The organism is Ferranicluibacter rubi (assembly GCF_011603255.1).
GTDB lineage: Bacteria > Pseudomonadota > Alphaproteobacteria > Rhizobiales > Rhizobiaceae > Ferranicluibacter > Ferranicluibacter rubi.
On sequence record NZ_JAANCM010000004.1, the window covers coordinates 221,688 to 277,758 of the forward strand.

Below are 56,071 nucleotides of genomic sequence, written 5' to 3' on the forward strand. Positions count from 1 at the left end.
GCCGACAGCCTTTTCGCGCACGCGGTCGGTGAAGGACCGCACGACTTCGAGCGCCACGTCGGCTTCCAGCAGCGCACGGCGAACCTCGCGCAGGGCAGCCGCGACATCGGCTTCCGACAGCGCACCGCGTCCTGTCAATCCGTTGAGGATCGAACCAAGGCGGTCCTGGAGGCTTTCAAACATCGGCTCTTCCTTTTCGTTTGCAAGCATGTGCCGCAAACGTGGGTTCCGGGTCGTTTTCAAACAAGACGCAAAGCCGAACGGCACCCGAGGGCGCATCGCGCTGTCGGGTGTTGACCTCCGGGAACGTTTATACCTTGAAAGGGTCCCGGTCGGCGGCTCGGAGTCGTGTCTCGTCGCAGATGGAGCGCGGTAAACAGCAAACAGCCCGGAAAGTCAAGGCTTGCCGCCATCGCGCCGCTTTGGGCCAGCCGATCCGCACAGGCACGGTGCTGCTTTCCGATGGCGCCGGAACGAAAAAGCCGCCATCATCACCTATCACGTCGGGCACCGACGGCTGCCAAAGACGACCGCTCGTTCATGCGGATAGGGCACGAGGATATGGAATGAAACGCCGCACGTTCTTCAAATGGTCGCTGGCCGGCGCTGTCGCCGTCTTGTCCGGCGGCTTCACCGCAAGGAGCAGCATGGCCGCGAACCGCTACTATAGAGGCCCCGTCAGCGATCATTTCGACGGCACCCGCTTCTTCAATCCCGGCGGCGTCGAGCCCAACGGCTTTGGCGACCTCCTGCGCTGGCGGTTCAACGGCCAGCAGGCGACCTGGCCCAAGACGCCCGATCCCCGCGCGACCGTGATAAAGCCGGAAGCGTCGGTCACCGGGCAGAACCTGCGCGTCACCATGGTCGGCCACGCCTCCATGCTGATCCAGGTGGCCGGCCTCAACATCCTCACTGATCCCGTCTGGTCGGAACGCGCAAGCCCCGTCTCCTTTGCCGGTCCGCGCCGCGTCTCGCCGCCCGGTATCCGCCTCGAGGATCTTCCCCGCATCGATGTCGTGCTGATCAGCCACAATCATTACGACCATCTCGACCAGCCGACGATCGCGCGCCTCGAGGCGGGCCACAAGCCCACCTTCGTCACGCCGCTCGGCAACGACGTTGCCATCCGCAAGGTGGCGCCGGAGGCGAAGATCGCGCTCATGGACTGGGGCGACGCCCTCGATATCAAGGACGGCATCTCGATCCACTGCGAGCCGGCGCATCACTGGTCGGCGCGCGGGCTCGGCGACCGGCGAAAGGCGCTCTGGGCTGCCTTCGTCATCTCGACGCCGGCCGGCCGGATCTACCATATCGGCGACACCGGCTTTCACGACGGCATCAACTATCGTGCGGCGGGCAAAACCTATGGCAGCTTCCGCCTCGCCATCCTGCCGATCGGCGCCTATGAGCCGCGCTGGTTCATGAAGGGCCAGCACCAGAACCCGGACGAGGCGATCGAAGGCATGCGTCTTGCGAACGCCGCCTACGCCGTCGGTCATCACTTCGCGACCATCCAGCTGACCGACGAGGCGATGGATGCGCCGGAAAAGGCGCTGACTGCCGCCCTTGCAAAACACGATGTCGATCCCGCCCGCGTTCGCCCGCTCCATGCCGGCGAAGTCTTCGACGTGCCCCCGGAAAGGAACCCCGCATGACCAACAGCACCTTCCACCAGCCGGTAGATGCCGTCGAAGTCCCGCGCTTTGCCGGTCACTCCACGTTCATGCGGCTGCCCGCCGTTCAGGACGCAACCGGCCTCGATATCGCGCTTGTCGGCATCCCCTGGGATGGTGGCACCACCAATCGCGCCGGCGCCCGACACGGGCCGCGCGAGGTCCGCAACCAGTCGAGCATGATGCGGCGCGTCCATCATGTCACGCTCACCGAGCCGTTCAGCATCGCGAATATCGCCGATGTCGGCGACATCAGCGTCAATCCGATCGATCTTCTCGACGGGCTGAAGCGGATCGAGGCCGGCATGCGCGCCATCGTGGAAGCCGGCGCGATCCCACTATCCGTCGGCGGCGATCACCTCACGACGCTGCCAGTCATGCGCGCGGTGGCCGCAGGCGGCCCGGTCGGCATGATCCATTTCGACGCCCATTCCGACACAAACGACACCTATTTCGGCGGCAACCCCTATACCCACGGCACGCCGTTCCGCCGCGCCATCGAGGAAGGGCTGCTCGATCCGAAACGCACGGTGCAGATCGGCATTCGCGGCTCGATCTACGCGACCGACGAGCACGACTGGGCGCGCGCGCAAGGCATCCGCGTCATCTACATGGAGGAATGCACCCGCCGCGGCATCGCCGATGTGATGGCGGAAGCCCGCGCGATTGCCGGTGATGGGCCGACCTATGTCAGCTTCGACATCGACTGCATCGACCCCTCCATGGCGCCGGGCACGGGAACGCCCGAGATCGGCGGCTTCACCACCCGCGAGGCACAGGCGCTGGTGCGGGAACTCTCCGGCGTGCGGATCGTCGCAGCCGATGTCGTGGAGGTCGCTCCGCCCTTCGACGTCGCGGGCATGACGGCGCTGGCCGGCGCAACCATCCTGTTCGAGCTGCTCTGCGTGATCGCGGAGGGTGTCGCCGCGCGCCGGTGACGGCAACCCTCCATTGATCCCGGCCTCTGGTAATCCCGCGTATTTTCCGCCATATACGCCCTTTCGCAGGACCTTTGCGCAAGGGTATGGGCAGGCATGGACAGGACGGTCGAATTCGCAAGGATGAACGGGCTCGGCAACGCCATTCTGGTCGTGGACATGCGCGGCCGGAGCGATGCTGTCACCCCTGCGGCGGCCATCGCGCTCAATGCCGATCCGCAGACCCGCTTCGACCAGATCATGGCGATCCATGATCCGAAGGCCTCGGGAACCGATGCCTGGATCGACATCCTGAATTCCGACGGCACCAAGGCGCAGGCCTGCGGCAATGGCACGCGCTGCGTGGTGCAGGCGCTGGCGGCGGAAACCGGCCGCAAGACCTTTACATTCCAAACGGTCGCGGGCGTCCTCAATGCCGAGGAACATGCCGACGGCACGATCTCGGTCGACATGGGCAAGCCGGTGTTCGACTGGAACCGCATTCCTCTGGCCGAAGACTTCCACGACACGAGCCGCATAGAGCTGCAGATCGGCCCGATCGACGATCCTGTGCTGCATTCGCCCTCCGCCATGTCGATGGGCAATCCGCATGCGATCTTCTGGGTGGATCGTGATGTCATGTCCTACGATCTCGCGCGCTTCGGCCCGCTGCTCGAAAATCACCCGATGTTTCCCGAGCGCGCCAATATCACGCTTGCTCAAGTGACATCGCAGAGTGGCATGACCACCCGCACCTGGGAACGCGGCGCCGGGCTGACGCTCGCCTGCGGCTCGGCGGCTTGCGCTGCCGCCGTCAGCGGCGCCCGCACGGGACGCACGGGCCGCAAGGTGGCGGTGACCGTTGCAAGTGCTGTGCCTTCCGGCGTGCTCACCATCGACTGGCGCGAGAGCGACGATCACGTCGTCATGACCGGCCCAGCCGCGTGGGAATGGTCCGGCCGCGTCGATCCGGAGACCGGCGCTTTCACGCGCGAACCTGACACAGGGGCGCAAGCGACAGGGGCACAGGCATAGTGAGCGGCGTCGAGATCATCACCTTCGGCTGCCGCCTGAACACCTACGAGTCCGAAGTGATGCGCGGGGCGGCCGAAAAGGCGGGCCTGAACAATGCCGTGCTGGTGAATACCTGCGCGGTGACCGGCGAGGCCGTGCGACAGGCCCGCAAGGCGATCCGCCGCGCCCGGCGCGAGCACCCGGATGCCCGCATCATCGTCACTGGCTGCGCCGCCCAGACCGAGGCCGGCACCTTTGCCGCGATGCCGGAAGTGGACGCCGTCCTCGGCAATGCGGAGAAGCTGGAAAGCAGCGCCTATCGCGCTCTGCCCGACTTCGGCGTTGCCGGCGAGGAAAAGCTGCGCGTCAACGACATCATGAGCGTGCGGGAAACCGCGCCGCAGATGGTGCGGATGATCGAGGGTCATGTGCGCGCCTTCGTGCAGGTGCAGAACGGCTGCGACCATCGCTGCACCTTCTGCATCATTCCGTACGGTCGCGGCAATTCCCGCTCGGTGCCGATGGGCGCCGTGGTCGATCAGGCCCGCATGCTGGTGGAGAACGGCTACCGCGAGATCGTGCTGACGGGCGTGGACGCCACCAGCTATGGCGGCGACTTGACCGGCACGCCGACGCTCGGACTGCTGGCCAAGACCCTCCTGAAGCAGGTGCCGGAGCTTGCCCGCCTGCGCCTCTCGTCCATCGACAGCATCGAGGCCGACCGGCACCTGATCGACCTGATCGCCGACGAGCCGCGCTTTATGCCGCACCTGCATCTCTCGCTCCAGCATGGCGACGACATGATCCTCAAGCGAATGAAGCGACGGCATTCGCGCGCCGATGCGCTCGCCTTCATGAACGAGGCCCGTCGCCTGCGTCCCGGCATCGCCTTCGGCGCCGACATGATCGCCGGCTTCCCGACCGAGACGGAAGAGATGTTCGCAGCGGCGGGAACGCTGGCGCAGGAAGCAGGGATCGCAAGCCTGCACGTGTTCCCCTACAGTCCACGCGAAGGCACGCCCGCCGCCCGCATGCCGCAGCACGATCCCCTGCTGATCCGGGAGCGCGCCGCACGCCTGCGGGCCATCGGAGAGGATTTGGCACGCGACCACCTGACCTCCATGGTCGGCACCACGCAGACCGTGCTGGTCGAAAGCAACAGCACCGGCCACACGGAAAATTTCACCCGCGTCGCGACACCGGGGCTTGAACCCCGCTCGCTGGTCGCGACGACGATCACGGGCCACGATGGCAAGAACCTCTCCATCGACACCGCCGAAAGACAGGCCGCGTGACATGAGCGGCCCCGCAGGTTTCAGGATATAAGATGGCGTTCGACTTCCTCAAAAGGGTCTTCACATTCGATCAGGTGCCGCCGGAAGCGCCCGTGGCGGACGAGCGCGCGCCGGATGCGGCAAAGCCTGCGGAGACCGCAGCCCCGGTCGCCGAAGACGTCAGCACTTTCGAACCGTCTCTTCTTTCCGATACCGCGCCGGAAGACTCCCTGCCCATTGCCGAGGATCCGGTTTTGGCCGAAGAGATCGCCACGGCCGGCGGCCCGGCGGCCGATGACGACACTGACGGGCAAGACACCGAGGAGCCGCTTCTGCCGCTCCCAGCAGTCGAGGATATCGGCGATCTCGGCGTAGTGCCGCTGTCGCTGCTCGAAGCGGAGGCGGAGCTTGCACCCGGCGAGAGCCCGACCGCAGATCTCGACCGTCCGCGCGACATTTCCGCCCTGCCCGCAGGCTTTGCCACGGGGCCGGCGCCCGAGCCGGAGGCCGCCCCAGAAGGCGAACGCCTGACCTGGTTCCAGCGCCTGCGCGCCGGCCTGTCGCGCACCTCCTCGCAGCTGACCGGCCAGATCACGGCGCTCTTCACCAAGCGCAAGCTGGACGACGCCACGCTCGAAGAACTGGAGGACCTGCTAATCCAGGCCGACCTCGGCGTCGAGACCGCGTTGCGCATCACCGATACGCTCGCCTCCGAGCGCTACGGCCGCGACGTCTCGGGTGCGGATGTCTCGCGCATCATGGCAGCCGAGATCACCAAGGTTCTCACGCCCGTCGCCAAGCCGCTGCAGCTCGACCTCAACCATCGCCCGCACGTCATCCTCGTCGTCGGCGTCAACGGCACCGGCAAGACGACGACCATCGGCAAGCTCGCCGCCAAGCTCTCGGGCGCGGGCCTGAAGGTCATGCTGGCCGCCGGCGACACCTTCCGCGCCGCCGCCATCGAGCAGCTGAAGATCTGGGCAGACCGGACGAACAGCCATATCGTCTCTTCGAAGCTCGGCGCCGACGCCGCGGGCCTGGCCTACGAGGCCTTCGAGGAAGCCCGCCGGCAGAAGAGCGATGTGCTGATCATCGACACCGCCGGCCGCCTGCAGAACCGCACGGAGCTGATGGCCGAGCTCGAAAAGATCGTCCGTGTGCTCGGCAAGCTCGATCCGGATGCGCCGCACACGGTGCTGCAGACGCTGGACGCGACCACCGGGCAGAATGCGCTCAATCAGGTCGAGATCTTCCGCAACGTCGCCGGCGTCAACGGGTTGATCATGACCAAGCTCGACGGCACGGCACGCGGCGGCATCCTCGTCGCCATCTCCGCCAAGCACAAGCTGCCGGTCTACTTCATCGGCGTCGGCGAGGGAATCGACGATCTCGAACCCTTCGAGGCCCAGGATTTTGCCGAGGCGATCGCCGGGATTGCGGACTAATGGAGATGACTAGGGTTGCGCGAGAGCTTGCCTGTCATTGCGGTGAAATTCGCCTGAGTTGCGATGCGCCGCTGACGAGCGTTGTCGAATGCAATTGCTCGACCTGCGGGCGGACCGGCTTCCTGCATTGGAAAGTACCTGCGGCCTCATTGAGTTTGACGAGCCAAAGGATCGGACTGTCAACCTATGCCTGGCGCGGCTTGCACGAAGGACAGCATTTCTGCCGCATTTGCGGAACAGCGATGATGCGGACCGGCTATCCGGGAGATCGCGTTTCACTGAACGCGCGATGCATAGTCGGCATTGATGTCTTCGATCTGGAGACCGTTCGCTACGATGGCCGCAATGAGATGCCGCCAGGACCGACGCTTTAACGAAAGAATGGATGCCATGTCCTCGACTACGCCGACCCCCGCCGAGCGTCACCATCCGGGCCTCAAGCTCGCGCTGGAACTCGGGCCTCTGCTCATCTTCTTCTTCGCCAATCTGCGCGGACCGTGGCTCGCCGAGACCTTCCCGGTGCTGACCGAACTCGGCGGCCCGCTGTTCATCGCCACCGGCCTCTTCATGGCGGCGACGGTGATCTCGCTGCTCGTGTCGAAGATCGTGCTTGGCCACCTCCCCGTCATGCCCTTCGTGTCGGGCATCGTCGTCCTGGTGTTCGGCTCGCTGTCGATCTGGCTGCAGAACGACACCTTCATCAAGATGAAGCCGACCATCGTCAACACGCTGTTCGGTGCGGTGCTTCTCGGCGGGCTGTTCTTCGGCAAGTCGCTGCTCGGCCACGTCTTCAACGCCGCCTTCCAGCTGGATGCGGCCGGCTGGCGCAAGCTGACGCTGCGCTGGGGCATCTTCTTCCTGTTTTTGGCATTCCTCAACGAAGCCGTCTGGCGCGGCGCCGCCATCTGGTATGCGCCCGACGCTCAGGCGGCCGACGATTTCTGGGTGGCGTTCAAGGTCTGGGGCACCATGCCGATCACCATCCTCTTCACCATGGCACAGATGCCGCTCATCCTGCGGCACTCCGTCGAAACCGCATCCGATAAGACATGACGGCCGTTCCCCCACCTGTAGAAGCCCTACCCCGCAGCCGCACGCTCCTGTGGATCGGCGCCTGCATCGCCGTCCTCGCGTTCCAGGTGGCCGTAGAGCTCTTCATGGGCCGCACGCCGATCTGCACCTGCGGCGTCGTCAAGCTGTTCGAGCCCGTGGTCAACAGCCCCGGCAATTCCCAGCACCTCGCCGACTGGTACACGCCGTCCCACATCATCCACGGCTTCCTGTTCTACGCGCTGACCACCTGGCTCTTCCCGAGAAAGCCGCTCGCCGCCCGGCTGTTCGTCGCAACCCTCATCGAGGCCGGCTGGGAACTGCTCGAGAACTCGCCGATCATCATCGAACGCTATCGCTCCGCGACCGCGTCGCTGAACTATGTCGGCGACAGCGTGCTGAACTCGGCCATGGACACCGTCTTCATGGCGCTGGGCTTCCTGCTCGCCGCCCGCCTGCCTGTCGCCGTGACGATCGTCATCGCCATCGTCTTCGAACTCTTCACCGGCTGGCTGATCCGCGACAACCTGACCCTCAACGTGCTGATGCTCGTCTGGCCGCTGGACGCGGTGAAGGCGTGGCAGGGCGCGCTTTAGGAGCCGGCCGAGGCCTTCTCGATCGCCGGCATGAGGCCTTCCCGCAGGCTGCGGTCGTCGAAGGGGCCGACGCGCTTGTAGAGGATCGTGCCGTCGGGTGCGACCAGGTAGGATTCCGGGATGCCGTAGACGCCCCAGTCGATCGCGGCGCGGCCACGGGGATCGACGCCGATGGCGGAGAAGGGATTGCCGAGTTCGCCGAGGAAGCGTAGCGCGTTGTCCGTCTGGTCCTTGTAGTTGATGCCGACGACCTGCAAGCGAGGGTCTTTCGCCAAGGCAAGAATGACGGGGTTCTCCGCGCGGCAGGGCACGCACCAGGACGCCCAGACATTGACGAGCGTCAGCTTGCGCTTCACCGCGGCATCCGTCAGCGCGGGCATGGGCGCATCCTTGAGCGTCGCGCCTTCGAGCGCCGGCAGAGCGAGAGAGGGCGCCTTCGTGCCGATCAGCGCGGACGGGATTTCGCTGATATCGCGACCGGAATCGAGCTGGCTCCAGAACACGGCGGCAAGGCAGGCAAAGACGGTCAGCGGCAGCAGCGCGAGCGCGAGGCGGCCCTTCGTCGTCGCGCGGTTTTCCGGCAGGTCGCTCACTGAGCACCTCCGCCGGCCGAGCGGCGGCGAATGCCGGCTTCCTCCAGCGCTTGCAATTCGCGGCGCCGGGCGCGTGCGTCGAGAACCACCCAGCAAATAAGGCTCGCAACCACGACGAGGGCTGCACCATAGCTGGCGGCGACATAAGCCAGATGCGCGCTCATGCCGACGCCGCTCCGCGCGCGGCCTGCCGACGCATGGCCGCAATGCGCCGCCGCCAGATTTCCGTGCGCATCGCGGCTAGATGCAGCGTGAAGAACAGGCAGGTGAAGGCGAGCGCCATCACCAGCAGCGGGCGCAAGAACTCCGGATCGATCGCCGAGCCACCAAGGCGCAGCACGCTTGCCGGCTGGTGCAGCGTGTTCCACCAGTCGACGGAGAACTTGATGATCGGGATGTTGACGAAACCGACCAGGATCAGCACCGCCGAGACCTTCGCCGCCCGGCCGGCATCGTCCATGGCGCGGTTGAGCGCGATCAGGCCGAGATACATCAGGAACAGGATGAAGACGGAGGTGAGCCGCGCATCCCACACCCACCATGTTCCCCACATCGGCTTGCCCCAGAGCGAGCCGGTAACGAGCGCCAGCGCCGTGAAACCGGCGCCAATAGGCGCCGCACATTTCGCCGCGACGTCGGCCAGCGGATGCCGCCAGACGAGCGTGCCGAGCGCAGACGCCGCCATGACCGTATAGCCCATCATCGACAGCCAGGCGGCGGGCACGTGGATATACATGATCCGCACCGTCTCGCCCTGCTGGTAGTCGGCCGCGGTGGTAAAACAGAGCGTCAGGCCGACCGCAAAAAGCAGCGCCGTCAGACTGGCCAGCCATGGCAGCAGGCGCCCGGCCAGCGCGACGAAGCGCGTCGGATTGGCAAGGTCGGTAAAGCTGCGAATGGCAAGGCTTCTCTCACGCATACGACCTCTCTACCAAGTTCGCGAGACCTCTTCAATGAACGTCGCGGCCACCGGCATGGTCACCTTTGCGTCATTCCGAGGAGGCCCTGAGCGCCACCGCGGCCGCCGCCGGGCCGATGACGGCGAAGAACAGGGTGATCGCCGTGAGGATCATGAACGGCGGCAGGAAAGGCGCGGGATCCTCAACAGCGGCATAAGCAGCGCTGACACCGAAGATGAGCACGGGAATGACCAGCGGCAGCACGAGGATAGACACCAGAAGCCCCCCGCGCGGCAAGGCCACGGCGACCGCCGCCCCCATTGCGCCGATCAGCGTGATCGCCGGCGTTCCCGCCAGAAGCGTCAACATGGTGGCAAAGATCGCGGTCGGCTCCATGTTCAGGAAGAGGCCGAGCAGGGGGGACACGAGCACAAGCGGCAGACCGGAAGCGGTCCAGTGGGCAAGGCACTTGACGAAGACGGTGAGCACCAGCGGCGTCTCCTGCATCAGCATCACATCCAGAGCGCCGTCCTCGCGCTCAGCTTGGAACAGGCGGTCGAGCCCCAGCAGCGAGGCGAGCAGCGCGCCGATCCACAGCATCGCCGGCCCCACCTGCGCCAGAAGCTTCAGGTCCGGCCCGAGCCCGAAGGGCACGACTGCGACGACGGCCATGAAGAACAGGATGCCCGTCAGCGCACCGCCGCCCGCACGCGTCGCAAGCTTCAGGTCGCGCAGGTAGAGCGCCATCATGGCCCGCACCTGGGAACGGATATGGGAGAGAAAAAGCTGCGACCGAGCCTCATGTCGGCACCGCGAAGCCGGACATGGTCAGCGTCTGCGCACCGGGCACGTCGAGAGCCTGGTGCGTGGCGGCGATGACGATGCCGCCGGTGGCGCGATGTCTGGCGATCAGCGCCTCGACCATCCGCTCGCTCGCCGTATCGAGCGCTGCCGTCGGCTCGTCCATGAGCCAGACGGGACGGTGCGCGACCAGAAGCCGGGCGAGCGCCGCACGGCGCTGCTGCCCGGCGGAGAGATAGCCGAACGGAAGATGACCGAGACCGCCGAGACCGACCGCCTCCAGCGCGGCATCCCCATCTTTTGCCGGATCGCCCGCCTGCCCGCTAAACCGCGCCCAGAACACGAGATTTTCCGCAACCGTCAGGTCACGCTTCATCGCATTGCGATGTCCGAGATACTGAAGTGATTCGCGCACCGGCGCCGTGGGGTCGGTGACCCCTTCCAGCAGGATCGTACCGCTGTCGGCCGGATGGAGACCGGCGAGCGTTCGCAGAAAAGTAGACTTTCCGGTGCCGTTTCGACCGGTCACGAGCAAGGCGCCGCCAGCATCGAGAACGAGGCAAACCTCCCGGAAGATCGGGTCTTCGCCGCGGCTGGCGGCCAGCCCGTCCACGCGCAGGCGAATTGGCATTCATCGTCCTTTTACGACGTTGGTCGCATTGAAAAAAATTGTCTCGAATTGACGGCGTTCGATCTGGCACGTTTTGGCGAAATTATCTATAACGCGCCCAACACGCCAGCGGTCGGCGTGAATTTCATCCTAGCGCCGAACATGGAAGATTTTCCACGTGCGGACAGCGGAAATGACCGTACCCGCATCCCAATCTGCGCCTTCAGGCGCTCGGGCGTTCGCACGTCAGTTTATGGCGATCAGACGGAACGGGGTATCTCAGTGTCCAAGTCCCTAGACAGTTTCAATTGTCGTTCGACCCTCACGGTCAACGGCGCCGACTATGTCTACTTCAGCCTGCCCACGGCCGAAGAGAACGGTCTCGCCGGCATCTCGCGGCTGCCTTACTCGATGAAGGTCCTGCTGGAAAACCTGCTGCGCAACGAAGACGGCCGGTCCGTCACCAAGCAGGACATCCTCAACATCGCCGCCTGGCTGAACGACAAGGGCACGGCTGAAAACGAAATCGCCTACCGTCCGGCCCGCGTGCTCATGCAGGACTTCACCGGCGTTCCCGCCGTGGTCGATCTCGCGGCCATGCGCGACGCCATGGTGGCGCTCGGTGGCGATCCGGAAAAGATCAACCCGCTGGTGCCCGTCGATCTCGTCATCGACCACTCCGTCATCGTCGACGAATTCGGCACGCCGAACGCATTTGCCCGCAACGTCGAGCTCGAATACGAGCGCAACGGCGAGCGCTACCGCTTCCTGAAGTGGGGCCAGCAGGCATTCAAGAATTTTCGCGTCGTTCCCCCGGGAACTGGCATCTGTCACCAGGTCAACCTTGAGTATCTCGGCCAGACGGTCTGGACCAAGGAAGAAGACGGCGAAACGATCGCCTATCCCGACACCTGCGTCGGCACCGACAGCCACACCACGATGATCAACGGCCTTGGCGTGCTCGGCTGGGGCGTCGGCGGCATCGAAGCGGAAGCGGCCATGCTTGGCCAGCCCGTCTCCATGCTCCTGCCGGAAGTCATCGGCTTCCGCCTGACCGGCAAGGTCAAGGAAGGCGTCACCGCGACCGACCTCGTGCTCACCGTCGTGCAGATGCTGCGCAAGAAGGGCGTCGTCTCCAAGTTCGTCGAATTCTTCGGCCCCGGCCTCGATTCGATGACGCTGGCCGACCGCGCCACCATCGGCAACATGGGCCCGGAATACGGCGCGACCTGCGGCTTCTTCCCGGTCGACGGCGAAACCATCAACTACCTCACCATGTCCGGCCGCAAGACGGACCGGATCGCGCTGGTCGAAGCCTATTCCAAGGCGCAGGGCATGTGGCGCAATGGCGATGGCGCCGAGCTGGTCTTCACCGACACGCTGGAACTCGACCTCGGCGACGTCGTACCGTCCATGGCCGGCCCGAAGCGTCCCGAGGGCCGCATCGCCCTCGAAGGTATCGCGCCCGGCTTCGCCAAGTCGCTGGAAGCCGACTACAAGAAGCCCGGCCAGCTGGAAAACCGCTACCCGGTCGAAGGCACGGACTATGATCTCGGCCATGGTGACGTGGCGATCGCCGCCATCACCTCCTGCACCAACACCTCGAACCCCTCGGTGCTCATCGCTGCCGGCCTTCTCGCCCGCAACGCCGTCACCAAGGGCCTGAAGAGCGCGCCGTGGGTGAAGACCTCGCTCGCTCCGGGATCACAGGTCGTCGGCGAATATCTCGAGAAGTCGGGCCTGCAGAAAGACCTCGACGCGCTCGGCTTCAACCTCGTCGGCTTCGGCTGCACGACCTGCATCGGCAACTCCGGCCCGCTGCCGGCGCCGATCTCCAAGACCATCAACGACAAGGGCCTGATCACGGCCGGCGTTCTTTCTGGTAACCGCAACTTCGAAGGCCGCATCTCGCCGGACGTCCAGGCGAACTACCTCGCCTCGCCGCCGCTGGTCGTGGCCTATGCACTCGCCGGCACGGTCCAGAAGGACCTGACGACCGAGCCGCTCGGCATCGGTTCGGACGGGCAGCCGGTGTTCCTCAAGGACATCTGGCCGACCTCGCACGAGATCCAGGAATTCATCCTGAAATACGTCACGCGCGAGCTGTACGAGAGCAAGTATGCCGACGTGTTCAAGGGCGACGTCAACTGGCAGGCCGTTCAGATTCCTGCGGGCCAGACCTATGCCTGGGACGACGATTCGACCTACGTGCAGAACCCGCCCTACTTCGTCGGCATGGGCAAGACGGGCTCCGGCATCTCCGACATCAAGGGCGCCCGCGTCCTCGGCCTCTTCGGCGACAAGATCACGACCGACCACATCTCGCCGGCCGGTTCGATCAAGGCGGCATCGCCGGCCGGTGCCTACCTCACGGGCCATGGCGTCGGCGTTGCCGACTTCAACCAGTACGGCACGCGTCGCGGTAACCATGAAGTGATGATGCGCGGCACCTTCGCCAACATCCGCATCCGCAACCACATGCTCGGCCCGAACGGCAAGGAAGGCGGCTACACCTTCCACTATCCGTCGAAGGAAGAGATGTCGATCTACGACGCGGCCATGCAGTACAAGGAAGAGGGCGTTCCGCTCGTCATCTTCGCCGGTGGCGAATACGGCAACGGCTCCTCGCGCGACTGGGCGGCCAAGGGCACCAACCTGCTCGGCGTCAAGGCCGTGGTCGCGGAAAGCTTCGAGCGTATCCACCGCTCCAACCTCGTCGGCATGGGCGTCGTGCCCTTCGTCTTCGAGGCCGGCACGACCTGGGCTTCGCTGAACCTCAAGGGCGACGAGATCGTCACCATCGAGGGCCTGACGAACGTCCAGCCGCGCGAAAAGCGCACGGCCGTCATCACCTATGCCGACGGCACGGTGAAGGAGGTCCCGCTGATCTGCCGCATCGATACGCTGGATGAGGTCACCTACATGAACAATGGCGGCATTCTGCAGACGGTTCTGCGCGACCTCGCAGCCTAAGGCGCCACGACATGAGAAAACGCGAAGGCCGGAACCCCGTTCCGGCCTTCTGCATGTCCGACGGTACCTCTGCCGCCTTCGCCGAAATTTCACTCCAACGTGACTTTGTGTTGAGGACGCTGCGGCGTATGAAAGAGCGGTTTCCGGCTGCCGCAATCCTGCCCGAATTGGAATCTGCCCGAAGTGGACCCTGCATGCCCGCCTCCAAGACCTCTCGCCTGAGCCTGATCGGCAGTCTCTTCCTGCTGGCAGCCCTTCCGGCCGCAGCTGAGGAAGCGAAACGGGAAGCAGTGCCGCAGACGACGCAGGTGAAGACAGCGGATAGCGGGCTGGAAGTGACGCAGCCGAAGGGCGTCGTGGAACTGTTCACGAGCCAGGGCTGCGCCTCCTGCCCTCCCGCCGACGCTGCGCTGAAGCACCTGATCGACGACGGCTCCATCGTCGCCCTTTCCTATCACGTGGATTACTGGAATTACCTCGGCTGGGCAGACACGCTCGCCTCGAAGGAGAACACCGCACGCCAGTATGCCTATGCCAAGATGTTCGGCCGCAACGGCGTTTATACGCCTCAGGCCGTGCTGAACGGCCGCGATCAGGTCAACGGTGCCAATCTCTCAGGCATCAAGGGACGTCTGATCGCGCTCAGCGGTGCCGACGCGGGCATGAAGGTGCCGATTTCGGCGGAGCGCAAGGACGACGAAATCGACATCACGATCGGGGAAGGCAACGGCAAGGCCAATGTCGTCATCGTCTACTTCAACCGTCAGAAGGTGGTGGACGTGGAAAAGGGCGAAAACAGCGGCAAGAAGATGTCCTACTGGCACGCCGTGCGCGACATTCAGACAATCGGCATGTGGGACGGGAAGTCCGCACGCTTCGTGCTGCCCGCCTCCGTGCTCGACCAGGAAAAGGACAGCGGCTGCGCGATCCTGCTGCAGCAGATGAAGGACGCGGAGACCCCCGGCGCCATCGTCGGCGCGGCAACGCTGATGGCAGCGCAGTAGATGTGCCGCGAGACGCCAGAGAATTGCCCGGTCCGGCATATCGAGGGCTGGGGGCTGAGGGTTTCGATATCACCGGACCGGGCGGTCAGGTGGCACCGGCCTGAGGCCGATCCCGGTATGACCATCCATGCTCTCGCATGACCGGAGGTCGGACAGCACGAGAGGCACGGAGATCCCAAGCCGGCGACACAAGAGACGCTGATCGACCGGCCGGGCGGCGCGCGGCACTCCGGAAAACCGAAGCAGCGGCGACGGGGCGGAGTTAACCGTTGAAATCGGGCACCGGTTTGACCACAATGCGGCGGTGCAAAAAAAGCCGTCGCTACAGCAATACCCATCCGCCCTTGCGCGCATGCCATTCAAGCTTGATTTTCAGCCGCACTCAGGCACACTGTTACCGTCCTGTCATAACAAAAGGCCGGAATGTGCATGACCGATCAGACGGATTTGCAAGGTCGCCAAACCCTCAAGGCATCTGAAAGCGTGGTCGTCGATCTCAGCGACTATCGACATGCCAAAGATCCTCTTCCCGTGACGTTCCATCGCCGAGAACTCGACCAGATCCTGTGGGTCTATGGCCGTATGGTGGGAGAAGGCGAGTGGCGCGACTATGCGCTCGACCATATGCGCGACAAGGCGGTCTTCTCCGTCTTCAAGCGCTCGGGCGAACAGCCGCTTTATCGTGTAGAAAAGGTGCCGAAGCTTGCCGCCAAGCAGGGCGCCTATGCCGTGGTCAACACCCACGGCATGATCCTGAAGCGCGGGCACGAGCTGCCGCAGGTGCTCAAGGTGTTCGACAAGCTGCTGAAGGTCGTGAAGAGCTGAGCTTACGGACGGCGGCCTTGGAGGGCTCTGCGGAGAGCTGGATCAGGCCCCGTAGAGCGTATCCGGATAGACGCCATCGGCCGGCACCGAGTCGAGGCCTTCGCCGAGCGCCAACTGCATGAACGTGGTATCGAGCCAGCGGCCGAACTTCAGCCCACTCCCCTTCACCGTGCCGCAATCGACAAACCCGGTGGACCGGTGGACGGCGATCGACGCGGGATGCGCACCGCCGATGACGGCCACCATCTGGCGGAAGCCGAGATCCGTGCAGCGCGCGATCAGTTCCGTCAGAAGCGCCTTGCCGACACCGCGTCCCCGGGCCTCCGGCGCGAGATAGATCGAATCCTCGACGAGAAACCGATAGGCGCTGCGCGTGCGGAAAGCCGAGGCATAGGCATAACCGATCACGACCCCGTCCGCGTCTTCTGCGACGATATAGGGATAGCTGTTGCCGGTGATCGTGGAGAAGCGCGTCGTCATTTCCGCCTGGTCGGGTACGGCGATCTCGTAGGTCGCGACGCCGTTGCGGACGGACTCGCTATAGATGTCCGTAATGGCGGGAATATCGGCAAGGGAGGCATCGCGCAAAGTGAAGGACATGGCAGAATCTCAAAAGACATCGGTGTCCCCAAGTTCCTTCCACATTCCCCCAGCCCGATCAAGACGGTAGCGCCCGCGCACGAAAAAAGGCGGCCGAAGCCGCCTTCCCCAATGATCAGGTGGAGACCTGTCCTGTGCTTAGTTGCGGTTTCCGAGGAAGCGCAGCATGAAGAGGAACAGGTTGACGAAGTCGAGATAGAGCGTCAGTGCGCCCATGATCGCCTTGCGACCGGCAGCCTCGAAGCCATCGCCTTCGAAATACATCTCCTTGATGCGCTGCGTATCGTAGGCGGTGAGGCCTGCGAAGATCAGCACGCCGATGACCGAGATCGCGAACTGCAGAGCTGACGACGCAAAGAAGATGTTGACGATCGAGGCGATGATCAGGCCGAAGAGGCCCATGACCAGGAACGAGCCCATGGCCGACAGGCTGCGCTTCGTCGTGTAGCCGTAGAGCGACAGTGCACCAAAGGAGGCCGCGGTCACGAAGAACGTGCGCACGATGCTCTGCCCCGTGTAGATCAGCATGATCGACGAGAGCGACAGGCCCATCAGCGCGGCATAGACCCAGAACGTGGTCTGGGCGGCCGAAACGCTCATGGAATTGATTCGGAAGCTCAGGAACAGCACCATGCCGAATGGCGCGAGCATGATTAGGTACTTCAGCGGGCTGACATAGATCGCCTGGCCGAACGCGGTCAACTGACCGTCGGCAAAGGCGAACTGGAAGGCGAGAAACGCGGCGACGCCGGTGATGGCGACGCCGAGCGCCATGAGATTGTAGACCCGCAGCATGTAAGCGCGCAGGCCCTGGTCGACAGCAGCGTCAGCGCGCGCGCCGGCGGTCTGCATGCGAAAGTTTCTGGGATCGGACATTCTTATCCTCTTATCAGCTCGAAGTGACGGACAGGTCGCGACGAAAATCGGACCGGGCACCGCTGCGGAGCTTCAGCAAGCCTGAGGACAATATGATGCGGAACCGCCCCATTCTCAAGGGCGGTGCTGACGCATGACGCAATTGTAATGCGCGGAGGCCCCGAGGGGCCGTCCGCTGCCTGTCAGAGATCGCGCAGAACGGGCGCTGCCTTCTGCCCGAGCACGCGCCATGTCCCCGCAAGCCCGATGCCGACCGTCATGACCAGAGCGACAACGATCGTCAGCACAGCCACATCCGGCAGGAAGGACGACGGCAGCGTCATGATGCGGGCCACCACGAACCACGCCGCCACACCGCCTGCCAGAAGCGCAAAGATCGCGGTGGAAAGGCCGAGGATTGCATATTCGTAGCAAAAGGCCCGGATCAGCGTCGCGCGGGTCGCACCCAGCGTCTTCAGCACCACCGCATCATGGATGCGCGCGCGGTTGCCGGCGGCCAGCGCGCCGGAGAGCACGAGAACCGAGGCAACGAGCGCGACGCCGGCCGCAGCACGGATCGCGGTGGCCAACTGCCCCAGCAGGCCGTTGACGATGTCGAGCGCATCCTTCACCCGCACGCTCGTGATGGTCGGATAGGTGTTGGTGATCTGACGCAGTGCCGCTGCCTCCTGCTCAGCCGTGGCCGATGGGTCGATGACGGTCGCGAGCCAAGCATGCGGCGCTCCGGCGAATGTGTTGGGCGAAAACACCATGACGAAATTGATCGACAGCGATTCCCATTCGACCGTGCGGAAGTTGGAGATGCGGGCCGTGATGTTGCGGCCGAGCACGTTGACGGTGACGGTGTCGCCCACCTTCAGGTTCAATTCGCGCGCCTCCTGCTCGGAGAAGGACACCAGCGGCTCGCCGCTATAGCCGTCCGGCCACCATGTACCCTCGACGAGACGCGAATTCTCCGGCAGGTTCTTCGCATAGGTAATGCCGCGGTCGCCCCGGAGCACCCAGCGCCCGGCCGGCGCAACCTCGCGCTTGGCGACGTCCTCGCCGTTGAAGGCAAGGATGCGGCCGCGCAGCATCGGCACCTCGATGACCTTGCCGGCCGGGAGGGCCCTGTTCAACAGCGAGCGAAACCCTTCGATCTCGCTGCCCTGGATGTCGACGAAGAAGAAATTGGGCGCCCGCTCCGGCAGGTTTCCCGTCAGCTCCCGCCGCAGGTTTCCATCGATCAGCGCCAGCGTCACGAGAAGCGCAAGCCCGAGGCCGAGCGAGAGAACGACGGAAGGCGTCAGCGCACCCGGCCGATGGATATTGCCGATCGCTAGCCGTAGGGCCGGTGAGGAAACCCGCGGGCTCCGCCGCGCAAGGGCCGCGACCAGCACCGAAACGCCGCGCAGCACGACGAACGAAAAGGCGATGGCGCCGAGAAAGACGAGCGAGATCATCCGGTCGTAGGCCGTGAAGATGGCGAGACCGCCAAGTGCCGCAAGGCTCAAGGCCGCGGCCGCCAGATAGGGCCAGGTCGGCCAGCGATTTCGGTCGAAGTCCTGATTGCGGAAGAGCGCGGTTGCCGGCACGCTGCGCGCGCGGCCGAGCGGCAGGCAGGCAAAGGCGAGCGCCGTGAGCAGGCCGAACAGAGCAGCGAGCCCGAGCGCCGAGGGATAGAGCTGGAGATCCGTTGATATCGGCAGGATATCGGCGAGAAACCGGGCGGCAACCAGCGGAATAATCGCGCCGATGACGAGGCCGATAAAGATGCCGATCATCGCGATCAGCAGGATCTGGATGAGATAGATGGTGGAAACGAGAGCGCCGGGCGCGCCCAGGCACTTGAACGCTGCGATGACGCCGCGCTTGGCATCGAGATAGGCCCGAACCGCATTGGCGACCCCGACCCCGCCGACGATCAGCGCCGTCAGCCCGACGAGTGTCAGGAACTGCGAAAAGCGCGTGATGTTCGCCGTCAGCGACGGCGCGGCATTCTGGCTGGAGCGGATGGACCATCCCGCCTGCGGAAACTGCTGCTCCGCTTGTGCGCGAACCGCCGGCACCCCTGTAGGGTCGGCAAGGCGCAGCTTATAGGCATGCTCGACCAGGCTTCCGGTCTGCACGAGACCGCTGGCCGCAAGCACCTCCTGCGACACCAACAGCCGCGGCGCGAAACCGAACCCGTCCGACAGCGCATCCGGCTCGCGCACCAGCGTGCCGGAAATCTTCACCCGCGCATTGCCGATGAGCAGGGTATCGCCCGCCTTTACACCGAGACGATCGAGAAGCAGAGGGGCCGCGAGCGCGCCATAGGTGCCGTTCTCGACGGAGAGAAGCGAGGCGAGCGGCGCCTGCGGTGCGCTTTCCAGCGTGCCATAGAGCGGATAGGCGGCATCCACCGCCTTCAGCTCCACCAGTGCCTGGTTCGAGCCATCGGGAAGCCGCGCCATGGAGCGCAATCCCGATGTAAGGGACACATCGCCGGCACCGTCGAGAAAGCTTTTCTCCTCGGTATTGGCCAGACGGTTGTTCAGCTCGAACCGGATATCGCCCGCCAGCAGCGCCTGCCCCTGGGAGGCGATGGAGCCGGTGATGGCCTGCGACAGCGAGTTGACGCCGGCAATCGCCGCCGTTCCCAGCGCGATGCAGGCAAGGAAGATGTAGAAGCCCGACAACCCACCGCGCATTTCGCGCAGGGCAAGCCGCAAAGCGAGCGAAAGATCCGGCAGGCGCAAGGACGCCATCATGCCGAAACCGCTGACGGTGCGAGACCCGCTGTCGTGCGCCCATCATCCACGATGATGCCGGAACGCACTTTGATCTGACGCGAGCAGCGCGCAGCCAGGCTGTTGTCGTGTGTGACGAGGATCAGCGTCATGTTGCGCTCGGCCTGCTTGGAAAAGATCAGGTCCGCAATCTGCCGCCCGGTTTCGGTATCGAGATTGCCGGTCGGCTCGTCGGCAATCAGAAGCTTCGGCGAGGGCGCGAGCGCCCGAGCGATGGCCACGCGCTGCTGCTCGCCGCCCGAGAGCTGTCCCGGATAATGCGACAGCCGCTCGCCGAGCCCGACCGACGTCAACTCGCGACGGCCGATGTCGAAGGCATCGCGCGCATTGGCAAGCTCGAGCGGCACGGCGACGTTCTCGAGCGCCGTCATATTGGGAATGAGGTGGAACGACTGGAAGACGATGCCGATGTTGCGGCCGCGGAAATCGGCCACGCGATCCTCGCTCAGCCCTTGCAGCGGCGTCCCGTCGATGACGATTTCGCCCTTGTCCAGACGCTCCAATCCGGCAAGCACCATCAGCAGGGTCGATTTGCCCGAGCCGGAGGGGCCGACGATGCCGACCGATTGTCCGGCATCGATTTCCAGACTCATGCCCTTCAGCACATGGACGGACGCTGCGGCCTGCCCGAGGGTCAGATCCGCATTTTTCAGTTCGATCATGGTTTTTGCCACGGGGTCCGCCCTATATAAGGATTATGCTGCAATTGCTCACATCCGGATTTAGGAGCGGCTTGATGCGAATGAAAGGTTTCGGGGCGCTTTTCCTGGCTGCTCTCGCAGGTTTGATCGCGGCAGGCCCGCTTCATGCTGCCCCCATCGAACTCGTCGGCTTCGGAGACAGCCTGATGGCAGGCTATCAATTACCGCCCGACGACGCTTTTCCCGCACGGCTGGAGAAGGCTTTGCGCGACAAGGGCCATGACGTGTCGATCTCCAATGCCGGCGTTTCCGGCGATACGACGTCCGGCGGCCTTGCCCGCATCGACTGGTCGGTCCCGGACGGCACCAAGGGCGTCATCCTCGAACTCGGCGCCAATGATGCGCTACGTGGCATTCCGCCGGAGGAGAGCCGCAAGAACCTTGTCGCGATGATCGAAAAGCTGAAGGCGCGCGGCATCGGCGTTCTTTTGGTTGGCATGCTCGCACCGCCGAACATGGGCGGCGACTATGCCGATCGCTTCAACCCGATCTATCCTGAGCTCGCCAAGACCTATGGCGTCCCGCTCTACCCCTTCTTCCTCGATGGCGTCGTAGAGGATGCGGGCCTGAAGATCGAAGATGGCATGCACCCCAACCCCAAGGGCGTCGGCGTCATGGTGGAACGAATGCTGCCCGTGGTCGAGACCTTCGTTCAGGGATTGCCGAAATGAACAGAGACACCGAGCCGGCAAGACTGTTGCACGCAGTTTGGCCGTCATCTGGAGCGCGTAGTCGACCATTGGCCGTCAATCACCGTTGGACAAATATTGCAGGTGCGAATTTGTAGTTGCCTGCCGCGGCGCGTCGTGGTCGGCTGGGATGTCTGCAAGAGGTTTTTGCAAGATTCGGGGAGCTCGTCATGCCGAGACTGTTTACCGCCCTCGAAATCCCGCGAAATGCGGCGATGAGCCTGTCCCTTCTGCGCGGGGGCCTTCCCGGCGCGCGCTGGATCGATGTCGAGAACTACCACATCACCCTCCGCTTCATCGGCGACGTCGATAACCGCACGGCCGACGAGATCGTCGATCGCCTCGACCGGATCGAGCGACCGGAATTCGAACTTCAACTGACGGGAACCGGCGCCTTCGGCTCCAAGAAGCCGCATTCGGTCTGGGCCGGCGTCACCAACCCGCCGGAACTGATAGCCCTGCAGGCCGAGATCGAGCGCATCTGCCAGCGGCTGGGCCTTCCCGCCGATCCGCGCAAATTCACGCCCCATGTCACGCTGGCGCGCCTCCGTTCCTCGCGGGTGGACGATGTCGTCCACTATCTTTCGGGTCGCGGCGGTTTCTACACCAACCCATTCACCGTTTCGCGCTTCGTGCTCCTGTCCTCGCGCGACTCCGTCGGAGGCGGCCCCTACCTCACGGAAGACGTGTTCCAGCTCCACGAGCCGCGCTCGTCCGGCTTCGCACGCGTTGAGGAACAGTCGGCCAAGGGCATGCTATGACCGCACGGCACCTGTTGGTGCCGAAGCAAGACATAAGGTGACTGGCATGACCAAGCGCGACAGACTGAACGCCGACGATATCGCCGCAGGTCTTGCGGATCTTCCCGGCTGGTCGCTGGCCGAAGACGGGCTGTCCATCGAAAAGACCTACCGCTTCAAATCCTTCGTCGAGGCTTTCGGCTTCATGAGCCAGAGCGCGCTGGCCGCAGAGAAGCTCGATCATCACCCCGAATGGTTCAACGTCTACAACCGCGTCGATGTGAAACTGACGACGCATACGGCGAAGGGCGTGACGGCGCTCGACCTTGCGCTCGCCGCGCGCATGGAGGCGGCGGCATCTCCCGCATGTCCGTGACTGTCGTTTGAATTGCTCGAATGTTTTCCCATATCAGGGATCAGGAAACAGGCGAGGTCAGGCGCATGAAAGCGGAAACGACGATGAACGAGGTCAAGATCGGCGAAATCCTCCTGCCGGGCGACCGCAGCGAGCAGGAGTCCAAGGCGCAGAAGGTTCGCCGCCGCTTCTGGCCGACGCTGAAGCGGGCCGTGCGCCAGGTTCCCTTCAGCCGCGATCTCGTCGCCGCCTATTATTGTGCGATGGACCCCGCGACGCCATTGCGCACCCGCGGTATCCTGCTGGGCGCGCTCGCCTATTTCGTCATGCCGTTCGATGTCCTGCCCGACGTCCTCGCCATGGTCGGCTTTTCCGACGACATCGCGGTCCTCACGGCTGCCTTCGCGGCCATCAGCGGACAGATCAAGGAAAACCATTACGACAAGGCGGACACGGCGCTGGGCGAGGAAGGCCTCGCCGCGTGACGCAATGAGGCTGGAAACAGCTATTCCGTCCCGTCGATGCCGTCATCGTGAAGAAGTGTGCGCAGCTTCCCGAAGGCGAGCCTGATCCGCGACTTCACCGTGCCGAGCGGCAAACCGGTCGATGCGGCGATTTCCGAATGCGACTGCCCGAAGAAGAAGGCGAGCTGGATAAGTTTGACCTGTTCGCTCGGAAGCTTGGCGAGTGCTGCGCGCACCACATCCTCGCGATCGCCGCTTTGAACCAGCTCATCCGGCGCAGGCGGTGCGGCCGGCAAAAGAAGCGGATCCTTCTCATCCAGCTTGCGCGTCAACTGCCGCCGCGCGGCGTCGATACGCCGGTTTCGCGCGATTCTAAAGAGCCAAGTGGACAGCGAGGACTTCTCGGCATCGTAGAGAGCGGCCTTGTGCCATAGGACGATCATCACCTCCTGCACGATCTCCTCCGCCTCGTTGGACGGCGTGTTCTGTCGCAACAGGAACGATTTCAGCCGGGGGGCAAAAAAATGAAACAGTTCGGCGAAGGCGGCTTGGTCCCGCTTTTTCGCGACGGCATCCGCCAGCCCTGCGAAATGCTGTCTCGCGTCCCCTGTCATGCCTGCCTTCAGGGCCTCCGTGCCCAAGATTTGGTGTATGTGAAACAACAGGTAAAGCTCATTCGAGAAACGTCAAACTGTTGCCCGATTCTTTGTGACATTAGCGGCTCATCGGGGTGACATTATCGCGAAATCGGACCGTTTCCGATCCGACCTGACCCAATCGAAACGCACGAACAGCCGTAAACTGCGGATGCCGACGGTGCTTCGAACGCTTAGAGCCCCGATAGGACGAACAGGCTGTCTGAGAGCGACATCCAGAACGAGGGCGACGGAGATCCGGCAGCGACGCCGGTCGTCGTGAACGATGCACGGCACGTCCAGAGCGTATCGTTTCCGCACGTTCCCGCCTTATTCTTGTGGTGTTGACGGTTTGGTAACCTGAATGAAGTCACAATAATCGTAATCGCGACCATGCATCGCCCGGCATCGGACGGGCGCTGGCAGCAAGACAACCGGCAGGACAAGATGTTTGTAAGACAGCTCTCAACCGCACTCGCACTCCTTCTCGCTGGCGCAGGCATCGCTTCGGCACAGTCTCCGACGCGCATCCAGCAGTTCAATGCCTGGGGGGCCTATTCCTACCAGTCGGGCAAGTCGAAGGTCTGCTACGTCCTGTCGGTGCCGAAGGAAAAGAGCCCTGCCAATGTCGATCACGGCGATATCTTCTTCCTGGTCTCGCAGCGACCGGGACAGAACATCTCCTACGAGCCGCAGGCCATGATGGGCTACGCCCTTCAGGAAAACTCCAAGGTCACCGTGACCATCGACGCCAAGAACTTCACACTGTTTACCAAGGGCAACTCCGCCTGGGTCGAGAATGCTGCCGAAGAGCCGGCTCTGGTGGCAGCCATGAAGGTCGGCAAGGCCATGTCCGTCGTCGCAAAGTCGCGCAAGGGCACGCAGACCAACTATTCCTACTCGCTGTCCGGCATCTCGGCCGCGCTGAAGCAGATCGAAAGCTGCAAGTAAGCACCTCTGCAGAGAATGGATCGAAGGCCGGCCTCGCCGGCCTTCGTCGTTTCGGCCGTACGGCATCACCCTGCAGGAGGTGACGCCCGGCCAATTTCGTGCTAGACGCCGCATCAACGACATGCCGAACGGGTGAGACGCTCCCCGTGCGCCTTATAGTGCCTGCTCCCGTTTCGCCCTTCCGTCCCTTTCGTCCAACCGACCGGGAACCGTTCGGCGTTGCGGGCAAAGCTGCGACAGGAACATTGTGTGATGACCGATATCCTTTCCCTCGACCGCCCCGCACGCCCGACCGCCCGGCCGGCAGCGCTGCAGGAAATGCCCTCCCTCATCGGCCTCACGCGTGAGGAGATGGGCAGGGCGCTGGCCGACGTCGGCGTGGCCGAACGGCAGGTGAAGATGCGCGTCAGCCAGCTCTGGAACTGGCTCTACGTTCGCGGCGTGTCGGATTTCGACCATATGACGAACGTCTCCAAGGATATGCGGGAGATACTGAAGCGGCATTTCACCATTGCCCGGCCGGAAATCGTTGAGGAGCAGATCTCAACCGACGGGACGCGGAAGTGGCTGCTGCGCTTTCCGGCGCGCGGTGCTGGTCGCCCGGTCGAGATCGAGACGGTCTATATTCCCGAGGAAGGCCGGGGAACGCTCTGCATCTCCAGCCAGGTCGGCTGCACGCTGACCTGTTCCTTCTGCCACACGGGCACGCAGAAGCTCGTGCGCAACCTGACGGCGGAGGAGATCCTAGCCCAGCTGCTGCTCGCCCGCGACCGCCTCGGCGACTTCCCGGATCGCGACACGCCCCCCGGCACGATCGCCCCGGCCGAAGGCCGCAAGGTCTCCAACGTCGTGATGATGGGCATGGGCGAACCGCTCTACAATTTTGAAAGCGTCAAGACCGCGCTGCTGATCGCGACCGATGGCGATGGCCTGTCCTTGTCGAAGCGACGCGTGACGCTATCCACTTCGGGCATCGTTCCGGAAATCTATCGCACCGGCGAGGAAATCGGCGTGATGCTGGCGATCTCGCTCCATGCCGTGCGGGACGACCTGCGCGACATGCTGGTGCCGATCAACAAGAAATATCCGCTAAAGGACCTGATGGACGCCTGCCGCGCCTATCCCGGCGTCTCCAACGCCCGCCGCATCACCTTCGAATATGTGATGCTGGAAGGGGTCAACGACAGCCTCGAGGATGCCAAGGAGCTGGTGAAGCTCCTGAAGGGCGTTCCCGCCAAGATCAACCTCATCCCGTTCAACCCCTGGCCGGGCACGAACTACCAGTGTTCCCAATGGGAGCAGATCGAGAAGTTCGCCGACTTCATCAACGCCGCCGGCTATGCCTCGCCCATCCGTACCCCGCGCGGCCGTGACATCCTTGCCGCCTGTGGCCAGCTCAAGTCGGAATCCGAGCGCATGCGCAAGGTCGACCGCATGGCCTTCGAAGCGATGATGATCGCCAATCACGGCGCCGACGATTGAGATGAGCCTGATCCACAACGAGCGAACGAAGCTGACGGCGACCTATTTCAATGGCGCCGCGATCTCCATTTTCGCCATCGGTGGATTTGCTCCCGTCGCTGCCGGCTTCGGCAGCGGCCTTCAAACCGTCACGATCTCGTCAAGCCTGACGAGCGTCGTTTGTATTTCCACGTCGATCATACTACATTTACTGGCAAGACGTGTCCTGAAGGGATTGATCGCATGACCATCGCACAGTTCATGACCTTTCTGATCACCCCGGCGGCCGCAATCGGCTTCGGGCTCGTCATGCTCCGCATTACGCGCCGCGACCAGAAGCGAGAGCTTGCGAAGAAGCACGCGCACTGACCTTCGATTACCGCGCCTGCGTGAGCACGATCTTCACCGCAAACAGCGAAAATACGCCCGCAAAAACGTAGTCTATGGTGCGCATGACGCCCGGCCGTGCCTGAAGCCATCCCGAAAGCCGGTCCGCCGTCAGCACGACCGCGATGTTGATCGGCAGGGACACGGCAATCAGGGTCAATCCGAGCACGATCAGCTTCGCTCGAAGATTCGGATCACCGGCCGTGACGAATTGCGGCAGGAAGGTCATGAAGAAGATGATGACCTTGGGATTGAGCAGATTGACAGACAGTCCGGACAGGATGTTCGCCACTGGCGAAGCCTTCGGAGCCGCCATGCGCTTGACCGAAAGGCTCGATCCGTAGCGGATCGCCTGAATGGCGATGTATAGCAGATAGGCCGCACCCCCGGTCTTCAGCACAAAGAAAGCGGTCGGGGATGCCGTGACAAGCGCCGAGACGCCGAAGGCAACGAGGAATGTGTGCACCAGGCAGCCCAGATTGGTCCCCAGACTGACTTGAAACGCTGCCGCCCGCCCTTGGCTCAGCGCCCGGCTGATCCAGAGCGTCATGTCGGGTCCGGGCGTGATCGCAAGCAGAAGGCTTGCAGCGGCAAAGGCCAGCAGGGTCGGCAGGCTGGGGATGAAGTCCATGACATCGTCTCGCAGAAGGGTTCTGTGCTTCATCAGCTTTTGCAGCTATTCCCAGGCAAGGCAAGAACCTCCCCATCCTCGCTGAAGGGCTCCCGTATGACATCGTCTTTCGAAATGCTGAAAATCCGAAATGCCGGGGAATGGCAGGCCTATCGCGAACATGATTTCGTTTGCCGGCTGGGCGCGGGAACGCTGCCCGAAGAGGCCTTCCGCCATTATCTCAAGCAGGATTATCTCTTTCTCGTCCAGTTTGCCCGCGCCTGGGGCCTTGCCGTCTACAAGAGCCGCGATCTCGATGAAATCCGCCAGGGGCTGGAAAGCCTGAAGGCCATCGTCGAGGTCGAGATCGGCCTACATGTCGGCTACTGCGCCGAATGGAGCATTCCGGAAAAAGCCCTTGCCGATGTGCCCCCATCGCCCGCAACCCTTGCCTATACCGATTACGTCCTCGAAACGGGCCTGCACGGCGACCTTACCGACCTGCATGTAGCGCTTGCGCCCTGCATCATCGGCTATGGCGAGATTGCCCTCTGGCTCCAGGCCCAGCCTTTCCTGAAAACGGACGGCAACCCCTACACGGCCTGGATCGAGATGTATGCGAGCCCCGACTATCAGGCGCTCGTCCGAAGCGAGATCGAATGGCTCGACCGCCGGCTTGCTAGCCTCGACGAAACAGCCATCTCGTGCCTCTCCGGGATTTTCGGCAAGGCGACCCGGCTGGAAGCCGATTTCTGGCAGATGGGCCTCGATCTCACCTGACGCGTGTCTGACTGCCCGCGATTTTCTCCCGGTGCGGGATTTCGAATTTCCGGAATATGCAGTAAGAGTTCCGCCATTTCGAAGAGATACGGCGCATTCTGCCGCCGTTTACCCCCTTACTCCCATTTATCCAGACGGAACGGATCACCATGGCACTTCCCAAAGACGTCAAGAAGGTCGTGCTCGCTTATTCGGGCGGGCTCGATACCTCCATCATCCTCAAGTGGCTGCAGACGGAACTCGGCGCGGAGGTCGTGACCTTCACCGCTGATCTCGGCCAGGGCGAGGAGCTGGAGCCGGCGCGCAAGAAGGCCGAGATGATGGGCATCAAGGACATCTTCATCAAGGATGTCCGCGAGGAGTTCGTGCGCGACTTCGTCTTCCCGATGTTCCGCGCCAATGCCGTCTATGAAGGCGTCTACCTGCTCGGCACGTCGATCGCCCGCCCGCTGATCTCCAAGCACCTGATCGACATCGCCCGGGAAACCGGCGCCGACGCGATCGCTCACGGCGCGACCGGCAAGGGCAATGACCAGGTCCGCTTCGAGCTGTCGGCCTATGCGCTCAACCCCGACATCAAGATCATCGCACCCTGGCGCGACTGGTCGTTCAAGAGCCGCACCGATCTTCTCGAATTCGCCGAGAAGCACCAGATCCCCGTCGCCAAGGACAAGAAGGGCGAGGCCCCCTTCTCCGTCGACGCCAACCTTCTGCACTCCTCGTCCGAAGGCAAGGTTCTGGAAGATCCGGCTGTCGAGGCCCCGAACTACGTCTACATGCGCACGATTTCGCCCGAGGAAGCGCCTGATGTCGCGACCACCGTCAAGATCGGCTTCCGCAAGGGCGACGCCGTCTCGATCGACGGCAAGGAATTGAGCCCTGCCTCGATCCTCACGGCCCTGAACGCACTCGGCCGCGACAATGGCATCGGCCGTCTCGATCTGGTGGAAAACCGTTTCGTCGGCATGAAGTCACGCGGCATCTACGAGACGCCCGGCGGCACCATCCTGCTGACCGCCCACCGCGCCATCGAAAGCATCACGCTCGACCGGGGTGCCGCCCACCTCAAGGACGAGATTATGCCGCGCTACGCGGAACTGATCTATTACGGCTTCTGGTTCTCGCCCGAGCGCGACATGCTTCAGGCCCTGATCGACAAGAGCCAGGAGCATGTGGAAGGCGAAGTGACGCTGAAGCTCTACAAGGGCAATGTCATGGTCATCGGCCGGACAAGCGACAAGTCGCTCTACTCCGACAAGCTCGTCACCTTCGAGGACGACCAGGGCGCCTACGACCAGAAGGACGCTGCCGGCTTCATCAAGCTCAATGCACTGCGCCTGCGCACGCTCGCGGCCCGCAACCGCATCAAATAAATAGACGACCTGCGGCCGGGCAACCGGCCGCAGCTCTATTCCGCAGGCGTCTCCACGGCGCTCTGCGTCAGGCGCACGAACGTCACATAGGACGCAACGGCCCCGAGGCACATCAGCGGAATGATCGTGCCGAACGCCATCAACGGCACGCCGACGAGCGCGGCCGCCAAGCCTCCGAGAAACCCGCTCGCCATCTGAATGAACCCGAGCATGGCAGACGCAGACCCCGCAATATGCGGGAACGACTGCAGCGCCGCCGTCGTCATATGCGGCGTGAGGAACGCGATGCCGAAGCTCGAAAACGCGACGGGCGCCATGACCGAGAGATAGGTCGGCGGCAGCAGATGCGTGGAGAGCGCGATCAGCACACCGCCAGAGGCAAGCATCGCCAGCCCCACCCGGACGGATCGCTCGCCCCCGAGCCGTGCCGCCGTCAGCCGCAGGCACACCGAGCCGAGAAAATAGAACCCGGACTGCATGAGCATGCCAAGCCCGAACGCCGTCGGCGACAGCCCGACCCGGTCGATCAGGATGAAGGGCAGCATGGTCGCCTGCGCATAGAGCGAGCCGATCGCGCCGCCGAGCACGCCCGTGGCTGCGAGAAACCTGATATCGCCGAGCACCTCCCGGTAGGACGCAGCCACCCGCCTCGGCCGGGCCAGCGCCGGATCCGGCCGTCCCGTTTCCCGCATGAAGACCAGCACGGAAAGAATGATCGCCAACGAAAACCCGATCAGCATCACGAAAATCGCGTGCCACCCGAAGGCGACCAGGAGCAACCCGCCGATCGCCGGCGCCATGGCAGGGCCGATCGCCAGCATGATGCCGATCAGGTTCATGATCCGCGACGCCTCGGCACCCGTGAACTGGTCGCGCACGACGGCGCGCGCCACGGTGATGCCGACGGATGCGCCGATGCCCTGCACCAGCCGCCCGGCGAGCAGCCATGTCACATCGGGCGCAAGCACGCAGATCAGGCCGCCGAAGGCGTTAATGCCGACAAACAGAAGCGTCGCGTTCCGCCGGCCGAAAGCATCCGAAAACGGACCCGACACGAGCTGCGCCACGGAGAAACCGGCGAAATAGACGGTCAGCGTCAGCTTGATCATCGATTCGGTCGAGGAAAAGGCGCTGACCAGCTGCGGCATGGCCGGCGTGTAGATCGACATGGAAATCGGCCCAAGCGTCGCCAGCAACGCGCCCAGAATGCTGGTGCGGCGCTCACTCATGCGCCCGCGCATCGCAGCTTTCATGAGGACGTTCGATCTGCCTGTGCCGTCCCTTGGGCTTGTGCCGCCCCCTGCGCCGGGTTGCGGTCGAGGTCATGCAGGTTATCGCGCATCATCTTCAGGCTGAGCCGCAGGATCTCGAGCTCCGCGGCATCATGCCCCGCCGTCACCTCGTCCATCAGCGCGCGGACATGGGTGCGGATATCCAGCAGCACGCCATCGGCAGCCGGTGTCGCCACCACGTTTTTCGCGCGGCGATCGGACGGATCGGGAATGCGCTCGACGAAGCCGAGCGCCTCCAGACGGTCGAGATAGGTCGAAAGCGTCATCGGCTCGATGCCCATGCGGATGGCGATATCAGCCTGCTTGATGCGCTGGTTGACCGCGACCTGAATGAGAGCCCGCGCCTCGCCGGGCGTCACGCCGAGGTTCGCCGCATTGATTCGTCTGTCGAACGCACTGCGCAGCAGGCGTGAGACATCGGTGAGAAGCATGCCGACGGTATCGGCTTCCAGTCGGACGGTCATGAAGTCTCCCTTATGCGCCGCCGCGTCGGTCGTGACCGGCCAGGATCGCCGCTGCATAACGCATTAAAAGCATTCCTGTTTCAGCATGAATGCAGTAAGCATTTCTTATCATTTGCAGAAAGGTCAGACAACCGTCATCCCTTGAAGCGGACTTTGCTAAGCGCCATCTCGCAGTGCTACCTTTCTAACCAAGTTCTGAATCGCCTGACACCACGCATTTCATCACCGCAGGACATTCCCGAAGGATTTCGACGATGGCAACGCCCGATCTCAACCCCGCTCTGACAGACTGGACAGGCCCGGACGGGCTCCCGCACTTCGAGGCGGTCGCAGACACGGATTTCGCACCGTCCTTCGACGCCGCCCTTGCCGAGCACGACGCTGATATCGCCGGCATCGCCCACAATCCCGATGCTCCGACATTCGAAAATACCATCGTCGCGCTCGAAATCGCCGGTGACAGCCTGTCCCGCGTGTCTGCCCTCTTCTGGAACCGGGCGGGCGCTCACACCAATGAGACGATCCAGGCACTGGAGCGCGAGATCGCGCCGAAGATGTCGCGGCATTACTCGAAGATCGGCATGGATGTCGCCCTCTTCGCCCGGATCGACACGCTCTGGAATGCACGCGACACGCTTGGCCTGTCGCTGGAACAGTCCCGCGTGCTCGAACGGCATTGGAAGGGCTTCGTCAAATCCGGTGCCCAGCTTGCCAAGCCCGAGCAGGAGCGCCTTGCCGCCATCAACGAACGTCTGGCCGGCCTCGGCGCCGCCTTCGGCCAGAACCTGCTGGCCGACGAGAAGAGCTGGTCCTTGCTCCTGAAGGAAGAGGCGGATCTCGCCGGCCTTCCCGGCTTTCTGCGCGATGCGATGGCGGCCGCAGCGCGCGAACGCAATGCCGAAGGCACCTATGCCGTCACCCTCTCCCGCTCGATCGTTGAACCGTTCCTGACCTTCTCCGAAAACCGCGACCTGCGAGAAAAAGCGTTCCGCGCCTGGTCGTCCCGTGGCGAAAACGGCGGCGAGACAGACAATGGCGCCGTCATCCGCGAAACACTCGCTCTGCGTGCCGAGAAGGCCCGCCTGCTCGGCTACGACAATTACGCCGCCCTGAAACTCGACAATACCATGGCGAAAACCCCTGACGCAGTGAACGGCCTCCTGACCGCCGTCTGGGAAAAGGCGGTCGCCCAAGCCCGTCGGGAAGAAGCCGATCTTGCAGCGCTGATCGCCCGCGAAGGCCGCAACCACCCGGTCATGCCTTGGGACTGGCGCCATTATGCCGAGAAGCTGCGTTCTGAGCGCTTCGATTTCTCCGAGAGCGAACTAAAGCCCTATCTGCAGCTCGACCGCATCATCGAGGCCTGCTTCGATGTCGCACACCGCCTGTTCGGCATAACCGCTACGGAAAAGACCGGCGTCCGGGGCTATCATCCGGATGTCCGCGTCTTCGACATCCGCAATGCCGACGGCACGCTCGTTGCGCTGTTCCTCGGCGATTACTTCGCCCGGTCGTCGAAGCGCTCGGGCGCCTGGATGAGCGCCTTTCAGTCGCAGCACCGCCTGCCCCTGCCGAATGGTGCAAAGGGCGAACTGCCGATCGTCTACAATGTCTGCAACTTCGCGAAACCCGCCGACGGCAAGCCGGCACTGCTGTCGCTCGATGATGCCCGCACGCTTTTCCACGAGTTCGGACACGGCCTGCACGGGATGCTCTCCAACGTGACCTACCCGTCCGTTTCGGGCACCGGCGTCTCCCGCGACTTCGTCGAGCTTCCCTCGCAGCTCTACGAGCACTGGCTGACCGTGCCCGAGATCCTGAAGCGCTACGCCGTGCATGAAGCGACGGGCGAGCCGATGCCGCAGGCGCTGTTCGACAAGGTCATGGCCGCCCGCACCTTCAACGCCGGCTTCAACACGGTGGAGTTTACCTCCTCGGCCCTGGTCGACATGGCCTACCACACCGCCGAGAGCGTCGAAGACCCCGCAGCGTTCGAGGCCGCCGTGCTGGAGCGCCTGGGCATGCCGCAGTCAATCACGATGCGGCACCGCTCCCCGCACTTCCAGCACATCTTCGCGGGCGATGGCTATTCGGCGGGCTACTATTCCTACATGTGGTCGGAGGTGCTGGATGCAGACGCGTTTTCGGCCTTCGAGGAAACCGGAAATCCGTTCGATCCGGCCATGGCAAAACGCCTGCGGGACAATATCTATTCCGTCGGTGGATCGATCGATCCGGAGGACGCCTACACCGCCTTCCGCGGCAAGCTGCCGAGCCCGGACGCCATGCTGCGGAAAAAGGGCCTCGGCGTGACCGAGCCGCTCACAGGCAGCGACGCCTGAAAAGGCCCGAACCGGCGCTCATCCAACCGAGCGCCGGGCACCCTCTTTCGCATTTGCAAAAAAACATGTAAGAGCCCGGGCAATGCAGTTGCGGCGTTCCCAAGACACGCCCCGAGCCCCCGGATACCCAAAACCATGAAAATGCGGAATATCGCGATCATCGCACACGTCGACCATGGGAAAACGACCCTTGTTGACGAAATTCTGAAGCAGTCCGGCTCGTTCCGCGACAACCAGCGCACCGTCGAGCGCATGATGGACAGCAACGATCTCGAAAAAGAACGTGGCATCACCATTCTCGCCAAGGCGACGTCGATCGAGTGGAAGGGCGTTCGCATCAACATCGTCGACACCCCCGGCCACGCCGACTTCGGCGGCGAAGTCGAGCGTATCCTGTCGATGGTGGACGGCGCCATCGTTCTGGTCGACAGCTCGGAAGGCCCGATGCCGCAGACCAAGTTCGTGGTCTCCAAGGCGCTGAAGGTCGGCCTTCGCCCGATCGTCGCGATCAACAAGATCGACCGTCCGGACGGCCGCCATGAAGAGGTCATCAACGAAGTCTTCGACCTCTTCGCAAACCTCGACGCGACCGACGAGCAGCTCGACTTCCCGATCCTCTACGGTTCGGGCCGCGATGGCTGGATGAACGTCAACCCGGAAGGCCCGAAGGATCAGGGCCTCGCCCCGCTGCTGGACCTCGTGCTCGAGCACGTCCCGGAGCCGAGCGTCGGCGACGAAGACGGCGCATTCCGCATGATCGGCACGCTGCTGGAAGCCAATCCCTTCCTCGGACGCGTCATCACCGGCCGCATCCATTCCGGCTCGATCAAGCCGAACCAGTCGGTCAAGGTCATGAGCCAGGACGGCAAGGTGGTCGAAACCGGCCGCATTTCCAAGATCCTCGCGTTCCGCGGCATCGAGCGCACCGCCATCGATGAAGCCCATGCAGGCGATATCGTCGCCATTGCCGGCCTTTCCAAGGGCACGGTTGCCGACACGTTCTGCGACCCGTCCGTGACCGAAGCGCTGGAAGCTCAGCCGATCGATCCGCCGACCGTCACCATGTCCTTCCTCGTCAACGACAGCCCGCTCGCCGGCACCGAAGGTGACAAGGTCACCTCGCGCGTCATCCGCGATCGCCTGTTCAAGGAAGCCGAAGGCAACGTTGCCCTGAAGATCGAAGAATCCGAAGGCAAGGACTCGTTCTTCGTCTCGGGCCGCGGCGAATTGCAGCTCGCCGTTCTGATCGAAACCATGCGCCGCGAAGGCTTCGAGCTTGCCGTGTCGCGTCCGCGCGTCGTCATGCACAAGGATGAAGACGGCAATGTCCTGGAGCCGATCGAAGAGGTCGTGATCGACGTCGACGAGGAGCATTCCGGTGTCGTCGTGCAGAAGATGTCAGAGCGCAAGGCCGAACTCGCCGAGCTTCGTCCCTCCGGCGGCAGCCGCGTCCGTCTCAAGTTCTTCGCCCCGACGCGCGGCCTCATCGGCTACCAGTCGGAACTGCTGACGGACACCCGTGGCACCGCGATCATGAACCGTCTGTTCCACGACTATCAGCCCTTCAAGGGCGAAATCGGCGGCCGCACCAACGGCGTTCTTCTGTCCAACCAGTCGGGCGAAGCCGTGGCCTACGCGATGTTCAACCTGGAAGACCGCGGCCCGATGATCATCGAGCCCGGCGAAAAGGTTTATGCCGGCATGATCATCGGCATTCACTCTCGCGACAACGACCTCGAGGTCAACGTGTTGAAGGGCAAGCAGCTCACCAACATCCGTTCGGCCGGCAAGGACGAAGCCGTCCGCCTGACGCCGCCGATCCGCATGACGCTCGACCGCGCGCTCTCCTGGATCCAGGACGACGAGCTGATGGAAGTCACGCCGAAGAACATCCGTCTTCGCAAGACCTACCTCGACGCCAACGACCGCAAGCGCTTCGGCAAGGGCGGCAAGGGCGCCGCCGCTTAAGGCTTCAGACCCCATCTGACGACCAGAGCCCTGCCTTGCAAAAGGCGGGGCTTTTTTGTGCCCGACGCTCAAGGTCTCTCCTTTGACGGCGCACCCCGCTGAGGCCGTTACAAGGCCATCAAGGCCGCAGACAGTGATCGGACGCAGAAGCCTCCTCAGAAGCTCCCAAGGAACCACAGGAGCCTCTTCTGCTTGCCAGGCGCGATGGCCGCGGGATGATGGGCATCCTCCCCACGTCGCTCAGTGACGCCCCCAACCTCAAGCCATAAAAAAACCCCGCCTCTCGCAAGGCAGGGTTTTTGAACAGAAGAAAGTGAGACGCTTACGCGGCTTCTTCTTCCTGAGTTTCGTCTTCATCGACCGTCTTGCCGCGCTTGGGACCCTTGGCAAGGTTTGCTTCGACGAGACGCACGGCCTCGGTGCCGGACATCTTGTTGACAGCGGCGATTTCGCGGGCCATGCGGTCCAGAGCGGCTTCATAAAGCTGCCGTTCGGAATAGGACTGTTCCGGCTGGTTCTCGGCACGGTACAGGTCGCGAACGACTTCCGCGATGGCGATCAGGTCGCCGGAATTGATCTTGGCATCATATTCCTGCGCGCGGCGCGACCACATGGTCCGCTTGACGCGAGCCTTGCCTTGGACGACCTTCAACGCACGCTCGACGAAATCCGTTTCCGACAGCTTGCGCATGCCGATGCTGACGGCCTTGGCAACCGGCACCTTCAGACGCATCTTGTCCTTGTCGAAATCGATCACGAACAGTTCGAGCGACATGCCGGCGACAACCTGCTCTTCGATAGCGACGATTTGTCCAACACCATGAGCCGGATAAACGATCGATTCACCGATTTTGAAGCCATGGCGCGTGGAGGATTTTTTCTGCTGGGTCGTCATTCGTTTCAAAAACTCCCTGTTACGCTCCCGGCATGGGCCGGGGTCGGGTCAGTCAGGCCCGGGATGGACGGGCATCCTGCGGGTCACTCCTTACTGAAACGCACCAGACGAATTCAAACGCTTCGGCAAACAGATCACACACAAGCAACGGACGTTGCATGGAGACATGAACCGTGACGAAGGAGAATTTGCTTTCGTGATGGTTTCGGGCACACAAAAGTGCCACGATGTGGATCAGTATCGAGATACTACCACAAAAATCTGCCGAAATCAATGTTTTGCTTAAGCCACAGGCAAGCGTCGCCGCGTGTCGTTAAAAACGGCGTGCCGGTTTCCCTTGAGGAGACCGTTATCGAATCACACGCTGCGGAGAGCGTGGCTTGGCGACCTTAGTCACCTTGACCCGGGTTGGGCGAGAAGAACTTTTCGTACTTCCCCTCGATCCCGTCCATTTCCTTGGCTTCCGGCATCTCGTCGCGCTTGATCGTGATGTTCGGCCACTGCGTCGCGAAGTCGGCGTTCACCTTGAGCCACATGTCGAGGCCCGGCTCCGTATCAGGCTTGATCGCGCCAGCCGGACATTCCGGCTCGCAGACGCCGCAGTCGATGCATTCGTCCGGATGGATGACCAGAAAGTTCTCGCCTTCGTAAAAGCAGTCGACCGGGCACACCTCGACGCAGTCGGTGTACTTGCAGCGAATGCAATTGTCGGTGACGACGTAGGTCATGCTCTCACTCCAGTCGGTCTCGTCTCAAACCCGGGCGCTTGGGATGCCTTGGGGTGAGCGAGGATCATACAGCTTTGGCCCGATGGGCCCGATCTTCAGAAGAACCGCACGGTCCGGTGCCTCGTTGCGCCGGCCCGCAGCCAGGGCCTGCATGAGCCTTTCGTGGCTTGAGCCCGATCGTCGGGCCGCGGCGCACGTCGCCCTTGGCATTCCCAGGTGTTGTTGCGTGAGGTAACGGCTTTGACCAACCTTTGCAAGGCTCTTGCGTTCCAATCGGAGGCGCGGAAACGGAGGATTTTACTCCTCGCCGCCGATATCCCATCCGTCCTGCAACCGGTCGATCTCCCGGCGCTCGCGCTTGGTCGGGCGGCCGCTTCCCGGCTCCCGCGTCGCCTGTTCGAAGGGCGTCAGCCGCTCTCCGGGAACCGGCACGGGCGTGAGATCGTCATAGAGCAACCGCGCTTCCTCGAAAGGGCCGCGCCGGCTGCCGCCGCTGCGCATGCGCACCGTGACGTCCCGCCGGTCGAGGGACAACATCACCACGTCGCCACCTTTCAGAGCATGCGAGGGCTGCGTGACACGGTGATCGTTGACGCGAACCTTGCCACCCTCGATCGCCTTCTGGGCGATCGAGCGGGACTTCGTGAGGCGTGTGAAGAACAGCCACTTGTCGAGGCGTTGGCGGGAGGCAGCCTCTGCTGGCGTGATCTCCTGTTCGGCCATGACGTCGCGGCTCCCTACTTCTTCATCTGCTCCTTGAGAGCAGCGAGCTTGGCGAAGGGCGAATCCGGATCGATCGGCTTATCCTTGCGCGGCGGGCGGGCCTCGAAGGTGGTGGGAGCCTGCGACTTGCCGTGGCCGCTGCCGGAGGGCTTGCCCCCCGGCCGGTCGTTGCGATCGCGGCGCTCGCCACGGTCGCCCTTATGATCGGGACGTGCGCCGTCTGCCGGCTTGCCGTCGCGGCCGCGATTGCGGTCCGGACGTCCACCGTCAGGGCGACCGCCGCCAGCCTTGCGCTCGCCGTCACGCTCGTCGCGACGACCCTGCGGGCGACCCTCGGCGGGTGCGGTACCGTCGGTCGGTGCGGCTGCTGTCTTGTCCTGGCCGGGACGGTTGCCGCCACGGCGATCGCCATTGCGGGCATCGCGCTGGCCGGGACGACGCTCGCCCTGGCGCTGGTTGTCGCTGCGCCCACCCGGACGCCAGAGAAGCACGGGCTTCACTTCGGCCTCGGGAGCCTCGCTTGCCACAGCGTCCGACGCGTCGGTAGCTGCTGCAATCGGTGCAGGCTCGACTGCCTCTTCAGAAACGGGCGTCTCTTCGGCGGCAGGCGCAACGTCGGTTGCCGACGCATCCGAAACGGCTTCGGTCTCGGCAGCAGGGACCGCTTCGACAGCCGTCTCCTCGGTCGCGACATCGTCAGCGCTGCCTTCGTCGGAAGCCTCTTCCACTGTCGCGGTATTGTCCGATGCAGCGGCATCATCCGATACCGCGACATCGCTCGTCTCGGACTCAGCTATCTCGGCGTCGGACGCCACGGTCTCTGCCTTCGGCGCGGCGTTGCTGGTTGCCGGTGCCTGCGCACCCAGGAACGCTGCGGCTTCCTCCGGCTTCACGCTGTCGGCGCGATAGCCAAGACCCTTCAGGATCTCTTCCATATCGTCGGGCGTCGCGCCGAGAATAGACAGCATGGCCGTCGTGGTCGTGAACCGGCGACCGTCATAGGCGCCTTCCGGCCGCACGGTCGTGCCCGGCTTCCACTGAAGGAGCGGTCGAATGAGATCCGCGAGACGTTCGAGAATGTCGATGCGCACCGCACGCTTGCCGAGGAAACGGAAACCGGCAAGCTTGTAGAACATGCGCTCATAGGACGGATCGGTGACGATCGACGTGCGACCGGCGGCGAGAACCGGAATGAGGTCGCCGTAACCGGGCTTGTCGAGGCCGTCGTTCTTCAGCGCCCAGAGGAGCGTGATCAGTTCGGCCGGCGCCGGCTTCAGGAGCGCCGGCATGAAGATGTGGTAAGCGCCGAAGCGGATGCCGTGGCGGCGGATGGAGGCGCGGGCTTCCTGATCGAGCGACTTCACGTCTTCGGCGACGTCGCGCCGGAAGAGGACGCCGAGGCTTTCGACCAGCTGGAAGGCGAGGCCCTTGGCAAGACCCTGCAGGTCTTCGGCGCGCGACAGGTCGTCGAGCGGCTTCAGGACGGTCGCGATGTGATGATTGACGTAGCGCTCGATGCGGGCGGAGACATGATCGCGTGCCGCACCCTGCAGCTGATCGTCGGCCAGCAGGATGACGCGGGGCCGCATGATGTGGTCGCTGGCCGCGAGCCGCGCGACAGGGTCGCCCAGCCAGCGGACGAGGCCGTCGGACGACAGCGCCAGATCGGCATTGCCGGCAGCGTGCAGACGTGCCGCGCGGGCCTCGAACTCCAGCGCCAGCGCCTTCTGGGCTGCCCCCTGCACGGCGCGGGCATCCAGCCCGTCCGTCGTGGTGGCCAGCACGAACCGGAAACCGGTGAGTTGTCCCACATGATGTCCTTCCACGAAGACATCGCCATTCACACTGATTTCCGCTTCCAGCATCGCATTCTCTCTCAGCCGCTTCATGAGCACAGATGTCCTGCGGTCAACGAACCGTTTCGTCAACCGTTCATGTAACGCGTCGGACAATCGATCTTCGATTTCCCGCGTCTTTTCCTGCCAGTGTGTCGGATCGGCAAGCCAACCGGGCCGGTTCGACACATAGGTCCACGTTCTGATCTGCGCGATTCGCGCCGACAGCGTGTCGATTTCCCCGTCGGTATGGTCTGCCCGGCGCACCTGCTCGGACATGAAATCCTCGTTGACGGTGCCACGCCGGACGAGGTCGGAGTAAATATTCGCAATCAGATCGGCATGCTGCGCAGGCGCGATCCGACGGTAATCGGGAAGCGCGCAGGCTTCCCAGAGCTTTTCCACCGTCCGCGCGTTCGTCGCAAGCGCCTTGACTTCGGGAAGCGTCGTCAGGAATTCGAGCGCCTGCTGATCGACCGCCGGAAGCGCCCGTGTCAGCCCGTGCACGGCAGGTGGTGCTTCCAGTGTCTTCTTCAGCGTCGCCACCGACGTGAAGTCGAGGGCCTTGGAACGCCATTGCAGGACCCGCACCGGGTCGAACTGGTGTTGCTCGATGCGATGGACCAGTTCGTCATCGAACGGCTCCACGCGCGAGGTCACCCCGAATGTCCCGTCCCGCAGATGTCGGCCGGCGCGGCCTGCGATCTGCGCGAGTTCGCCCGGATTGAGATTGCGGAACTGGTAACCGTCATATTTGCGGTCCTGCGCGAAGGCGACATGGTCCACGTCGAGGTTGAGACCCATGCCGATCGCATCGGTCGCCACGAGATATTCGACCTCGCCTTCCTGATAGAGCGCGACCTGCGCATTGCGCGTGCGGGGGCTGAGCGCACCGAGCACCACGGCCGCACCGCCGCGCTGGCGACGGATCAACTCCGCGATCGCATAGACCTCGTCGGCCGAGAAGGCGACGATGGCAGAGCGCTGCGGTAGGCGCGTGATCTTCTTGGAGCCGGCATAGAGCAGTTGCGACAGGCGTGGTCGCTCGACGATGGTGATGCCCGGCAGGAGATGTTCAAGAATCGGCCGCATGGTGGATGCGCCGAGCAGCAGCGTTTCCGACCGTCCGCGCAGATGCATCAGCCGGTCGGTGAAGATGTGGCCGCGCTCGAGATCGCCTGCCAGCTGGACCTCGTCGATAGCGACGAAGGCCGCCTTAGTCTCGCGCGGCATCGCCTCGACGGTGCAGACGGAATAGCGGGCGAGATGCGGCGTGATCTTTTCTTCGCCGGTGATGAGCGCGACATTATGCGCGCCCACCCGCTCAACGACGCGCGTGTAAACTTCGCGGGCGAGAAGACGCAAGGGGAGACCGATGACGCCGGATTCGTGCGCGACCATGCGTTCGATCGCATAATGCGTCTTGCCGGTGTTGGTCGGGCCGAGGACCGCGATCACGCCGCGGCCACTCAAGATCATCGGTTGGTCAGGCACGTTTCAGACCTTGCGCATTGTATGGGCGGCAAACGGCAAAGCGTCCGCAGCGCGACACACATGACCACGCGGTGCGGGAAACACAAGGCCACGCCGGCAAAAAGACCGACCGTCGCAACGAGAGGAAACCGATTTCTCAGGTGAAGACCCGCAATTCCTTAAGCAAAGAACTGCCCGCCATTCGCCGACAGCGTCGATCCGGTGATGAACCCGGCATCGTCGGACGCCAGAAACACCACGCAACGCGCAATCTCCTCGGGCTCGCCGAGCCGGCCGACCGGGATCTGCGGAATGATCCGCTCGGCCAGCACCTTTTCCGGGACTGCGCGCACCATCTCCGTGCCGATATAGCCGGGACAAATGGCGTTGACGGTGATGCCCTTTGCGGCACCTTCCTGCGCGAGCGCCTTGGTGAAGCCGATGTCTCCGGCCTTGGAGGCGGAATAGTTGACCTGGCCCATCTGGCCCTTCTGCCCGTTGATCGAGGAAATATTGACGACGCGACCGAAATTGCGGTCCCGCATGCCCGACCAGACTGGATGCGTCATGTTGAAGAGGCCGTTCAGGTTGACGTTCACGACCTCGTTCCACTGCGACGGCGTCATCTTGTGGAACATGGCGTCGCGGGTGATGCCGGCGTTGTTGACCAGAACCTCGACCGGACCGAGCGCTTCCTCGATCGTGGCGGCACCTGCCGCACAGCTTGCATAGTCCGAGACATCCCACTTGAAGACCGGGATGCCGGTGACGTCGGAGAAGGCCTGCGCCTTTTCCTCGTTGCCGGCATAGTTTGCGGCCACGCGGTAACCCGCACCCTTGAGCGCAATCGAAATGGCAGCGCCGATGCCGCGCGTTCCACCCGTTACCAAGGCAACCCTGCTCATGCTCGTCCTCCCTCAATCGTTCTTTTCTTCAAGGTATTTCGTGTCGTCCCAGCCGACATTGGTGAAAATGAAAAGGCCGGCTCAGCGCCGGCCTCTGTCCAAGATCCTTCCTCAAAGACCCTCGACGCAGAGCGCGATACCCATGCCGCCGCCGATGCAGAGCGTGGCGAGGCCGCGCTTGGCGCCGCGGCGCTTCATCTCGAACAATAGCGTGTTGAGAATGCGCGCGCCCGAGGCGCCGATGGGATGGCCGATGGCGATCGCACCGCCGTTGACGTTGACGATCGAGGTATCCCAGCCGAGATCCTTGTTGACGGCGCAGGCCTGCGCGGCAAAGGCCTCGTTGGCTTCCACGAGGTCGAGGTCGGAGGCGGACCAGCCGGCCTTTTCCAGCGCCTTGCGCGAAGCCGGGATCGGGCCTGTGCCCATGATCTGCGGATGGACGCCGGCCGTCGCCCAGGAGGCGATACGGGCGAGCGGCGTGATGCCGCGACGAGCGGCTTCCTGCTCGCTCATCAGCAGCGTTGCCGCCGCCCCGTCATTGAGGCCGGACGCATTGGCGGCCGTTACGGTACCGTCCTTGTCGAAGGCCGGGCGCAGCTTCGCCATGCTCTCGATCGTCGCGCCATGGCGGATATATTCGTCGCTATCCACGGTCACGTCGCCCTTGCGCGTGGAGACGACGAAGGGAATGATCTCGTCGGTGAAGCGGCCGGCCTTCTGGGCGGCTTCCGCCTTGTTCTGCGAACCGAGCGCGAACTGGTCCTGATCGTCGCGCGACAACTGCCATGTCTTGGCGATGTTCTCGGCCGTCACGCCCATATGGTAGCCATGGAATGCGTCCGTCAGGCCGTCCTTGATCATGGTGTCGATCATCTTGAAGTCGCCCATCTTCACGCCCGAGCGCAGATGCGCGCAATGCGGTGCCATGGACATGGACTCCATGCCGCCAGCCACGATGATCGAGGCATCGCCCGTGGCGATCTGCTGCATGCCGAGCGCGACTGCCCGCAGGCCGGAGCCGCAGAGCTGGTTCATGCCCCAGGCCGTCTTTTCCTGCGGCACGCCCGCCTTCATGGCCGCCTGACGCGCCGGGTTCTGCCCCTCGCCTGCCGAAAGCACCTGCCCCAGGATGACCTCGTCCACCTCGGCCGCCTCGAGGCCCGCGCGCGCCAATACGCCCTTGATCACCGCGGCGCCCAGCTCGTGCGCCGGCGTATTGGCAAAGGACCCATTGAACGCGCCGACGGCGGTTCGACCCGCGCTGGCGATGACGATGGATGGTGTGCTCATCACGGTCTCCTCCCTGAGAATGCAATCGGATCCGGCTGGCGAGACCCCTTGATGAGGCAAGACTGAACGAGGTTCTCGCGCAAGTCAAAGTGTAAGTGGGAGAAAGCTGCACGTCGTTACGCGAGCGTGATCACTGCAGCGCACAAAGAGATTGTCTTATGGCGCGATTTCCGCATATCCTCATGAAATGCTATAAAAACAGCAATTTGGGGAGGAGACCCTGATGGCGAAGCAGGATGGGCAGATCGTTATCAAGAAATACGCCAATCGGCGGCTCTACAACACGGGAACGAGCACCTACGTCACGCTCGACGATCTCGCGGTCATGGTCAAGAAGGGGGAGGAGTTCAACGTTCAGGACGCCAAGAGCGGGGACGACATCACCCATTCCGTCCTGACGCAGATCATCTTCGAGCAGGAAAGCAAGACCGGCAATACGCTCCTGCCGATCTCCTTCCTGCGCCAGCTCATCGCCTTCTACGGCGACCAGATGCAGGCGGTCGTGCCGAGCTATCTCGAACATTCCATGCAGGCCTTCACCGACCAGCAGGTGCAGATGCGCGAGCAGATCGGCAAGGCCTTCGGCGATACGCCTCTGAGCAAGAACCTTCAGGTGCCGCTGCAACTGGTCGAGGAACAGGTGAAGCGCAACACCGAGATGTTCCACCAGGCCATGCAAATGTTCTCGCCCTTCATGGCCGCCGCCCCGCAGGCGCGCGAACCGCGCAAGGCCGAGGCCAAGGACATCGATGAGCTGAAGGAGCAGCTGCGCGCGCTCCAGAGCAAGCTCGAGAACCTGACCTGAGGTCACGCCTCGTGCCGGGACGGACAGCGGACCCCGAAGGCCGCCATTTCCGTCCCCTGCACCCGCCTGCCAAAGCCGTCAGAGCCCGATCGAGACGTCCCGCCCGGCTGTGCGCATCGAGATAGTGAAGCCGGCGATGACGTCGATGAAGCTGATCGCCATCAGGATGAAGAAGACGTCGGTCGCAGCCCCCGCCACAGCCAAGAACTCGATCAGGAAGACGATGAAGAGCACCATCGACAGGATGTGATCGACCAACGTCTTGGAACTCGTCCGGGTGGCTTTGAGGATTTCCACGAACAGGAGGACCAGGCTGCCGACGATCAGGAGATCACCGACGCTCATGCTCCATGTCGCCCCCGACAGCATCGCGAGGCTCGTCACGGTATCCTCGAACACGGCGACGCCGCCCGCCCCGAGAGCCCCCGTCATGGCGAGGTTGTAGAGCGCGAACGGCAGGATCAGGAGCGGGATGGAAGCGAGCATGGCATGGTTCCTGGCTGGCGAAATCGTCTGGCCCTCGAAAAAGGCGTCGCCTCAGGTATGAACCAGCGATGTGCGCCAATCAAGGCAACGCCCAGCCGACCGGCAAGATACGGCATCATCGAAACGCAGAAAAGGCCGGCGCAATGGCCAGCCTTTTCCGTGATCTCGATCTTCTCGACCATCCGTCCGCAACATCGCACAAGGGCGTGCCTGCCGGACGGCAAGACGATCAGCTTGCCTTCGGTGTCAGAACCTGACGACCGCGGTACATGCCGGTCTTCATGTCGATGTGATGCGGGCGACGCAGTTCACCGGAGTTCTTGTCTTCGATGTAGGTCGGGATCTTCAGCGCATCAGCAGAACGGCGCATGCCGCGCTTCGACGGGCTCGTTTTTCTCTTAGGAACAGCCATTTCAAACACTCCACGTATCGGGGGAAACCACCAGTCTGCGGACCGTTGAACGGGCCGGGATGAAGGCGTTTCAATCTCGGAATTGGCCGGGCTTATACATGCAGGATGCCATCTTGGCCAGACCCCACAGGTTTTTTTTGCCCAGGCATTGCGAACTTTCGAAAAGGTGCGCTCAGGCTTCGTCTTCCGGCACGATCCAAGTCTCCGCCAGCGCATCGGTCTGCCAGGCGAGAAAGGCCGGATGCGCCTTGACGGCGGCCATATAGGCGAGCGAAACCGGATCTTGCGTCAGCGCATAGATCTCCAGCCGGTTGACGACCGGTGCGAACATCGCATCCGCAGCCGTGAACCGGCCGAAGAGGAACGGCCCGCCGGATTTGGCCAGCGCCTGCGCCCAGATTGTCTCGATCCGCGCGACATCCTCCATCACGCCTTCGGGCAACGCGATCGCGCCGACCGGCCGGCGAATGTTCATCGGGCAGGCCCCGCGAAGCGCACGGAACCCCGCCAGCATTTCCATCGAGATGCTGCGTGCCACGACCCGGTCGACGAGATCCTCGGGCCATAGACCGGCCTCCGGAAAGAGTTCGGCGACATATTCGATGATTGCGAGCGATTCCCACACGCGAACCGCACCATGATGCAGCACCGGAACCCGGCCCGTCGGCGAAATCTCCCGGAAACGCGGATTACCGTTCGGAAAATCGAAGGGAATGACGACATCGGTAAAGGGCACGCCGCAGCCTTTGAGAGCGAGCCACGGCCGTAGCGACCAGGAGGAATAGTTCTTGTTGCCGACGTAAAGGACGAGGTCGCTCATGCTGGATCTCCGGTGACGGTCCCGGCGTTAGAGCAGACCCTTCAGAACCCATCCAATCAAACGGCGTGATTTCAGGGATAAAGGCACTTGATGTATCCGCCGGACGCCCCGGCCCGACGCTCGATCATGGAGGCAAGCCGTCTCAGCCCGCGGCCAGGCTTGCCGGCATTGCGGTCGATCGGATTGGGCAGGGAAACCGCGAGAAGGGCCGCCTGCCGTCGCGTCAGCTTGGAGGCCGGCACGCCGAAATGATGCTGGGCTGCGGCCTCCGCGCCATAGATGCCCGGCCCCCATTCGGCGATATTGAGATAGATCTCCATCAGACGTCGCTTGGTCCAGACGAAATCGGCCGCGAGCGCCAAGGGCAACTCCATGGCCTTGCGCACGAAGGAGCGGCCGTTCCAGAGAAACAGGTTCTTGGCCGTCTGCATGGGGATGGTGCTCGCGCCACGCGTCTGCTCGCCCTCCAGCGCGTCATCCACGACACCGCGCATCTGCACCCAGTCGACCCCGGCATGCATGCAGAACTGCCCGTCTTCCGACATCATCACCGACTGCACGAGATTGGGCGAGATCTTCTCGAACGGCACCCATTGCCGATCATAGCCGCGGAGAAGGGCCAGATCGCGCAGCATGAGCGAGGACACCGGATGCACGAAATTCGGCGAATAGAGGATGATCAGGGCGTAGGGCAGCAGGAGGAGAACGACCGCGACGACGAGAAGCTGACGCCACCGGCGCCTGATCCGCGCGAACATGCCTCGTTTGGCGTTTGACGGCAGTTCCTCATCTCCAGCTGTGTCCGGACCCCGCACGTCCTGACTTGCCGCATCCCGTCTGGCAGGATCCGTAGGGACGTCGTCGCGCAAGGACACGTCTTCGGCGCGAACCTCGCTTATCCCTTGCTCAGGGCTCGAAGCACGGACCTCAGCGGCATCGTGCTCGCTTGGCATATCGACCGGGAGCTTACGGAGGTCTGGCCCCCGCGATTCTGGCTCACGTGGTTCGGGTACGATATCCCAACTCTGATCGTCCCGACTGATCAACCCGTCCGTCGCCCCATCCGTACTCTCCGTCATAGTCTAAGATCGGGGGGATTTGAACGTCCTTTTCACCGCTGTCCCCGGTAGAGACGCGGTTGCCGGTGAAATTTATTGAACGCGCCGCACGCGCATGCCAAAGAGCCGCCATGAACGCAGCTGCCCAGACCTTCGATACCCAACTCCGGCAGAGTGCCGACCAGGTTACGGCCTGCCTCGAAGCGCTCCTGAGCGACACGGTCGCACCCGACGAGATCGCCCGCCCGCCCGCACTGCTCGCCGCCATGCGCCATGGCGTGCTGAACGGCGGCAAGCGACTGCGCCCCTTTCTGGTGATGGAAAGCACGGCGCTGTTCGGCGGAGATGCGCAAGCTGCCATCCGGGTGGCCGCTGCCCTCGAATGCGTGCATTGCTATTCCCTCGTCCACGACGATCTGCCGGCCATGGACGACGACGACCTGCGCCGCGGCCAGCCGACCGTCCACATCGCCTATGGAGAGGCGAATGCCATCCTCGCCGGCGACAGCCTGCTGACCCTCGCCTTCGACATTCTGGCAGGGCCAGAGACGGGGCTACCCGATGCCGTGAAGACGGCGCTCGTGCTGGCGCTCGCCCGCACCTCCGGCCTCGGCGGTATGGCCGGCGGACAGGCGCTGGATCTGGCAGCGGAAACGACCGCACCCGACGAAGAGGGCATCGTCACCCTGCAGGCGATGAAGACCGGTGCCCTCATCCGGTTTGCCTGCGAAGCCGGTGCGATCGTCTCCGGCACGGGTGCCGAAGACCGCGTGCGCCTGCGCCAGTTCGGCGAACGCATCGGCCGCGCCTTTCAGCTTGCGGACGACCTTCTCGACCTCAAGGCAGACGCTGAGACCATGGGCAAGGCGACCGGCAAGGACGAAGCCCGCGGCAAGGCGACACTGGTCGCCCGCCGCGGCACCGACTGGGCCGAAGCCGAACTCGCACGTCTTGTTGCAGAGGCCAGCACTCTCCTCGCGCCATATGGCGACGCAGCGAAAACGCTGATCGACGCCGCCGCCTTCGTCGCCAACCGCGATCATTAAGCCGAGGCGACCGTCGCGTCCCCCAACGCAGCCGCACGGGTTGTGTGACCGGCCTCCATCTACCGGATCAGCGCAGACTTGCCCCTCGGGAGATACGTGCCTGTCGGCGTATCGCTCTCGGCAGGTTTGCCGTCCTTGACGATCGTCCGGCCGCGCAGGAGCACGCGGGTGGGCCAGCCCTGGATGTCGAGGCCTTCGTAAGGCGTGTAGTCGGCGCCGTGGTGGAGAAGGTCGTTGGTGAGCGTGGTGCGCTTCTCGGGGTCCCAGAGGGCGAGGTCGGCATCCGAGCCGATGGCGATGGTGCCCTTGCGGGGATAGAGCCCGTAGAGCTTGGCATGGTTGGTGGCCGTGACCGCAACAAAGGTATTGAGGTCGATGCGGCCCCTCATCACGCCTTCGGAAAAGAGGATGGGAAGGCGGGTGGCAACGCCCGGAATACCGTTCGGGATCCAGCGGAAATGGCGCTTGCCCTTCTCGTTCAGCTTGCCCTCGGGGTCATCGAAGCGGAAGGGGCAATGATCGGAGGAGAACAGGTCGAACACGCCCTGTTCGAGGCCCTCCCAGCAGGCGTCCTGGCTCGCCTCGTCGCGCGGCGGCGGCGAGCAGACGTATTTTGCCCCCTCGAGCGCATCCTGATCGAGATCGTCCGCCGTCAGCATCAGATATTGCGGGCAGGTTTCGCCGGCGATCTTCTGGCCGCGCTGGCGGGCGCGCCGGATTTCCTCCATCGCCTCGCGGTTGGAAACGTGGACGATGACGATCGGCACATCGACGATTTCGGCAAGCGACAGAGCGCGGTGGGTCGCCTCACGTTCAGCCGCGACCGGCCGGGTCGTCGCGTGGAATTTCGGGGCGAACTTGCCCTCCTCCTCGTGACGGCCGATGAGGTAGCGGATGGCATCCTCGTTCTCGCAATGAACCATGACGAGCGCACCGGTGCGCCGCGCCGTGTCGAGCGTGGCGAGGATCTCGTCGTCGCGCAGCCGCAGGCCCTCATAAGTCATGAAGACCTTCATCGAGGTATAGCCGTCCTCGACCAGCGCCGGCACTTCCTGGCCGAGCACCTCCGGCGTCGGGTCGGTAATGACCATGTGGAAGGACACATCCACATGGCATTTGTCCTCTGCCTTCGCATGATAGATCTTCAGGGCTTCGCGCAGTGATTGGCCCTTCTCCTGTATGCAGAAGGCCATGACGGTCGTGTTTCCGCCAATGGCGGCCGAGCGGGTGCCGCTGTCGAAATCGTCGGCCATGACGATGCCGTCGCCGGAGGGCTGGTCGAGATGCACATGGCTGTCGATACCGCCGGGAAGGACGAGAAGGCCGGTCGCATCGATGATCTCGTCGGCGTCCGTCAGCTCCGCCGCGAGTGCGACGATACGGCCGTCGCGGATGCCGATATCGCTTTTGAACGTATCGGAGGCCGTCACCACCGTTCCATGGCGGATCACCGTGTCGAAGCGCATCGTTCTCTCCTTCTTGTATCCTGCATGGCCTGCTCAGCTCGCCTTGGCCAGCCCGGCATCACCCGCAAGGATGCGGTCGAGGGCAGCGGTAAAGCGATCGACCTCTTCCAGCGTGTTGTAGTGGACCATGGAAACCCGCAGCATGCCGCCATGGTCGGTGAGGCCGAGATATTCGGCAAGGCGGCGCGAGTGGAAATCGCCGAACCGCATGGCGATCTTCTCGGCGTCCATCGCCTTGCAAAGCTCGCCAGCATCACGGCCATCGAAGCGGAAGGCGATGGTGGGCACACGCGTATCGTTGCGGTTGGTCGCCTGGCCAACAATGCGGCAGTCGTTGCGCGCCCGGAGATAGGTGAGGAGCCGCTCGGCCAAGGCATTCTCCTGCGTCGTGATCGCCGAGAAGGCGGCCTCGATCTTCCGGCGGGTCGTGCCGGTCTCGCCGGCCTGCTCGCCCAGCGTCGCGAGATAATCGACGATGCCGCAGGTGGCATAGGCAAGCTCGTAGTTCGGGTTGCCGGGCTCCAGCTTGCCCGGCACTTTGTCCTTGCCGTAGAAGTAGTGGTAGAGCGTGTCGAGCTCCAGCAACAGGTCGTATTTGCCGTACATCAGCGCGTAGTGCGGCCCGTAGGTCTTGTAGAGGCTGAAGACGTAATAATCGGCATCGAAGGCCTGCACGTCCACGGCCCGGTGCGGCGCATAGGCAACGGCATCGACGCAGATCCGGGCGCCGCGCGCATGCACGAAATCGGCGATCTCGCGGATCGGGTTAACCGAGCCGAGAATGTTGGAGACGTGGGTAACGCAGACGAGCTTCGTGCGCTCGGTCATCAGCGGCGCGAGATCGGCTGGATCGAGCGTCATGGTTTCCGTGTTCAGCGGCCAGATCTTGAGCGTGATTCCAGCGGCCTGCAGCCGGTCCCAGGGGCCGATATTGGATTCGTGATCGCTGACGGTGATGACGATCTCGTCGCCCGGGGACAGCTGGCTCTGCATGGCACGGGCAAGATTCTGGAGAAGCGCCGTGGTCGAGCTGCCGAAGACGATTTCTTCCGGTCGGTTGGCGTTGACCAGATGCATGGCCGCCGTGCGTGCCTCGTAGAGCGCGCGGGCCGCCTCCTGCGACACGTCGTAGGAACCGCCGATCTGGACGTTCTTGTCGATCAGGAACGTATTGATGCGGTCGAGCGCGCCTTTGAGGATCTGCGATCCCCCGGCATTGTCGAAGAAGGCCCAGCCTTTGGCGAGCCCTGGAAACTGGCTGCGCACATAATCGAGATCGAGCGGCGTCGTGGTGGCCATCCGTGTTGTCCTCCGTATTGTTTTCTTGTTCAGTGGTTGAGGACAGCGCGCAGGAAGCTGCGCGTGCGCTCTTGCCTCGGGCTGTCGAAGATCTGCTCCGGCGTGCCGGCTTCCACCAGCCGTCCGCTGTCCATGAAGATGACGCGGTCGGCGACCTGGCGGGCAAAGCCCATCTCGTGCGTGACGATGATCATGGTCACGCCGGTGCCGGCGAGCTTGCGCATCACGTCCAGAACCTCTCCCACCATTTCCGGGTCGAGCGAAGATGTCGGTTCGTCGAAGAGCAGCACGCGCGGCTCCATGGCCAGCGCCCGGGCAATGGCCACGCGCTGCTGCTGTCCGCCGGAAAGCTGGGCCGGAAACTTCTCCGCCTGTTCGCCGATGCCGACGCGGGCGAGCAGGTCGCGGGCCTTGCGCTCGGCATCGGCCTTCACCGTGCCGCGCACCCGCATGGGCGCGAGCATGACGTTCTTCAGCACGGTCATGTGCGGGAAGAGATTGAACGACTGGAACACCATGCCGACCTCGGCCCGCACCTTGGCAAGCGCCTTGCCGGGTGCAACGCGGATACCATCGACCGTGATCGTGCTGTCCGCCGAGAAGGGCTCCAGATGATTGATGCAACGGATCAGCGTCGATTTGCCGGAGCCGGACGGGCCAATGACGCAGACGACCTCGCCCTCGGCGATATCGAGATCAATGCCGTGGAGGACCGTGAAGGTGCCATAGGCCTTGGTGAGGCCGCGGATGGAGATGATCGCGGGAACGGGCGTGGTGATGGTCGTGCTCATCAGCGTTTCCCCCGTGCGAAATGTTTCTCGAGGCGGGCGACGACGGCGACCATCGGCCAGAGCAGCAGGACGTAGATGATGGCGGCACCGATCAGCGGCGTCGGGTTGGCCGAGAGCGCCTGCGCCTGCGTCGCCTGTTTCAGAAGGTCCGGCATGGCGACGACGGAGGCGAGCGACGTGTCCTTCATGACGTTGATGCAATTGTTGGTGAGCGGCGGAATGACGATGCGGACAGCCTGCGGCAGGATGACATCGATCATCGTGTGCCTGTTGGAGAGGCCAAGCGCCGCCGACGCCTCGAACTGGCCATGCGGAATGGCCTCGATGCCGGCGCGGAAGATCTCGGCCGTATAGGCAGCCGACACCAGCGAGAGGGCCGTGACCGCAGAGAGGAAGGGCGACAGGCGGATGCCGACGAAAGGAAGCGCATAATAGACGACGATCAGCAGAACGAGCAGCGGAATCGAGCGGAAGATATCGATATAGATGCGGATCAGCAGCTTGAAGAAAGCCGGAGCGTAGAGCCGCGCGATGGCCAGGAACAGGCCGCCTGCAAGACCGCAGAGAATACTGGTGACGCCGATCTGCAGCGTGACCACAAGACCCCACATGAGCTGCGGCAGACTGTCGGCCAGCACCTGCATGTTGAAGAAGGTATTGATGAGATTCATGGCCGAAACGGCTCCCTGGCATCCGGCAGGACCTTTGTGCGATCCTGCCGGTGCGGTTGCGGCTTACTTGGCCTTGGGCATGTCCATGACGGCGACGGTCGAGGTCGTATCCTCGGCCTTGGCACCGAACCAGGTCTCGTGAAGCTTGGCGATGAAGCCTTCGCCCTTGAGCTTGGTGATCACGTCGTTGACCTCGGCAGCCAGCGGGTCGCCCTTGTTGAACATGATCGAGTATTTTTCGCCGGTCGGGATGCGCTCGACGACCTTCAGCTCCGGCTTGTCCTTGACGTAGTAGAGCAGCGCCGGAATGTCGGAGATGTAGCCATCGACGCGGCCGGCGACGAGGTCGAGCATGGCGGGCTGCAGGCCTTCGAAGCGACGGATCTCGCCCAGCTTGTACTCGACCTTGTGCGCGTCCGCCCACATGTCGCCGGTCGAGCCGGTATCGACGCCGACGACCTTCTCGCCCATGTCCTTGAGGCCGGTGATGCCGGAGGCGGCGGTCACGGTCAGCGACTGGTCGCTGTCGTAATAGGGCTGGGCGAAGCTGACGGAGGCCAGGCGCTTCTCGGTGATGGTGATCGAGGAGACCGCCATGTTGATGCGGCCGGACTGGACGGCCGGGAAGAGGCCGTTGAACGGCGTGTTGACGAATTCGACCGTCTTGCCGAGGCGCTTGGCGATTTCGTTGACGAGATCGACTTCGAAACCTGTCACCTTGCCGCTTGCATCTTCGAATTCCCACGGCACGTTGCCGATATTGGCACCGACCGTGAGATCGGCGGCGAGAGCGCTGGCCGTGCCAAAGATAGCGAGGACGCCGGCAAGAAGCGTTGTTTTGAGAGTGTTCGTTCGTGTCATGAGAGTTCCCCTTGTTTTTTGAACATGACTCAATCTACAGTGGCCTGACTGGTCAGACCAGTCAGGCCAAAAAAGCACGATGCTTTCCGCTTGGCAATGGCCGCGAACAAAATAGATTGGGCGCCTGTCTCTCGGATTTTGGACCCGGATACGGCAGGAATTGATATGTCGGCGGCAAGAGCTGGGGCGCCAGCGCCTATCGCCAAGTGCTTGAGGTGCGGAGTGGGGTTTTCATGTTGAACAAGACGCTCGTCCCGCAATCGGTCGCCCGCGAGATCCAGGCGATGATCCAGAACGGCACGTTGAAAGCGGGCGAGAAAATCCCGTCTCAGCGCGGATTTTCGCAGACGCTCGGCGTCAGCCGCGCATCTCTGCGCGAGGCGCTTCTGACACTGGAAACGCTGGGTCTTCTGAAGACGGAAGCAGGGCGCGGCACCTTCGTGACTGTGTCGACAGAGGGTGCGGGGCGCGCCTCCGGCCATATGGCCCCCTGGCGCTATTCCGACAGCTATTCGGTGTTCGACGTCTTCCAGACGCGGATTCTGCTGGAGGGCGAGATCGCGCGACTGTCGGCCGGTCGCCTGACGCAGTTGCAGCTCGACCGGATGGAGATGGCGACGCAGACCATGGAGGAATGCTGGGCGCGGCAGGATCTCCTGTCCAATGTGGAAGCGGACCTCGACTTTCACGGCACGATCGTCTCGGCCTGTTCGAACGCCATGCTGAAGGCGCTCTATCAGACGGTGCGCGATCAGGTAACGGAAACGCAACGCCAGCCGATCCCGATCACCGACCCGGAACGCATGCGCCATTCAATCGCCGAACATCGCCGGATCATCGCAGCACTCCGGAACAACGATGCCGCAGCGGCGCGCCAGGAAATGGAAGCGCATATCCGCAACACCGCGCGCTGCGCCGGGCTTTCGCCGTAACCACAGCGCCGATCGCGTGTCAGGCCGTCTTTGCCAGACGAATACGCGGACGGCCGAGCTTGCGGGTGATCGTCATCAGCGGCACCGGGCCGGTCTCGGTCAGCGCCGAGCGGACGGTTTCGACCAGCGTCAGGGTGATGAAGTCGGCATTGGTGTCCTCCAGCGTCATGCGCGGATGGTCCTGGCCATTGGCGAGAGGCACGAACAGGCCGACCCGCAAACCCGGCTTCATGCGCTTCAGGCGACGCACGAGATTGCGGGCATGGGTCTTCGAGTTTCCGTTGAGGAACGTGAAGACCACGGTGTCGATCGTGTCGCTATCCTTGAGCATACGCAGATCGGTCGTGGAATGCGCGATGCTGGCAGCGTCCGCACCCTGGATCTCAAGGAGCTGGGCCAGCATGGCGGCCGCCGCGTCGTCGATATCTCCGCGTCCACCGATGCAGAGCAGCGAATGTCCGGTGCCGTCCGGCAGATCGACGTCGTCGCCTGCCTTGTCCGTTCCGTCACTGGCTTCTGGATCGGTTGGAACGTCCTCCTCGCTTTCCTCCTCGTCGGCGATCTCGGAGAGGTTATCGACCAGCGAGCGAACGCTGCCCGAGAAGCGCTCGATTTGCGCCTCCGTCATCACGCCGCGCTGCCGGTCGACTTCGCCGAGAAGGAGCGCGGGCATGCCGACCTTCTCGTAATAGTCGAGCAGATACTCGTCTTCCAGATAGTCTTCCGCATTGGCCGTCGCTTCGTCCGGATCGCCTGCCAGAAGCCTCTGGTAGAGCTTCTCATGTGGCTCCAGCACGGGCTCGTTGCCGAGCAGCACGTCGAGAAAGCTGAATTGCGGCACATAGCGGCCGAGGACGACGAGGCAGACGGTCAGCGGGGTCGACAGCATCAGCCCGAGCGGTCCCCAGAGCCAGGACCAGAAGATCGCGGAGATGATGATGGCGAGCGGCGAAAGGCCGGTATGCGACCCGTAGAGCCAAGGTTCGACGACATTATTGCTGATCAACTCGGTCGTAAGAAACAAGGCGCCGACCCAGAGCACGAGCGACCAGCCGGGTGCGATCGCTAGCGCCAGAAACAGCGGCAGGATCATGCCGATGACCGGACCGATATAGGGGACGAAGCGCAGGACCAGCGTCAGAAGGCCCCAGAGGATGGCATTGGGAATGCCGAGGATCCAGAGGCCGATGGTGATAGGAAAGGCGTAGAGCGCATTCACCACCAGCTGCATCAGCAGATACTTGCCGACCCGCTTGCCAGCATCCTGAAGCGCTTCAGTGGTGCGGTGGAGATCGTTGAGGCCGACCAGTCGGATGAACCGGTCACGCAGGTCCTCGCGCTCCAAGAGCATGAAGATGACGAGCACGATCACGAGACCCGCCGTGGCGAAAGGGCTGATCAGCGGCAGGATGAAGTTGCCGAGCGTCTGGATGGGATTCGAGCGCGTGACGATCTCGACCGGCATAGGTTCGCGCGATGTGGGCACGGCAGCTGCCGCATCTTCCTGGCTCTCGACCGCCCGCGTCTGGATCTCCTCGCCCACCCGCTCCACGATGCCGCTCAGGTGCTTCATGATGCCGTCACCGGACCCGGCCTGCGCCAGCGTCTGCACCTTGACGACGATGTTGCGCTGGTAGGCTGGGATATTCTGAGCGAGGTTCGACACTTGGCTGGCGACGACGACGCTGAAGAGGGCGATGGCGCAGAAGGCCGAGGCGACCGCGATCATGACCGCAGCGATCTTCGGCACCGAGCGGCGGCGCAAGAAGGAGACGATCGGGGCGAGCGTGAAGGTGAGAAGAAGGGACAGCGCGAGCGGAACGAAGATCTCCTGCCCCACCTTGAGAACAACGGTGGCGCCGAGCAATATGAGGATGACGTGTCCCGAAAGCTTGTTGCGCGTATTGGGGTCGTGCGGCGGGTAAAGGTCCGCCTTGCGAAGAGGCGCGTTAACGGTCGCTTTCGTGCTCACATGTCTCTCCAAAACCCGCTGATCGCGCGGCTGAGGACCGAGCTTTAGAGAACACTGATGCCGAATATTGGTTCCGTTCGCCAGATCAATATCCCGCAAGAAATTCGGGCGGGCGGGACCACCGGTTATTTGCGTCTTCTGCCACGCTATCGATGCCGGTTTCCGGCCGTAAAGAGGCCGTGAATGCCTGCGGCCGTCAGACGGGCCGGGCAGCCGGGGATGGACAGCCCATGGACGGCGACGCTGCTCTAACGCGTTGAGCTATCGCAGGATTTTTTGCCCAGAAATGATTCCGATTTCCGGGGAAATGCAGTAGAACTCACCCTGTCCCGATCCCTTACGCACACCCGGCGAGATACGAGTATCATGAGCATTGGTTCCAGCAAGGCAGCCTGGCCTTTCGGCGGCGGCGAGCTCGGGCAGCGCATCCGGAATTTCGACTGGACCTCGACATCGCTCGGTCCGAT

Annotated in this window: 57 protein-coding genes (2 of these 57 only partly in view); 27 read left to right on the plus strand and 30 right to left on the minus strand. The window is 63.4% G+C overall.

What is annotated here, in order from left to right:
* Window positions 1-183, minus strand: partial view of a signal recognition particle protein gene (ffh, locus tag G8E10_RS10215; RefSeq protein ID WP_132664781.1) — the start only. Its footprint begins 1,392 nt before the window's first position; the window shows 183 of its 1,575 coding nt (coding positions 1-183); the start codon lies at window positions 181-183; the stop codon falls past the left edge of the window.
* Window positions 184-566: 383 nt separating this feature from the next.
* On the opposite strand from ffh, the gene G8E10_RS10220 reads away from it, so the two are divergent.
* From G8E10_RS10220 to G8E10_RS10250, 8 genes are all read left to right on the plus strand, one after another.
* Complete coding sequence (locus G8E10_RS10220; protein ID WP_167128502.1) at window positions 567-1,655, plus strand: MBL fold metallo-hydrolase; 1,089 nt, start codon at window positions 567-569, stop codon at window positions 1,653-1,655.
* The gene (gene speB / locus G8E10_RS10225) at window positions 1,652-2,611 is read left to right on the plus strand and encodes an agmatinase (protein ID WP_110801037.1); all 960 of its coding nucleotides are present in this window, start codon (window positions 1,652-1,654) and stop codon (window positions 2,609-2,611) included. The genes G8E10_RS10220 and speB overlap by 4 nt, the downstream gene beginning before the upstream one ends.
* A 96-nt stretch (window positions 2,612-2,707) precedes the next feature.
* A complete protein-coding gene (dapF, locus tag G8E10_RS10230; protein WP_167128505.1) occupies window positions 2,708-3,625 on the plus strand; it encodes a diaminopimelate epimerase in 918 nt (305 codons plus the stop codon).
* Window positions 3,625-4,899: a tRNA (N(6)-L-threonylcarbamoyladenosine(37)-C(2))-methylthiotransferase MtaB gene (gene mtaB / locus G8E10_RS10235; protein WP_167128509.1), complete on the plus strand. Its 1,275-nt coding sequence runs from the start codon at window positions 3,625-3,627 to the stop codon at window positions 4,897-4,899. The genes dapF and mtaB overlap by 1 nt, the downstream gene beginning before the upstream one ends.
* Window positions 4,900-4,931: 32 nt before the next feature.
* Window positions 4,932-6,323 (plus strand): signal recognition particle-docking protein FtsY, encoded by a 1,392-nt coding sequence (gene ftsY / locus G8E10_RS10240; protein ID WP_167128513.1) that lies wholly within the window; start codon window positions 4,932-4,934, stop codon window positions 6,321-6,323.
* A gap of 5 nt (window positions 6,324-6,328) precedes the next feature.
* A complete protein-coding gene (locus G8E10_RS26390; RefSeq protein WP_486187682.1) occupies window positions 6,329-6,697 on the plus strand; it encodes a GFA family protein in 369 nt (122 codons plus the stop codon).
* A 7-nt stretch (window positions 6,698-6,704) separates the two neighbouring features.
* Window positions 6,705-7,376, plus strand: coding sequence for a septation protein A (locus G8E10_RS10245; protein ID WP_167128516.1), 672 nt, complete (start codon window positions 6,705-6,707; stop codon window positions 7,374-7,376).
* On the plus strand, window positions 7,373-7,969 hold the full coding sequence (locus G8E10_RS10250; RefSeq protein ID WP_167128519.1) for a DUF2585 domain-containing protein: 597 nt from the start codon (window positions 7,373-7,375) through the stop codon (window positions 7,967-7,969). Before G8E10_RS10245 ends, G8E10_RS10250 begins: the two co-directional genes overlap by 4 nt.
* On the opposite strand, the gene G8E10_RS10255 is transcribed toward G8E10_RS10250, so the two are convergent.
* The 5 genes from G8E10_RS10255 to ccmA all read right to left on the minus strand — a co-directional run bounded on the left by G8E10_RS10255 (window position 7,966) and on the right by ccmA (window position 10,887).
* Entirely contained in the window at window positions 7,966-8,562 is a 597-nt protein-coding gene (locus G8E10_RS10255) for a DsbE family thiol:disulfide interchange protein (protein WP_132664789.1), read from the minus strand. The two genes, G8E10_RS10250 and G8E10_RS10255, sit on opposite strands and share 4 nt — an antisense overlap.
* The gene (ccmD, locus tag G8E10_RS10260; protein ID WP_132664790.1) at window positions 8,559-8,726 is read right to left on the minus strand and encodes a heme exporter protein CcmD; all 168 of its coding nucleotides are present in this window, start codon (window positions 8,724-8,726) and stop codon (window positions 8,559-8,561) included. The genes G8E10_RS10255 and ccmD overlap by 4 nt, the downstream gene beginning before the upstream one ends.
* A complete protein-coding gene (locus G8E10_RS10265) occupies window positions 8,723-9,481 on the minus strand; it encodes a heme ABC transporter permease (protein ID WP_110801045.1) in 759 nt (252 codons plus the stop codon). The genes ccmD and G8E10_RS10265 overlap by 4 nt, the downstream gene beginning before the upstream one ends.
* A gap of 70 nt (window positions 9,482-9,551) precedes the next feature.
* On the minus strand, window positions 9,552-10,211 hold the full coding sequence (ccmB, locus tag G8E10_RS10270; protein WP_132448732.1) for a heme exporter protein CcmB: 660 nt from the start codon (window positions 10,209-10,211) through the stop codon (window positions 9,552-9,554).
* Between the two features lie 49 nt (window positions 10,212-10,260).
* Window positions 10,261-10,887, minus strand: a complete 627-nt coding sequence (gene ccmA / locus G8E10_RS10275) for a heme ABC exporter ATP-binding protein CcmA (protein WP_167128833.1) — start codon at window positions 10,885-10,887, stop codon at window positions 10,261-10,263.
* A 267-nt stretch (window positions 10,888-11,154) separates the two neighbouring features.
* Between ccmA and acnA the strand changes: the two genes are divergently transcribed.
* From acnA to G8E10_RS10290, 3 genes are all read left to right on the plus strand, one after another.
* Window positions 11,155-13,845 carry an aconitate hydratase AcnA gene (gene acnA / locus G8E10_RS10280; RefSeq protein WP_167128523.1) on the plus strand — a complete coding sequence of 897 codons (2,691 nt, stop codon included), beginning with the start codon at window positions 11,155-11,157 and terminating at the stop codon, window positions 13,843-13,845.
* 194 nt (window positions 13,846-14,039) lie between these two features.
* A complete protein-coding gene (locus G8E10_RS10285; RefSeq protein WP_132712604.1) occupies window positions 14,040-14,849 on the plus strand; it encodes a DUF1223 domain-containing protein in 810 nt (269 codons plus the stop codon).
* Window positions 14,850-15,278: 429 nt separating this feature from the next.
* The gene (locus tag G8E10_RS10290; RefSeq protein WP_110801048.1) at window positions 15,279-15,674 is read left to right on the plus strand and encodes a DUF2794 domain-containing protein; all 396 of its coding nucleotides are present in this window, start codon (window positions 15,279-15,281) and stop codon (window positions 15,672-15,674) included.
* 42 nt (window positions 15,675-15,716) lie between these two features.
* Here G8E10_RS10290 and G8E10_RS10295 read toward each other — a convergent pair whose 3' ends face one another.
* From G8E10_RS10295 to G8E10_RS10310, 4 genes are all read right to left on the minus strand, one after another.
* Window positions 15,717-16,274 (minus strand): GNAT family N-acetyltransferase, encoded by a 558-nt coding sequence (locus G8E10_RS10295; RefSeq protein WP_167128526.1) that lies wholly within the window; start codon window positions 16,272-16,274, stop codon window positions 15,717-15,719.
* 138 nt (window positions 16,275-16,412) lie between these two features.
* Window positions 16,413-17,150 carry a Bax inhibitor-1/YccA family protein gene (locus G8E10_RS10300; protein WP_092989583.1) on the minus strand — a complete coding sequence of 246 codons (738 nt, stop codon included), beginning with the start codon at window positions 17,148-17,150 and terminating at the stop codon, window positions 16,413-16,415.
* Window positions 17,151-17,332: 182 nt separating this feature from the next.
* Window positions 17,333-19,882: an ABC transporter permease gene (locus G8E10_RS10305; RefSeq protein WP_281517502.1), complete on the minus strand. Its 2,550-nt coding sequence runs from the start codon at window positions 19,880-19,882 to the stop codon at window positions 17,333-17,335.
* The gene (locus tag G8E10_RS10310; protein WP_167128530.1) at window positions 19,879-20,595 is read right to left on the minus strand and encodes an ATP-binding cassette domain-containing protein; all 717 of its coding nucleotides are present in this window, start codon (window positions 20,593-20,595) and stop codon (window positions 19,879-19,881) included. Before G8E10_RS10310 ends, G8E10_RS10305 begins: the two co-directional genes overlap by 4 nt.
* A 62-nt stretch (window positions 20,596-20,657) precedes the next feature.
* Between G8E10_RS10310 and G8E10_RS10315 the strand changes: the two genes are divergently transcribed.
* The 4 genes from G8E10_RS10315 to G8E10_RS10330 all read left to right on the plus strand — a co-directional run bounded on the left by G8E10_RS10315 (window position 20,658) and on the right by G8E10_RS10330 (window position 22,891).
* Window positions 20,658-21,293 (plus strand): arylesterase, encoded by a 636-nt coding sequence (locus G8E10_RS10315; protein WP_167128533.1) that lies wholly within the window; start codon window positions 20,658-20,660, stop codon window positions 21,291-21,293.
* Window positions 21,294-21,481: 188 nt separating this feature from the next.
* On the plus strand, window positions 21,482-22,072 hold the full coding sequence (gene thpR / locus G8E10_RS10320; RefSeq protein ID WP_132448737.1) for an RNA 2',3'-cyclic phosphodiesterase: 591 nt from the start codon (window positions 21,482-21,484) through the stop codon (window positions 22,070-22,072).
* 46 nt (window positions 22,073-22,118) lie between these two features.
* Window positions 22,119-22,427 (plus strand): 4a-hydroxytetrahydrobiopterin dehydratase, encoded by a 309-nt coding sequence (locus tag G8E10_RS10325; protein WP_167128536.1) that lies wholly within the window; start codon window positions 22,119-22,121, stop codon window positions 22,425-22,427.
* An 83-nt stretch (window positions 22,428-22,510) separates the two neighbouring features.
* Window positions 22,511-22,891: a YkvA family protein gene (locus G8E10_RS10330; RefSeq protein WP_167128839.1), complete on the plus strand. Its 381-nt coding sequence runs from the start codon at window positions 22,511-22,513 to the stop codon at window positions 22,889-22,891.
* A 20-nt stretch (window positions 22,892-22,911) separates the two neighbouring features.
* Here the strand turns inward: G8E10_RS10330 and G8E10_RS10335 are convergent, their stop codons facing one another.
* Complete coding sequence (locus G8E10_RS10335) at window positions 22,912-23,484, minus strand: sigma-70 family RNA polymerase sigma factor (RefSeq protein ID WP_167128539.1); 573 nt, start codon at window positions 23,482-23,484, stop codon at window positions 22,912-22,914.
* A gap of 468 nt (window positions 23,485-23,952) precedes the next feature.
* Here G8E10_RS10335 and G8E10_RS10340 point away from each other — a divergent pair, with 468 nt between their 5' ends.
* From G8E10_RS10340 to G8E10_RS25910, 4 genes are all read left to right on the plus strand, one after another.
* Window positions 23,953-24,456, plus strand: a complete 504-nt coding sequence (locus G8E10_RS10340) for an invasion associated locus B family protein (RefSeq protein WP_092935801.1) — start codon at window positions 23,953-23,955, stop codon at window positions 24,454-24,456.
* Between the two features lie 252 nt (window positions 24,457-24,708).
* Window positions 24,709-25,938: a dual-specificity RNA methyltransferase RlmN gene (gene rlmN / locus G8E10_RS10345; protein ID WP_167128542.1), complete on the plus strand. Its 1,230-nt coding sequence runs from the start codon at window positions 24,709-24,711 to the stop codon at window positions 25,936-25,938.
* Between the two features lies 1 nt (window position 25,939).
* The gene (locus tag G8E10_RS10350) at window positions 25,940-26,164 is read left to right on the plus strand and encodes an amino acid transporter (protein ID WP_245420093.1); all 225 of its coding nucleotides are present in this window, start codon (window positions 25,940-25,942) and stop codon (window positions 26,162-26,164) included.
* Complete coding sequence (locus G8E10_RS25910; RefSeq protein ID WP_280953135.1) at window positions 26,161-26,286, plus strand: hypothetical protein; 126 nt, start codon at window positions 26,161-26,163, stop codon at window positions 26,284-26,286. The genes G8E10_RS10350 and G8E10_RS25910 overlap by 4 nt, the downstream gene beginning before the upstream one ends.
* A 7-nt stretch (window positions 26,287-26,293) precedes the next feature.
* Here G8E10_RS25910 and G8E10_RS10355 read toward each other — a convergent pair whose 3' ends face one another.
* Complete coding sequence (locus G8E10_RS10355; protein WP_110801197.1) at window positions 26,294-26,935, minus strand: LysE family translocator; 642 nt, start codon at window positions 26,933-26,935, stop codon at window positions 26,294-26,296.
* A 96-nt stretch (window positions 26,936-27,031) separates the two neighbouring features.
* Here G8E10_RS10355 and tenA point away from each other — a divergent pair, with 96 nt between their 5' ends.
* Entirely contained in the window at window positions 27,032-27,694 is a 663-nt protein-coding gene (gene tenA / locus G8E10_RS10360) for a thiaminase II (RefSeq protein WP_167128547.1), read from the plus strand.
* A 149-nt stretch (window positions 27,695-27,843) separates the two neighbouring features.
* Window positions 27,844-29,067 (plus strand): argininosuccinate synthase, encoded by a 1,224-nt coding sequence (locus G8E10_RS10365; RefSeq protein ID WP_110729833.1) that lies wholly within the window; start codon window positions 27,844-27,846, stop codon window positions 29,065-29,067.
* Window positions 29,068-29,102: 35 nt separating this feature from the next.
* Here the strand turns inward: G8E10_RS10365 and G8E10_RS10370 are convergent, their stop codons facing one another.
* Complete coding sequence (locus tag G8E10_RS10370) at window positions 29,103-30,296, minus strand: multidrug effflux MFS transporter (RefSeq protein WP_167128844.1); 1,194 nt, start codon at window positions 30,294-30,296, stop codon at window positions 29,103-29,105.
* Window positions 30,297-30,316: 20 nt separating this feature from the next.
* Window positions 30,317-30,823 (minus strand): MarR family winged helix-turn-helix transcriptional regulator, encoded by a 507-nt coding sequence (locus G8E10_RS10375; RefSeq protein WP_132712581.1) that lies wholly within the window; start codon window positions 30,821-30,823, stop codon window positions 30,317-30,319.
* Window positions 30,824-31,077: 254 nt separating this feature from the next.
* Between G8E10_RS10375 and G8E10_RS10380 the strand changes: the two genes are divergently transcribed.
* Together G8E10_RS10380 and typA are read left to right on the plus strand one after the other, a co-directional pair.
* Window positions 31,078-33,165 (plus strand): M3 family metallopeptidase, encoded by a 2,088-nt coding sequence (locus G8E10_RS10380; protein ID WP_167128550.1) that lies wholly within the window; start codon window positions 31,078-31,080, stop codon window positions 33,163-33,165.
* A gap of 135 nt (window positions 33,166-33,300) precedes the next feature.
* Window positions 33,301-35,133, plus strand: a complete 1,833-nt coding sequence (gene typA, locus G8E10_RS10385; RefSeq protein WP_110729831.1) for a translational GTPase TypA — start codon at window positions 33,301-33,303, stop codon at window positions 35,131-35,133.
* Between the two features lie 322 nt (window positions 35,134-35,455).
* On the opposite strand, the gene G8E10_RS10390 is transcribed toward typA, so the two are convergent.
* The 6 genes from G8E10_RS10390 to G8E10_RS10415 form a co-directional block, all read right to left on the minus strand.
* Window positions 35,456-36,028 (minus strand): CarD family transcriptional regulator, encoded by a 573-nt coding sequence (locus tag G8E10_RS10390; RefSeq protein ID WP_092930903.1) that lies wholly within the window; start codon window positions 36,026-36,028, stop codon window positions 35,456-35,458.
* Window positions 36,029-36,417: 389 nt separating this feature from the next.
* Entirely contained in the window at window positions 36,418-36,756 is a 339-nt protein-coding gene (fdxA, locus tag G8E10_RS10395; protein WP_110729830.1) for a ferredoxin FdxA, read from the minus strand.
* Window positions 36,757-37,053: 297 nt separating this feature from the next.
* Complete coding sequence (locus G8E10_RS10400; RefSeq protein ID WP_132448745.1) at window positions 37,054-37,479, minus strand: RNA-binding S4 domain-containing protein; 426 nt, start codon at window positions 37,477-37,479, stop codon at window positions 37,054-37,056.
* A gap of 14 nt (window positions 37,480-37,493) precedes the next feature.
* On the minus strand, window positions 37,494-40,793 hold the full coding sequence (locus G8E10_RS10405) for a helicase-related protein (RefSeq protein ID WP_167128554.1): 3,300 nt from the start codon (window positions 40,791-40,793) through the stop codon (window positions 37,494-37,496).
* A 173-nt stretch (window positions 40,794-40,966) separates the two neighbouring features.
* Window positions 40,967-41,692: a beta-ketoacyl-ACP reductase gene (phbB, locus tag G8E10_RS10410; protein ID WP_132664805.1), complete on the minus strand. Its 726-nt coding sequence runs from the start codon at window positions 41,690-41,692 to the stop codon at window positions 40,967-40,969.
* Window positions 41,693-41,803: 111 nt separating this feature from the next.
* Window positions 41,804-42,985, minus strand: coding sequence for an acetyl-CoA C-acetyltransferase (locus G8E10_RS10415; RefSeq protein ID WP_167128557.1), 1,182 nt, complete (start codon window positions 42,983-42,985; stop codon window positions 41,804-41,806).
* Window positions 42,986-43,208: 223 nt separating this feature from the next.
* Between G8E10_RS10415 and phaR the strand changes: the two genes are divergently transcribed.
* Window positions 43,209-43,790 carry a polyhydroxyalkanoate synthesis repressor PhaR gene (gene phaR, locus G8E10_RS10420; RefSeq protein ID WP_092989602.1) on the plus strand — a complete coding sequence of 194 codons (582 nt, stop codon included), beginning with the start codon at window positions 43,209-43,211 and terminating at the stop codon, window positions 43,788-43,790.
* Window positions 43,791-43,868: 78 nt separating this feature from the next.
* Here the strand turns inward: phaR and G8E10_RS10425 are convergent, their stop codons facing one another.
* The 4 genes from G8E10_RS10425 to mtgA form a co-directional block, all read right to left on the minus strand.
* A complete protein-coding gene (locus tag G8E10_RS10425) occupies window positions 43,869-44,276 on the minus strand; it encodes a hypothetical protein (RefSeq protein ID WP_110801065.1) in 408 nt (135 codons plus the stop codon).
* Between the two features lie 229 nt (window positions 44,277-44,505).
* Window positions 44,506-44,688 (minus strand): 50S ribosomal protein L32, encoded by a 183-nt coding sequence (gene rpmF / locus G8E10_RS10430; RefSeq protein ID WP_110801067.1) that lies wholly within the window; start codon window positions 44,686-44,688, stop codon window positions 44,506-44,508.
* Window positions 44,689-44,860: 172 nt separating this feature from the next.
* Window positions 44,861-45,508: a glutathione S-transferase family protein gene (locus tag G8E10_RS10435; protein ID WP_167128560.1), complete on the minus strand. Its 648-nt coding sequence runs from the start codon at window positions 45,506-45,508 to the stop codon at window positions 44,861-44,863.
* Between the two features lie 71 nt (window positions 45,509-45,579).
* Entirely contained in the window at window positions 45,580-46,266 is a 687-nt protein-coding gene (gene mtgA, locus G8E10_RS10440) for a monofunctional biosynthetic peptidoglycan transglycosylase (RefSeq protein ID WP_110729823.1), read from the minus strand.
* A gap of 431 nt (window positions 46,267-46,697) precedes the next feature.
* Between mtgA and G8E10_RS10445 the strand changes: the two genes are divergently transcribed.
* A complete protein-coding gene (locus G8E10_RS10445) occupies window positions 46,698-47,612 on the plus strand; it encodes a polyprenyl synthetase family protein (protein WP_167128563.1) in 915 nt (304 codons plus the stop codon).
* Between the two features lie 59 nt (window positions 47,613-47,671).
* On the opposite strand, the gene hydA is transcribed toward G8E10_RS10445, so the two are convergent.
* The 5 genes from hydA to G8E10_RS10470 form a co-directional block, all read right to left on the minus strand.
* Window positions 47,672-49,078: a dihydropyrimidinase gene (gene hydA, locus G8E10_RS10450; RefSeq protein WP_167128566.1), complete on the minus strand. Its 1,407-nt coding sequence runs from the start codon at window positions 49,076-49,078 to the stop codon at window positions 47,672-47,674.
* 33 nt (window positions 49,079-49,111) lie between these two features.
* Window positions 49,112-50,377, minus strand: a complete 1,266-nt coding sequence (locus tag G8E10_RS10455; protein WP_167128569.1) for a cysteine desulfurase-like protein — start codon at window positions 50,375-50,377, stop codon at window positions 49,112-49,114.
* Window positions 50,378-50,406: 29 nt separating this feature from the next.
* Complete coding sequence (locus G8E10_RS10460) at window positions 50,407-51,168, minus strand: amino acid ABC transporter ATP-binding protein (RefSeq protein WP_132448753.1); 762 nt, start codon at window positions 51,166-51,168, stop codon at window positions 50,407-50,409.
* Entirely contained in the window at window positions 51,168-51,839 is a 672-nt protein-coding gene (locus G8E10_RS10465; protein ID WP_132448754.1) for an amino acid ABC transporter permease, read from the minus strand. Before G8E10_RS10465 ends, G8E10_RS10460 begins: the two co-directional genes overlap by 1 nt.
* A gap of 63 nt (window positions 51,840-51,902) precedes the next feature.
* Window positions 51,903-52,700 carry a transporter substrate-binding domain-containing protein gene (locus G8E10_RS10470; protein ID WP_110801074.1) on the minus strand — a complete coding sequence of 266 codons (798 nt, stop codon included), beginning with the start codon at window positions 52,698-52,700 and terminating at the stop codon, window positions 51,903-51,905.
* A gap of 233 nt (window positions 52,701-52,933) precedes the next feature.
* Between G8E10_RS10470 and G8E10_RS10475 the strand changes: the two genes are divergently transcribed.
* On the plus strand, window positions 52,934-53,632 hold the full coding sequence (locus G8E10_RS10475; RefSeq protein WP_110801075.1) for a FadR/GntR family transcriptional regulator: 699 nt from the start codon (window positions 52,934-52,936) through the stop codon (window positions 53,630-53,632).
* Window positions 53,633-53,651: 19 nt separating this feature from the next.
* Here G8E10_RS10475 and G8E10_RS10480 read toward each other — a convergent pair whose 3' ends face one another.
* Window positions 53,652-55,604: an AI-2E family transporter gene (locus G8E10_RS10480; RefSeq protein WP_110801076.1), complete on the minus strand. Its 1,953-nt coding sequence runs from the start codon at window positions 55,602-55,604 to the stop codon at window positions 53,652-53,654.
* A gap of 366 nt (window positions 55,605-55,970) precedes the next feature.
* On the opposite strand from G8E10_RS10480, the gene G8E10_RS10485 reads away from it, so the two are divergent.
* Window positions 55,971-56,071, plus strand: the start of a protein-coding gene (locus G8E10_RS10485) for a PAS domain-containing protein (protein ID WP_167128572.1). The gene runs 2,875 nt beyond the window's last position; 101 of the gene's 2,976 nt are visible here — the first part of the coding sequence; it begins with the start codon at window positions 55,971-55,973; its stop codon lies beyond the right edge, outside the window.

Coding starts and splice junctions, on each gene's coding strand:
- G8E10_RS10325 (WP_167128536.1), top strand. CDS start 22,119: ATGACCAAGCGCGACAGACTGAACGCCGACGATATCGCCGCAGGTCTT.
- phaR (WP_092989602.1), top strand. CDS start 43,209: ATGGCGAAGCAGGATGGGCAGATCGTTATCAAGAAATACGCCAATCGG.
- hydA (WP_167128566.1), bottom strand. CDS start 49,078: ATGCGCTTCGACACGGTGATCCGCCATGGAACGGTGGTGACGGCCTCC.
- fdxA (WP_110729830.1), bottom strand. CDS start 36,756: ATGACCTACGTCGTCACCGACAATTGCATTCGCTGCAAGTACACCGAC.
- G8E10_RS25910 (WP_280953135.1), top strand. CDS start 26,161: ATGACCATCGCACAGTTCATGACCTTTCTGATCACCCCGGCGGCCGCA.
- G8E10_RS10415 (WP_167128557.1), bottom strand. CDS start 42,985: ATGAGCACACCATCCATCGTCATCGCCAGCGCGGGTCGAACCGCCGTC.
- G8E10_RS10300 (WP_092989583.1), bottom strand. CDS start 17,150: ATGTCCGATCCCAGAAACTTTCGCATGCAGACCGCCGGCGCGCGCGCT.
- mtgA (WP_110729823.1), bottom strand. CDS start 46,266: ATGTTCGCGCGGATCAGGCGCCGGTGGCGTCAGCTTCTCGTCGTCGCG.
- G8E10_RS10455 (WP_167128569.1), bottom strand. CDS start 50,377: ATGGCCACCACGACGCCGCTCGATCTCGATTATGTGCGCAGCCAGTTT.
- typA (WP_110729831.1), top strand. CDS start 33,301: ATGAAAATGCGGAATATCGCGATCATCGCACACGTCGACCATGGGAAA.
- G8E10_RS10370 (WP_167128844.1), bottom strand. CDS start 30,296: ATGAGTGAGCGCCGCACCAGCATTCTGGGCGCGTTGCTGGCGACGCTT.
- rpmF (WP_110801067.1), bottom strand. CDS start 44,688: ATGGCTGTTCCTAAGAGAAAAACGAGCCCGTCGAAGCGCGGCATGCGC.
- G8E10_RS10340 (WP_092935801.1), top strand. CDS start 23,953: ATGTTTGTAAGACAGCTCTCAACCGCACTCGCACTCCTTCTCGCTGGC.
- ccmD (WP_132664790.1), bottom strand. CDS start 8,726: ATGAGCGCGCATCTGGCTTATGTCGCCGCCAGCTATGGTGCAGCCCTC.
- G8E10_RS10460 (WP_132448753.1), bottom strand. CDS start 51,168: ATGAGCACGACCATCACCACGCCCGTTCCCGCGATCATCTCCATCCGC.
- G8E10_RS10250 (WP_167128519.1), top strand. CDS start 7,373: ATGACGGCCGTTCCCCCACCTGTAGAAGCCCTACCCCGCAGCCGCACG.
- tenA (WP_167128547.1), top strand. CDS start 27,032: ATGACATCGTCTTTCGAAATGCTGAAAATCCGAAATGCCGGGGAATGG.
- G8E10_RS10245 (WP_167128516.1), top strand. CDS start 6,705: ATGGATGCCATGTCCTCGACTACGCCGACCCCCGCCGAGCGTCACCAT.
- G8E10_RS10220 (WP_167128502.1), top strand. CDS start 567: ATGAAACGCCGCACGTTCTTCAAATGGTCGCTGGCCGGCGCTGTCGCC.
- dapF (WP_167128505.1), top strand. CDS start 2,708: ATGGACAGGACGGTCGAATTCGCAAGGATGAACGGGCTCGGCAACGCC.
- G8E10_RS10435 (WP_167128560.1), bottom strand. CDS start 45,508: ATGAGCGACCTCGTCCTTTACGTCGGCAACAAGAACTATTCCTCCTGG.
- G8E10_RS10445 (WP_167128563.1), top strand. CDS start 46,698: ATGAACGCAGCTGCCCAGACCTTCGATACCCAACTCCGGCAGAGTGCC.
- G8E10_RS10475 (WP_110801075.1), top strand. CDS start 52,934: ATGTTGAACAAGACGCTCGTCCCGCAATCGGTCGCCCGCGAGATCCAG.
- thpR (WP_132448737.1), top strand. CDS start 21,482: ATGCCGAGACTGTTTACCGCCCTCGAAATCCCGCGAAATGCGGCGATG.
- G8E10_RS10375 (WP_132712581.1), bottom strand. CDS start 30,823: ATGACCGTCCGACTGGAAGCCGATACCGTCGGCATGCTTCTCACCGAT.
- G8E10_RS10470 (WP_110801074.1), bottom strand. CDS start 52,700: ATGACACGAACGAACACTCTCAAAACAACGCTTCTTGCCGGCGTCCTC.
- G8E10_RS10295 (WP_167128526.1), bottom strand. CDS start 16,274: ATGTCCTTCACTTTGCGCGATGCCTCCCTTGCCGATATTCCCGCCATT.
- G8E10_RS10305 (WP_281517502.1), bottom strand. CDS start 19,882: ATGATGGCGTCCTTGCGCCTGCCGGATCTTTCGCTCGCTTTGCGGCTT.
- G8E10_RS10265 (WP_110801045.1), bottom strand. CDS start 9,481: ATGCGTGAGAGAAGCCTTGCCATTCGCAGCTTTACCGACCTTGCCAAT.
- G8E10_RS10335 (WP_167128539.1), bottom strand. CDS start 23,484: ATGACAGGGGACGCGAGACAGCATTTCGCAGGGCTGGCGGATGCCGTC.
- G8E10_RS10380 (WP_167128550.1), top strand. CDS start 31,078: ATGGCAACGCCCGATCTCAACCCCGCTCTGACAGACTGGACAGGCCCG.
- phbB (WP_132664805.1), bottom strand. CDS start 41,692: ATGAGCAGGGTTGCCTTGGTAACGGGTGGAACGCGCGGCATCGGCGCT.
- G8E10_RS10365 (WP_110729833.1), top strand. CDS start 27,844: ATGGCACTTCCCAAAGACGTCAAGAAGGTCGTGCTCGCTTATTCGGGC.
- G8E10_RS26390 (WP_486187682.1), top strand. CDS start 6,329: ATGACTAGGGTTGCGCGAGAGCTTGCCTGTCATTGCGGTGAAATTCGC.
- rlmN (WP_167128542.1), top strand. CDS start 24,709: ATGACCGATATCCTTTCCCTCGACCGCCCCGCACGCCCGACCGCCCGG.
- G8E10_RS10355 (WP_110801197.1), bottom strand. CDS start 26,935: ATGGACTTCATCCCCAGCCTGCCGACCCTGCTGGCCTTTGCCGCTGCA.
- G8E10_RS10315 (WP_167128533.1), top strand. CDS start 20,658: ATGCGAATGAAAGGTTTCGGGGCGCTTTTCCTGGCTGCTCTCGCAGGT.
- speB (WP_110801037.1), top strand. CDS start 1,652: ATGACCAACAGCACCTTCCACCAGCCGGTAGATGCCGTCGAAGTCCCG.
- G8E10_RS10405 (WP_167128554.1), bottom strand. CDS start 40,793: ATGATCTTGAGTGGCCGCGGCGTGATCGCGGTCCTCGGCCCGACCAAC.
- G8E10_RS10425 (WP_110801065.1), bottom strand. CDS start 44,276: ATGCTCGCTTCCATCCCGCTCCTGATCCTGCCGTTCGCGCTCTACAAC.
- G8E10_RS10330 (WP_167128839.1), top strand. CDS start 22,511: ATGAACGAGGTCAAGATCGGCGAAATCCTCCTGCCGGGCGACCGCAGC.
- G8E10_RS10290 (WP_110801048.1), top strand. CDS start 15,279: ATGACCGATCAGACGGATTTGCAAGGTCGCCAAACCCTCAAGGCATCT.
- G8E10_RS10285 (WP_132712604.1), top strand. CDS start 14,040: ATGCCCGCCTCCAAGACCTCTCGCCTGAGCCTGATCGGCAGTCTCTTC.
- G8E10_RS10390 (WP_092930903.1), bottom strand. CDS start 36,028: ATGACGACCCAGCAGAAAAAATCCTCCACGCGCCATGGCTTCAAAATC.
- ftsY (WP_167128513.1), top strand. CDS start 4,932: ATGGCGTTCGACTTCCTCAAAAGGGTCTTCACATTCGATCAGGTGCCG.
- G8E10_RS10400 (WP_132448745.1), bottom strand. CDS start 37,479: ATGGCCGAACAGGAGATCACGCCAGCAGAGGCTGCCTCCCGCCAACGC.
- ccmB (WP_132448732.1), bottom strand. CDS start 10,211: ATGATGGCGCTCTACCTGCGCGACCTGAAGCTTGCGACGCGTGCGGGC.
- G8E10_RS10465 (WP_132448754.1), bottom strand. CDS start 51,839: ATGAATCTCATCAATACCTTCTTCAACATGCAGGTGCTGGCCGACAGT.
- G8E10_RS10350 (WP_245420093.1), top strand. CDS start 25,940: ATGAGCCTGATCCACAACGAGCGAACGAAGCTGACGGCGACCTATTTC.